Origin of the sequence: Sphingomonas sp. Leaf30, assembly GCF_001422525.1 — a bacterium.
In the GTDB taxonomy this organism is placed as follows: domain Bacteria; phylum Pseudomonadota; class Alphaproteobacteria; order Sphingomonadales; family Sphingomonadaceae; genus Sphingomonas; species Sphingomonas aerolata.
Genome location: NZ_LMKZ01000002.1, coordinates 152,647 through 210,317, shown reverse-complemented (window position 1 = coordinate 210,317; position 57,671 = coordinate 152,647). Strand labels below are relative to the sequence as shown.

Sequence of the window (57,671 nt, the reverse complement as noted above, 5' to 3'; positions counted from 1 at the left end):
ATCAGTCCGCCGATGCCCAGCGTCCATGCGGGCGCATCGCGCGAGGTGGTGACACGGTTGACGAGCGCGCCGAGCTTCGGGTTCGAGATGGTGACGACGTCGCCCATCTTGTGCGTGAAGCCGCGGCCGGGTTCGTCGCGGTCCTTGGTGGGGGCGAACAGCGTGCCGAGGAACAGGACGAAACCGTCCGGATAATGATGCTCGCTCATCGCCTGCGTGACGAGATCGGTCGGGTCGCGGCTGATCTCGCGCATCGAGCTATGCCCGTCGAGCACATAGCCGTCCTCGCCCTCGATCTTGAGCGTCACGTCGCTCGCGCGGACGTCGTCGAGCGTGAAGCCGTCGTCGAACAGCCGAATGAACGGCCCGATCGAGCAGGAGGCGTTATTGTCCTTGGCCTTGCTCAGAAGCAGGGCGGAGCGGCCCTCGAAATCGCGCAGGTTGACGTCGTTGCCCAGCGTCGCGCCGACGATCGCGCCGTCTGCATCGACTAGCAGCACGACTTCGGGTTCGGGGTTGTTCCACGTCGAATCGGACCGGATCCCGATCGGGCCACCCCAGCCGACGGTCGAGAGCGTCGGGCTCTTGGTGAAGATCTCTGCATCGGGGCCGATCGCGACCTCGAGATATTGCGACCACATCCCGTCCTCGATCAGCGCTGCCTTGAGCGCCGCTGCCTCGGCGGAACCCGGCACGACCGAACGGACGCTGCCGCCGATCCGGGCCTCGAGCCGGCCACGCACTTCGACGGCCTTGGAGGCATCGCCCCGCGCACGCTCCTCGATGACGCGCTCGATCGCGGACACCGCGAACGTCACGCCGGCGGCCTTGACGCATTGCAGGTCGATCGGGCTCAGCAGGCGCGCAGGCGCATCGACCGCCGCGGACAGGTCGAGCGATTCGAGCGTGCCGAGCGACTGGCCGGCGGCAGCGTCGAACGTGCCGCCTGCGACGAGCGCCGACACGGTCGGCGCGACGCGGGACATGTCGAAGACCTCACCGCGGCTGACCAATATCGGCGTGGGGCCGTCGCCGAGATCAACCCGGCCAAGCAGCAGCGCGTTGCGCCAGTCCGCAGGCAACGCCGACAGGACCGGCGCGGCGATATGCGACATCAATTTCCCTCTCCACTCATGTTACCGCTATCGTATAGGCCATTGCCTGATCGTCAAGAGACGCGGACGAGATTGATCGTACAATAAGCAGCCCCGCTTCGGGACGCGCGGCGCGCCGTGGCCAGCAAGCGACGGACTTGCCGTGCCGAGACGCGATCGCGCTTGCCATTCGCGGGCCCGTGCCTACCGTGAGGATATGGAAAATATCGCATCGCCGCTCGATCTGCTCACCTCGCTCAAGATCGCCTTTGTCGAGCGTGACGAGGCCGCAGACGCTTTTGACGTGTTCAAGCAGGACGCGATCATGGCGCATGAACCGTCGCCAGCCGACGCACCGGCGATCAGCAGCGACGACGCCGCCGATGCTGCGGCGGGTGAGGTCGATGCGTTCGACGCCGAGGTCCGTGGGCTGCTGGCCGCTGCGTCGGATGCGGATGTGATCGGGGCCTATCGCGCGACGGAGGGCGAGGTCGGCGATCCCGCCGCCGAAGCGCTGCTCGGCGAAATCCGGCGGCGTCAACTGACCGCCTGAGCCGCTACGGCGGCGGCGCGCTCGCCGCGCAGGGGCCGCCGCCGCGTGACGATCACTTCGCCGCGACCGCCTTCGCCACGACTCCGCGGTGCATGACGAAATCGACCTGCGTGAGCCGGTTCACATCGTCGAGCGGGGACCCCCGCACCGCGATGATGTCTGCCGTCTTGCCGGGCGCGAGGGTGCCGATATCCTCCCGCCCCAGCAGATCCGCCGCGCCGCTCGTCGCCGCGGCGATAGCTTGTGCGGGGGTAAGGCCGTTCTGCACGAGCAGCGCGAATTCGGTCGCATTGTCGCCGTGCTTCGACACGCCGGTATCCGTACCGAAGGCGACCTTGACGCCGGCCGCATAGGCACGGCGATGGCTGGCGGCCATTGCTGCTGCGGCGGACTCGGCCTTGGCAATGGTGGCCGGGGGCAGGGCGCCGCCACGTGCCTGGGCGAGTGCCGCGACCGGCGCGATCTCGGTCGGCACCAGATAGGCGCCCTTAGCCTTGAAGAGGCGGATGGTCTCGTCGTCGAGAAACGTGCCGTGTTCGATCGAATCGACCCCCGCCTCGAGCGCGGCGCGGGTTCCCTCGGTCGCGTGGCTGTGCGCCGCGACCTTGCGGCCGAGCATGTGCGCAGTGTCGATGATCGCGCGCATTTCGTCCGGGGTCATCGCCCGGCCAAGGCCGCCGCTGACGTTCGACAGCACGCCGCCGGTCGCCGCGAACTTGATGACACGCGCACCGAGCGCAACCTGCGCCCGGACCGCGCGGCGGCAGTCGTCGGGCCCGTTGCAGACATTGACCTCGCGACCATGCACCATATCGGCGAATTCCTCGGCTAGGCCGTTGCCGCCATCGCCATGACCGCCGGTGACGGAGATCATCTCGCCGGCATTGGTGATGCTCGGCCCTTCGATCGCGCCCGCGTCGATCGCATCGCGCAATGCGCGGATGCCGCGCGGATCGCCGCCAAGGTCTCGGACCGAGGTGAACCCGGCCGCGAGCGTCTGCCGTGCATTGGCGACCGCTGTCATCTCGTCATCGAACCGGTCGCGGGTCATGGCCTCGAGCCGTGCGCGCATCGGGTCGCCGCCGATGCCCCAGAGATGGACATGCATGTCGACCATGCCCGGCATCACGAACGCGGTGCGCAGGTCGACGAGTGTCGCGCCGGCCTCAGGCGCCACGAACCCGTCACGCAGCGCGACGATCTTGCCGTCGCGGACGATGATCGTGGTCGCGCCGCGCGGCGCCTGGCCCGGGCGATCGAGCAGCGTGCCAGCCTGGATATAGGTCACAACCGGTGGCGCCGTTTGCGCGTCGGCCGGAATCGCGGTCGCCGCGGCCAGCGCGACCAGTATCGTGGTCTTCATGTGTCTCTCCCCATTGGTGCATGCTTGCCGATCCGCGACGTCCGGGCAAGCGTCGATGCGTGACGACGACCGTCCGCCAACACCCACTCAAAGCTGCACTTGAGAACCAATAGCAATACGTGATAGTGCCGCATCCGTGATCTGGGGGGCTGAAGGCAGATGATGATCTTTCGAGACTGCACGCAATGACGCTGCGCCGCGTGCTGTTCCAGATGCACTGGTTTCTGGGGATTACCGCGGGTTTTGTGCTCGCACTGATGGGCGTGACCGGCGCCGCGATGGCGTTCGAGGATGAGATCATGGCGGCGCTCAGCCCAGGCGTGGCGACCCTCGCACCGCTGCCGAATGGGGCGGGTGATGCGGCAAGGCTGTCGCCCGATGCTCTGGTTCGGGCTGCGTCCGCGCAGCGCGACGGCAAGCGGGTGCAGGACCTGACGATCGCGCGCGATCCCACACTCGCAGCGCAGGTGCGCTTCGCCGCGAAGAAGGGCCAGCGCGGTGGCGAGCGCAGCTATATCGATCCGCGGACCGGCCGGTTGCTCGGCACCGCCACGGGCGCGGGGGTATTTCGCACGATCGAGAATCTCCATCGCTGGCTCGCGCTGCCGGGCGGACGCAACGGCATCGGCAGCCAGCTGACCGGTCTCTCCGCGCTGGCACTCGTCTTCTTCGCGCTGTCGGGGCTGTATCTGCGCTGGCCGCGCCACCCGCTCGACTGGCGCGCCTGGTTCGTGCTTGACCTGCGCAAGACCGGGCGCAACCTGTACCGGGCGCTTCATGCGGTGATCGGCGGCTGGGTGCTCGTCTTCTACCTGCTCAGTGCGGCGACTGGCCTCTGGTGGTCCTATGACTGGTATCAGCGGGGTGCGCGGTACATGCTGACCGGCACGACCGAACGCCCGGAACGCGGCGGGCGCGAAGGGCGCGCGCCGGGTGGCCGTCGCGGCGACCGGGGTGAGGTTGCGGAAGAGTCGCGACCGATCGCCCCGGCCTGGGCGGGGTTCCAGCGGAGCGAGGGCGCGCGTTTCGACCGGGTGACGATCACGGTCCCGCAGGGCCCGGCGCCCGTGACGATGCGAATGGTGCCGATCGGCGCGCGGTCCGACCGGATGACCGACGAACTCCGCTTCGACGCGCGCAGCGGCGCGCTGACCAAGGCGGAGCGCTATGCCGAGCGCGGCGTCGGCGAGACGATTGCGACCAGCATCTATCCGCTCCACACGGGGGCATTCTTCGGTCTGCCCGGGCGAATCGCGTTGTTCTTGACGAGCCTGACGATGCCGCTGTTCACGGTCACCGGCCTGCTGCTGTATCTCGGCCGACGGCGGACCAAGCGGGCGCTCGCGGCGGTCGCGGTACCGGCCTCGGCCGACAAGGGGGGGGCGGACCGACCCGGCGTGCTGGTCGTCCACGCTTCGCAGACCGGCACTGCCGAACGTCTCGCACGCCTCAGCGCTGCGGCGTTCCCGGGTGCTGCGATCCGGCCGCTGGCGACGGTGTCGCCGGCCGATCTGCGCGATGCCGGCACCGTCCTGTTCGTCGTGGCGACCTATGGCGAGGGCGATGCGCCGGACACCGTCCGGGCGTTCGAGCGCCGCGTCATGGCCGCGCCGGCAGACCTCGACGGTGTCCGCTACGCGGTACTGGCGCTGGGGGACCGCGAATATCCCGACTATTGCGCTTTTGGTCAGCGCGTCGACGCGTGGCTGCATGCGAGTGGGGCGCAGCGCCTGTTCGACCGGATCGAGCTCGATGCGACGGATGCGGACGGCGAACGCCAGTGGCAGCAACAGCTTCACGCGATCGGCGCGGATCCGGCGCAGCCCGACTGGCAGCCGGCGGACTATGCCGCCTGGCCGCTGGTCGCACGAACATGGCTCAATCCCGACAGCCCGGGCGCGCCTATGTACCGGGTCGAGCTCGGCATCCCCGCGGGCACGCGCTGGGCACCGGGCGCGATCGCCGAGATCGAGCCGCGTCACGATCCGGCCCGCGTCGCGCGGTTCCTGGCCGATTGCGGGATCGTCGATGACGGCCGGGTCGCGGCGGGACTCGCCAAGGCGACGCTGCCCGATCCGGCGACCTTCGAGGCAGGGGGGCGGGATCCGTTGGCGCTGCCGCCGCTTGCGCACCGCGAATATTCGGTCGCGTCGCTGCCGGAGTCGGGCCGCGTCGAGCTGCTCGTGCGGCAATGTCCCGCAGCCGACGGCGGGCTCGGCATCGGTTCAGGCTGGCTGACGGAAGTGGCGTCGATCGGTGATCCTATCGCCATACGGCTTCGCGCCAATCCGGGGTTTGCGACACCGATGGATCCGGCGACCCCGCTCGTGCTGATCGGCAACGGCACCGGCCTCGCCGGGCTGATGGCGCATCTTCGCGAGCGGGCGCGGACCGGCGGCGCGCCTGCCTGGCTGATCTATGGCGAGCGCAGCAGCGCATACGACCGTCCGCTCGCCGCCGAACTCGATGCGCTGCATGCCGCGGGTACACTCGAGCGGATCGACCGCGCCTTCTCGCGCGATGCGGGCTGCGGGCGCTATGTCCAGGCGCTGGTCGCGGAACAGGCCGACCGGATGCTCGACTGGGCGGACCGGGGGGCGGCGATCTATGTCTGCGGCAGTCTCGTCGGAATGGCGGGCGCGGTCGATGCCGAACTCCGGATCATCCTCGGCGACGACCGGGTCGAGGCGATGAGCGAGGCCGGGCTGTACCGCCGCGACATCTACTGACCGCCGTCGACCTCAGCGCCGGTTCCGATCGGGGATGTCAGTCGACATCCCCGTGTCCGTGGCCGACGGTGATGCGTGCGCCCGTATCGGCGCCCGCGCTGCCGCCCTCCCACCAATAGGCCTGGCGCGTGCGCGTGCCGGTAACCGTCTCGTTCAGCGTCGCGGCATCATAGAGGCGGCCGCCGAGCATCACCTGCGCGACCTTGTCGCTGTTGCGGATGTCGCTTGTCGGGTCGGCGGTCAGCACGACCAGATCGGCGAGCTTGCCGGGTTCGAGCGAGCCGACGTCCTTGGCGTATCCGAGCGATCGTGCCGATTCGATCGTGCCCGCACGCAGCGCCTCGATTGGGCTGAACCCGCCCCGGACGAAGCTCCACAGCTCCCAATGCGCGCCAAGCCCCGGCTGCTGGCCATGCGCGCCGATCGCCACGGGCACGCCCTTGACCGCGAGCTTGCGCGCCTCGCGTGCGGTCGCGCCATCGACATAATCCTCCTCGGGCGCGATCTCGCGCCGCGCATTCTGCGCCGCGAGCAGTGCCGGCGGTGCATGGCGGGCGAGCAGCGGATGCCGCCACACGTCGCTGTGCGCACGCCAATAGGGATCGCCCGCCGGCCCGCCATAGGCGACCACGAGCGTCGGCGTGTAGCCGACCGTCGTCTGCGACCAGAGATCGACCACATCGGCGTAGAAATGCTCAAGCGGGACGTTGTGCTCGACCGTGGAATTGCCGTCCTGCACCAGGCTCATGTCGAGCGTGAAGAGCGAGCCGCCCTCGGGGACGACCTCCATGCCTTCCGCCTGCGCTGCCGCGACGACCATCTGGCGCTGCTCGCGGCGTGGCTGGTTATAGTTCTTCACGCTGCGCGCACCCTGCGCCTTGAGGCGACGGACGACGGCGAGCGCGTCCTCATAGGTGTCGATCTGCGCATAGACGTCGGGCGCCTTCGCGCCATAGACGATCTCGCCGGTCGAGAAGGTGCGCGGCGCGAGCAGCATGCCCGCCTGCTGCATCTCGGCCGCCGGGAAGATTTCGGCGGAGCGTGACGACGGATCGTGGATCGTCGTGGTGCCGAGCGCGAGGTTTGCCATCGCCGACCAGTTCTGCTGCGGCACGATCTCGTCCTCGCCCTGCGGACCATGCGCATGCGCGTCGACCAGCCCGGGAATGACCGTCTTGCCCGCCAGGTCGACGGTCTTCGCGCCTGCGGGAATGGCGACCGTGCCGCGTGGCCCGACCGCGACGATGCGGTCGCCGCGGATCAGGATGGTGGCGTCGTCGATGATCCCGCCATCGGCCTTCGCCATCGTCACGACGCGTGCGCCGGTCAGCGCCACCGTTGCGTCAGGTTTGGCGGCGGCGATGTCCATCGACAGCGAGGTGCCGGTGCGCGGCGCGACGAACTTCGGCGCGTCCTCGCCCTTCGGCGTCGGCACCGCGCGGAACAGCGCCGCGGTCTCGGCCGTGTAGAGCGTCGGGCCCGCACTCCAGTGGATCTGCCGGCCGTCGTTCGACCAGTTGATGAAGTCCGCGCCGTCGCCGCTGACGCGGGTGACGGGCAGGGGGCCGCCCTTGGCATCGGTCTCGACCGCCTGGCGGCCCGGCATCAGCGGCATCACGAACGCCTCGTAATTCTGACGGAAGGCGACGTAATCACCCTGCGGGGCGATCTGATAGTCGTTGACCAGTTCGCCCGAGGCATGGACGCGGCGGTCCTGTCCGTTGAGGTCGGTGCTGATCAGCTGGCGCTTGTCCTTCTCTGTCGCCATCAGGAAGACGCGGTCGTTCGCCGCGCCGAATTGCGGGCCGCTCGCTTCCTTGGCGATCCGCACCGGCGCACCGCCGCTGGCGGCGACGCGGTACGCCCCGGCATCGGGATTGCCCCGTGCCGCAGTCAGCCCGCCGCCGGGGCCCTGCTCGAACACGATCGTGCGCGCGTCGGGCGAGAAGCGCGGGCGGCGATAATGGCCGGCGACGGTCGTGACGGTGCGCGGCGAGCCGCCGCCTGCCGCGATCGTCCGGATCTGGCCGAGCCCCGCATCCGTCCAGCCGACGAAGACGATCTGGCGGCCGTCGCGCGACCAGCTCGGGAACAGCTCGAATTCGTCCACGCCGCGCGTCAGCCGGGTCGCGGTGCCGCCCGCGACGGGCTTGGTCCACAGCTTGCCGAGTGTCTCGAACACGACGGTTCGGCCATCGGGCGAGACGCTTGCCCAGCGCGGCATCTTCGTCGCGAACCGGTCGGGTGCGACCGCGATCTGCGGATGGACCGCGTCGACGATGACGCGCGTATCGTCGATGCGGAACGGGATCACCGCCGCACCCGAGCCGTCGGGGGCCACCCGGCGCAGCTTGCCCCCCGCCCAGAAGACGATCGCCGTGTCGCCCGGCGTCCAGGCCATGTCGGGATAGACGCCCGTCACCGCCCATGTCTCCTGCACGTCGCGGTCGAGCGGACCATAGATCATGCGTTCGACCCCGGTCGCGAAGTCCTTCGCCCATAATTTGGTGACGTTGTTCTCGCGCCGGACAAAGGCAATCCGCTTGCCGTCGCGCGACGGTGTCGGCCGCACCGAGCCGCCGACCCCGGAGACCGCGGTGCTGACCTCGCCGCTGTCGACGTCATAGCGTTCGATATCGAACAGGTCGGTGCGCGAATTCTGCGCATATTCGAAGATCGGGCCGGGCGAGATGTTGCGCGTGTAGAAGATGCTCTTGCCGTCGGGCGCGTAGATCGGCTCGCCCAGTTCCTTCTGCAGCACCTCGCTCGCGCGCTTGACGAGCTGGACGCCGCCGCCGCCCGAGACGTGATAGAGCCAGATCTCGCCCGTGCCGAGCGAGCGGCCGGTCGTGAAATGCTTCTTGGCGGCGATGAACCGGCCGTCCGGGCTCCAGCTCGGCTGGTTGAGCAGGCGGAAATCCTCGTTCGTCACCTGTCGCTTGTCGCTGCCGTCGACGTTCATCACCCAGATATTGTCGCCGCCGCCGCGATCAGACGTGAAGGCGATGCGGCGGCCGTCGGGCGAAAAGCGCGGCTGATGCTCGAACGCCAGCCCCTCCGCGATGCGTCGCGGCGTGCCGCCCGTGATCGGCATCGTATAGAGGTCGCCGAGCAGATCGAAGGCGATCATCCGGCCGTCGGGCGAGACGTCGACGTTCATCCAGCTGCCCTCGTCGACATGCAGGGCGACCTCGCGCGTCTTCAGTCCACGCGGCTGCATGACGTCCCAGACCGGCGGCTTGGCGGACGATTTGGATGTGGCAGCCGAGGCATTGGCGGGCGAGGCGGCAGTGACCGGGGCTGCGGCGACGGGCTGGGGCGACGGGTTGGCGTCTGCGCGGGTCGTCGGAGGGGTGGTCGCCGTCGCCTGATTCTCGGGCGCCTGGGTCCGTTCGACGGGCTTGGCGGCTGGTGGCGGCGTGGTCTGTGCGGACAATTCGGTGGCGACGAGGCAGAGTGCGATGGCGGTCAGTGCGCGGTGCTTCATGGTGTAAAGATCCCCCCTTGTGCGGCAGGGTCTAACCGATTGACCGCGATCGTCACTCGCAAATTTCTTTTATCGGGTCGCTTCTCGTCCTGTTGCCGCCGCTCCGCTTTGTACCGGTCTTGGACGTGATCTTCGCCGGTCGCGAGTGGATGGAAGGCGAGAGCACGTCACGCCGGGTCTAGAGCGTCGCGTCGCAAGCAAGTTTCTCCGCCTTGCTTGCGCCTTGGATGCGTTGACCGACGACCGATAGCAATGCCCCCAGCGGATATTATTCCATGGCGGACGGACCCGCAACCGAAGCGAAATGGTGTGGCCTGAGGAACGCAAAGTCCTGTCATTGATACCGATTGAGACCGTTACGACACAAAATCCATACCGCGTGTCATTTCCGAAATTATTGGTATTGTTTTGATATTTGGGACGTGACAGCATGTGCCTGTCCGAGGGTCCGGATGGTAATGCCGAACAAGGTCAGCAAGGTCACGGGGCGACAGATCCCGATGAAAGCGCGTCCTGTTGTTCATCGAACGCTTCCGAACAGGGTCGGCGGCAATCGATACGATGCATCACCATCCATGTGACCCGATCGGCAACGTGGGGGGTGATAGAATGGTGCTGTTCAAAGGGTTTCTGACTACGACATGTTGCGTCGCGGCGTTGTTTGCGATGCCGGCCCCGGCGCAGGCCCAGGCGTCGGATACAGGCGCGGGCGATGGTGCGCAGGAAAGCCAGACCGCGATCGGCGATCCCGTGGCCTCCGCCAAGCTCGCTGCAGATACCGAACGCACCGGCCAACGGCAGGAAGCGTCGGACATCGTCGTGACCGGCACGCGCATCGCGCGGCCGAATAACCGGTCCGCCGCACCGATCGTAACAACGACCGCCGCGGAAATCGCGGCACAGGGCGCGACGACGATCGAGGAGGTGCTGAACCGCCTGCCGCAGGTGCAGGTGAACTCGGAACAGAATTTCAGCGATTCCGAAGGCCGTCAGCGCATCAAGCTGCGCAGCCTGGGCTATGAGCGCACGCTGACGCTGATCGACGGCCTCCGTATGGGACTGGCCAACACGGTCGACGTCGGCATCATCCCCAACGCGCTGGTCGAGCGGATCGACGTGCTGACCGGCGGTGCCTCGTCCGTCTATGGATCCGACGCGGTATCGGGCGTCGTCAACTTCGTGCTGAAGAAGAACTTCGAAGGCATCCGGCTCGACGCGAACTACAGCTTCTACAATCACGACAATGGCAGCAACGCGGTTACCGAGGCGGCAGGTCGCGCGGGTTTCGCCGCCAAGCGCGGATTGACCAATGACGGTGGTCGTTCGGATGTCAGCCTGGCGGCGGGTACCAATTTGTTCAACGACCGGGTGAACCTCACCGGGTTCATCAATTACCGCCAGTCCAACCCAATCGAGCTGGTCGATCGCTCCTATTCGGTCTGCGAGGCGGTCCAGCCGACCAACACCTCGCCGCTCGGTTGTTCGCGTGCGAGCTTCACGCCCGCCGGTACGATCATTCCGCAGTCGGGGCCGCGCGCCGGGCAGATCCTGGTCAACAATCCCAACGGGAACGGGACCTTCATTCCGATCAACAGCGGGCCGCAGGGCTCGTCTGCCAACCCCTATGACAATTGGGCGGTCCAGCGCGCGTTCAACCGCGTCAACCTTGGCGGTTTCCTGACCGCCAAGATCACCGATGACATCGAGCTGTACGGCAACGGGCTGTTCTACCGCGACAAGTCCTACAACACCCAGCTCAACCGCACCTTCAACTTCGGTGCGTACGGCTCAGACCCGTTCCGCGTGAATTGCGACAACGCGTTCCTGTCGTCCTCGCAGGCACAGGATCTGTGCGGCGCCAACGCCGGTGTTGCCGGACAATATGCGCCGATCGACGTCCGCTACCGCTTCGACGGGCTGCCACTGGTGCGGCAGCGCTTCACCAATGAGGGCTATCGTATCGTCGCAGGGCTGCGCGGGCGCGGCTTTGACGACGTGTGGTCGTACGATGTCGCGGGCATGATCTCGCGCGCGCGCCTCGACACCATCGACGTGCCGTTCGCGCGCTTCGACAACATCAACCGTTCGCTCGACGTCGTCCGCGTCAACGGCACGCCGACCTGTCGTGCGGTCGTCAACGGGACCGATCCGTCCTGTGTGCCGTTCAACGCGTTCGCGCCGTTCAACCAGGATACGGCGCTCAACCAGTATCTCTACGGTGGCGCGACCGGCGGGATCAGCACGCGCATTCCGCGCCTGTTGCAGTTCGTCGGCACCGTCAGCGGCGATCTGGGCCGTTACGGCATTACCTCGCCGCTCGCGGATCAGGGCATCGCGATCGCGCTGGGCGCGGAATATCGCGAGGAAATGGAACGCACGATCGTCAACGAGGTCTTCCAGCAGAATAACGGCGGCGAGAACCAGCGCTTCACGCAAAGCATCCTCGAAGCCAATGCCGAGGTACAGGCACCGCTGATCGAACATCGCCGCTTCGCCGAGCTGTTGCAGGTCAACGCCGGCTACCGCGTGTCGCAGTACAACCGGCTCGACGGCAAGTTCGATACCTGGAAGGTCGAGGGACTCTGGTCGCCGGTGGCGGACATCACGCTGCGCGCCTCGTACAACAAGTCCCAGGCCGCACCGGGTGTCAGCACCGCGCAGGGTGCCGCCAACATCTTCTGGAACCAGGGCTTCTATGCCGATCCCTGTGCGCCGCGGGTCGACCCGTCGAACCCCAACGGTGCGCGACTGGCGCCGTCGGCGACGTTGCAGCAATGCCGCAACACCGGCCTTGCCGACAATCTCTATGGCAGTGCCTCGCTGATCTGCCCTGACGATCGGTGCACCGTGCGCGAGGGCGGATTCAACCTGACGCCCGAAAGCGCCTTTACCAAGACGTTCGGCGTCGTGCTGCGGCCACGCTTCATACCCGGCCTGACGGTGTCGATCGACCGCTGGCTGATCGATCTGAAGGACCAGCTCGACTTCCTCCAGCCGCAGAACATCATCGGCGAGTGCCTTGCGACCGGGAACGAGTATTTCTGCCGCGGCATCGTCCGCAATCCGGGCACCGGCACGCTCTCGAGCTCGCCTGCGACCAGTCCGTCGACCGGCTGGGTGGCGCGCGGTTCGGCCAATGGCTACAAGTCGCAGTCGCATGGCTGGGATTTCCAGGGGCAGTATAATGTCGGCCTGGGCGGCGTCGGCCGGCTCGACATGAGCTTCAACGGGACGCTGATGACCCGCGTCGGCTCGCAATCGTCGCCGACGATCGAACCGCGCAACTGCGTGGGATATTTCGGCAATCTCTGCGGCGAGAGCATGCCGCGCTGGAAGCACCAGCTCCGCACCACCTGGACGGCGCCCGACAGCACGACCAGCCTGTCAGTCAACTGGCGCCACCGCGGCGCGATGCCGCTCGACATCTATGCGCCCGAGGATACCGGCATTCCCGCCCAAGACGCGAGCGCCCGGCGCGATCAATATCCGGGTGTCGGTTCGTACAACTGGATCGACGTCGCGCTCAGCTTCGACATCAACAAGCAGATGACGTTCCGGCTGGCCGCCAACAACATCTTCGACCGCGATCCGCCGCTCATCCCGGACAGCCGTTCGCGGATCGGTCTGCTGCGCGGCAATACCGTGATGGGGTATGACCTGCTCGGCCGGCAGCTCGTCGCAGGGGTCTCGCTACGGCTGTAACGCGACCTACCGATGTGATCGCCGGGGTCCGGATCGGGATCCCGGCGATTTTTCGAAATGCGCTACGGTCTGCGAACGCCGGATTTTAGCAGCCGCTAACGCCCCGGCTCCGTCGCCCCCGCTGTCGACAGCAAAGCGGCGGCGGCGGGCTGTTCGGGCGTTGCGAACGCCCCTTTGGCGACCGGCAGCAGCATTTTGCGCGCTTCACCTCGAAGGTCGCGGGCGATCAGCTCCTCACCGAGTTTCAGTCTTGGACCTGGCGCGGCGGGCGTAGACTGAACGATCTTGTACAGCCCCTCTACCGCGACATCCGGGGCCTGCTCGCCCGCCGTTGCAAAGCTGTCGTGATACGCGATCAGCGCAAGGCTGCTCTCTGGGTCCAGGCGGTTGGCCTTGACGATGAAACGTCTCGCGTCCGCAAGCCGCTGCCGACGTTCGGCGGCCGGAGCGCGGATAGCCAGCTGCGTCAGCGCCGTGCCTTTCCACACCAGCGCGCGTGTTTCGGTCGGCGACTGTGCAATCGCCCTCTCAGCGGCATCAAGACAGGCTTCGGGATTGCCGGTGCGGCATTCGGCCTCGGCCAGGAGCAGGTGGTTTTCGGTCAGGGCGGGGAAGCGGGTCGCGTTGTCGCGAAGCCGGTCGAGCCACGCGGAGCGCCGTGCGAGCGCCTTCTCACGGTCGGGGCCGGCGTCGGGCACCTCGATCCGCGCGCCGAGTTCAAGCCGGCCACGGATCAGCCCGGCCTCCGCGCGGGTCAGACGGCGGATGCTGGGTTCCGGCGCGCGATCGGCCGGAAAGGCCATCTTCTCAGCCTGCAATTTGCGGCCTCGGTAGGCGGTCACGGCGCTTTGGAACTGGCTCGAATCGCCAAGGGCGCTCGCGGCGGTCTGCAGGTCGTCACCCCGTGCCAGGGCGTTCAGATAGCCGTGAAGCCGCGGCTTCCACTCCTCGGAGAAATACAGGAGGTGGACCAATCGCCATGCGTGATAGGGCGTCCAGGCCCGACCCTTGCCCGAGAGATAGCGCCCATCGAGGATGTGCGTGACCGGATACAGACCGTAATGATGCATGACCTTCGCGTAGCCAGGCGGAAGGTGGCCATATTCGACGTAGTCGTCGCCGGCTTCCATCGTCGCGAACAATTCTCCGAACCCCTGAAGATACCAGCGCGGATACGCTGCCGGAAAATAGGTCATCAGGTAGTTCTGGGCAAAGGCGGCATAGACGCGGGATTCGGCCCATTGGCAAAAGGCAATCTCGTTCACTGGAAGCTGTTCGAGAATCTGGTTCACGTCGTACGTCGGCTGTCCGGTCGCCGTCACCCTGGGGCTTACGTAATAATCAACGATTGGAGGGTTTCTGTCCCGCCCGCGCGTGCAATTGCGGTTCGTCTTGCGGCCAACCGATGGCTGAAGAACCAGGTTCACGCCCTCCTCGGTTGTTGCGAGCACCGACCCTTCATCACGCGGATCATAGTAGATCGTCTTTTCGAACGCCTGCGGGAAGGGACCATATTGCCAGCGCAGGTCGGTCAGTCGAAGCTGTTCGAACGCTGCGACATCGCCGATCATCGTCACGGCGATCTTGATCGTCTCGTCAGGCTGATCCACCCGGCCATGCAGGACCGAGAGCAGGAAGTGCAGCTTTTCGAGATTGTGCGCGGTGCGTCGCAATGCCGTTTCGTCGCCCTGACTGAACACGACGACGTGCGGCGTTTCCGCCATTCGCCACTCGCTCATCTCCACCTTCGACTCGCGGATTCGGTTGCCCGTGACGATGATGGTCGAGTCGCCATTCTTCACGGGTGCCGCAAGCTGCGCCTGCACCGGAAGGCTGAAGGCCACGCCCACGATCAAGAGCAACCACCGCTTCATTTGTTTGAAGCCCCGCATCACCTCAAGCATTCGGATGTGCACTAAGCGCCTGACCGAACCCCAAATCAAGTCATTCCAAGACCTGGGTACCGGTACAGACGATCTTCTAGCACCGTCTGTAAGAATGCTTGCTGCCATTCTGGACGTCCGGGCTCACCCGGTGCCCTGACAGTCACTCCGATCTACTTGCGCTTTTTATGAACCGTTTCGGTTCTCCGGGGATGCGAACAAGCCAGAGACAGGGCCTTGGGCGCCGTCATGAGCCCAAGTGAGGCAAGCTGAAATGAAACATTGGCGGAAGAGGTGGGATTCGAACCCACGGTAGAGTTACCCCTACGCTGGTTTTCAAGACCAGTTCCTTAAACCACTCGGACACTCTTCCGCACCGCATCCGCGCCGCCGCGATGGCGGAGGGCGTGTGCGACCGGCATCTAGGTCGGGGTGGAGCGTTGCGCAACTCTTTCGCACGGAGGGGGCCGGCCGTTCGACACGGCTTGCCACGATGGTCCGGCTCGGGCAGCGCTGCATCATGGATCTCGATGCGATGCTCACCCATTATTTCGGCACGACCGATCTCGATACGCTGGATACGATCGCGATCGATGACGGTCTGGAGCGCGTCAGGATTGCGTTCGGGACCGAGCGCGAGACCGGCCGGCGGTTTGCGCTGTGGGCCGTGCTGGCGACGCTCGGCGATGCGCCCGACCCGCGTGACGCGTTCAAGACCGCAGCCGAGCAACAGGCGGCGCAGGCCTATGTCCGCGCGCTGCGGACTGCGGACACGCTGGACGACTAGCCGCCCCGTGGGGGCAGACGGATAGCTTTGGCAAGGCGGGCGTTGGGGACGCAACTCCTGACAGTCTAGCGAAAGCGAGCCCCATGCACATCGATCTCTCCGGACAGACCGCTATCGTCACCGGCGCAAGCTCCGGCCTCGGACGCGCCGCCGCGCTGCTGTTCGCGCAGGCCGGCGCACGCGTCGCGGTCAATTACAACAGCAATCGCGAGGCGGCGGACGACGTGGTCGCGCGGATCGTTGCAGGCGGCGGCGAGGCGTTCGCCTTTCAGGCCGATACCGCGGACGAGGATGCGGTCCTTCGGCTGTTCGATGAGACCGTGTCGCGGTTCGGCGGCGTCGATGTCGTGTTCGCCAATGCCGGCATGCAGAAGGATGCGGGCTATGCGGACATGACGCTGGCCGACTGGAGCCGCGTCATCGACGTCAACCTGACGGGTCAGTTCCTCGTTTCGCGCGAGGCGGTACGCCGGTTCCGCGCGCAGGGTGATCGCGGCTTCGGCCGGGCGATCGGCAAGATCCTGTTCATGAGTTCGGTGCACGAGACGATCCCCTGGGCGGGGCATGCGAACTATGCGGCGTCGAAGGGCGGCAGCGGAATGCTGATGCGCACGCTGGCACAGGAGGTCGCGCAGGAGCGGATCCGGGTCAATGCGCTGGCGCCCGGCGCGATCGCGACCGACATCAACGCCGATGCGACCAGGGGCGATGCCGCCGACGCGCTGCTCAAGCTCATCCCCTATGGACGGATCGGCGAGCCCGACGATGTCGCGCGTGCGGCGCTGTTCCTAGTGTCCGACGCCGCGGACTATATCATCGGATCGACGCTGACCGTCGACGGCGGGATGAGCCTGTATCCCGGTTTCCGCGACAACGGCTGACCGCGGCTGGAGACATTGCCGCGACCCGCGAGGGTCGCGGCTCGCGTCAGGCCTGGAACAGGTCCTTGTACTGGCGTGGCTGTGAGCGGAGATACTGGTTGGGCGCCTTCACATGGCCGCCGAGATGTGCGGCGGCATGCCACGGCCAGCGCGGATCGTAGAGCAGGGTCCGGGCTAGCGCGACGAGATCGGCGTCACCGGTACCGATGATCGCCTCGGCCTGTTCATAATCGGTGATCAGCCCGACCGCGACGACGGGGATGCCGACCGCCTGCTTGACCTGACGCGCCAGCGGGACCTGATAGCTCGGCCCGACCGGGATCTGCTGGTCCGGGCTGAGGCCCCCGCTCGAGACGTGGATCGCGGCGCACCCGCGAGCCTCGAGCGCCTTGGCGAAGGCGACGGTCTGTTCACCGTCCCAGCCGCCCTCGACCCAGTCGGTGCCCGATACGCGCATCGTCACCGGGCGATCCGCCGGGAAGGCGGCGCGGACCGCGTCGTACACTTCGAGCGGGAAGCGCATCCGGTTCTCGAGGCTGCCGCCATAGTCGTCGTCGCGGTGGTTGGCCAAGGGCGAGAGGAACTGGTGGAGTAGATAGCCGTGCGCGGCGTGCAGCTGGATCGCATCGATCCCGAGCCGTGCGGCGCGCGTCGCCGCGGCGGCAAACGCGTCGCGCAGTCGCGCCAGCCCCTCGCGATCGAGCGCCGTCGGCGGCGTATCGACGGGCAGAAAACCGGCCGGGGAGGGGGCTTCGGTCTGCCAACCCTTGTCGGCGCCCGGCGCGATCTGCCCGCCGCCCTTCCAGGGCACCTCGCACGACGCCTTGCGTCCGGCATGCGACAGCTGGATGCCGATCGGCATGTCCGACCAGCGGCGCACGCTCTCGAGCGTCCGCGCGATCGCCGCCTCGCTCGCATCGTCATACAGCCCGACATCGCCGTAGGTGATCCGCCCCTCGGGCGTCACGGCGGCGGCTTCGAGCATCATCAGGGCCGCGCCCGACAGCGCGAGATGCCCGAGATGGATCAGGTGCCAGTCGGTCATGCAGCCGTCGACCGCCGAATATTGGCACATCGGCGCGATGACGATCCGGTTGGCGAGATCGAGCTTGCCGACCTTGAACGGCGTGAAGAGCTGCGGACCGCTCATGCGGCGGCCGCCGGAACGATAGAAGTGGCGCGCATCGTGAGAACCTCATGCGATGGGGAATGCGCCTCAACGCGCGGGGCCGGGATAGGAGCCGGCGGACGAGTGCCGGGCACGCCATCGCGCAGCCGCCCGACTGGCCTCCACGGAAGGTCCCCGCCGTCCCGGCGCGTGCCGGAACGACAGGGTGGGACGGGGCTCCTTAGAACTTGGCGCCGAGCTCGACGCCGTAGAAGCGCGGTTCGCCGGCGATATAGGTGGGGATGCCGAAGCCGCCGCCCGTGTTGCCCGCGTCGATCAGGTAGCGTTTGTTGGTCAGGTTGCGCGCAAAGCCGCCGACGCGGTAACGCCCGTCCGCAAGCTCGATACCCGCACGCAGGTTGACCAGCGTATAGCCGCGCTGGCTGATCGCGGCGCTGTTGGGCAGTTCGAAGAACACCTTCGACCGGTAATTCGCGCTGGGCGTCGCATAGAAGACCGCGCCGCCGACGGGCAGCCGGAGCGTCGCGCCGCCCGAGGCCGTGGTGCTCGGCTGGAGGCGGAAGCGGTTGCCGGCAAAGGTGCCCGCAGGCTGGTCCGCGATCCCGCCGTCGAGATAGGCGAAGGTCCCGAACACCGAGAGATACTGGCCAAGCGCGAGATTGCCCTCGAGCTCGACGCCGACATTCTTCGCCGAGCCCGCGCTGCGCGTGACCGCGACGACCGCACCATTGGCGGGATTGACCTCGTTTACCGAGACCTGGAACCCGTCATAGGTCTGATAGAAGACCGATGCCGCGCCGGTGAAGGGTCCGACGCGACCCTTGATGCCGCCTTCGTAGTTCCAGACATTTTCCTCAGGCACGATCTGAAGATTGGGGCGTACGCCGTTGACGGCGTTGAGTGCCGCCAACTGGACGACCGGTGAGCGCCGGCCCTTGCTGATCGTGCCGTAAAGGCTGACATCGTCGTCGAGCTTCAACAGCGCGTTGAAGCGCGGGAGGATCGCGGCGAAGCTCTGGTCCGCCTCGAACTTCACGCCGTTGGTGTTCGCGGTGCCAAGCAGGCTGGTGCGGACGCCCAGCGCGGCGAGAATCTGCGAATTGGGCTGGATCGACGAATAGCCCGACTGACGATCCTCGATCAGGATGCGTGCGCCGGCGGTCAGCTCGAGCGCCGGGATCGGGATATAGGTCGCATCGGCGAACACCGAATAGGTGTCGTTGTTGCCGTAATTGGTGAACTCGGACGAATAGGGGATCTGCGTCGAACGGCCGCCGGTGAGGATCGCGGTGGCGCGGGTCGCCGCCGGGATCGTGCCGTTGGCGGCGACACAGCCCGGGCCGGTCGGGATCCCCGCGCCGTTCAGCGCGGTACGGAACGGCTGATAGGCCGTGGCGATCGAGCAAGCGATATAGGTGCCCTCCTCGGTCGAGAAGGGGACGCGCTGCGACCCGTTTTCGAAGAAGGCGTTCCACCCGAACGATGCGCGATATTTCGGGCCGTCGAACGCGAAGCGGCTCTCATGGCTCCACTGGTCGCCCTTCGCATCCTCGGCGAACTCGAGATACCAGGCCGGGCCGCCATCCGCGTCGAAGATCTCGAGTGCGTCGAAGCGGCGATAGCCGTTGACGGTGGTGAAGGTGATGCCGGGCGACAGATCGACCGACACCGTCAGGTTGGCGTCATAGACGTTGCGGTCGAGCCCGAGCTTGCGCGCGCCGAGCGCCTCGGCGCTGAACGGCGAGCCCGAGAGTTCGGCATTGCCGTAATTGCCGGTCTGGCCGCCGGTCGGGGCATGCGCGCGGCTCTTGAACGCGGTGCCGGGATTGCGCTGACCGTCATAGGTCAGGACGAGGTCGGCGGTGACCGCATCGTTCGGACGGAAGCGCAGCGAACCGCGGAAGCCGCGCTGGTCCTGGCCGTTCAGATCGTCCTGATCGACCTTGCCCTGGTTCTGGTTGGGGATGTTCGCATCACCGGCGATGTTGCGGACATAGCCGTCGCGATATTTATAGGCGAAGGCCAGCCGCCCTGACAACACGTCGTTGCCGGCATTGATAAAACCCGACACCTGCGTCCGGTTGTAATTGCCATAGGAGCCGGTGATCGCACCCGAGGTGCCGGACTGCGGCTTGGCGGAGATGAGGTTGATGGCGCCAACCGCGGCGGCGGTGCCGAACAGCGTCGCCTGCGGGCCCTTCACGACCTCGATCCGCTCGAGATCATAAAGGTCCTGATAGGCGCCGCGCGAGCGGCTGATGTCGACGCCGTTATAATAGAGCGTCACGCGCGCACCCTGCTGCGACGAGCCATTGTCCGAGGTGATGCCGCGGATCACGAAGCCGGGGTTGTTCGCGCTCTGCTCCTGGATCTGCAGGCCGGGAATATAGGCGGCGACTTCGGAAAGCGAGTTGACGCCGATATCCGCCATCTTCGCGCCGGTGAGCGCGGTGACGGTCAGCGGCACGTCCTCGATCCGCTGTTCGCGCTTCTGGGCGGTGACGACGATGTCGTCGCCGCCCGTCACGTCGGCGCGGGCGGCCGTGCCGGTCGCCGGATCGGGCGCGACGATCGCCTGGGCAAGCGCACCCGTCGAACAGGATGCAGCAAGCGCGGCCAGAGCCAGGCGCGTAAAAATGGTCGTCATGAAGTCCCCCGATTGTCAGTGAGCGAGCACCTAGGGCGGGGTCGTTACGGTTCCGCGTCGGATACATGACCCGCGCGTGACGGCCTGTCATCGCGGCGTAACGCTGCCGCAACGTGACTGACGCCGAGCGCCCCTAGCAGGCGGCATCACCGCAAAAGGCACTGTTATGACGATCAATCGCCGCGACGCCCTCACGCTCTTCGGCTCCAGCTCCGCGCTCGCGCTTCCCGGCCTCGCCACCGCGGCTCGCACGAACGGCAGCGCGGGGGCAGCGCGCTTCGATCACGGCGTGGCGAGCGGCGATCCCTCGGCGGACGGCGCGATACTTTGGACGCGCGCGACCCCGCAGGATCCGCAACAGGCGGGCGATATCGCGCTGACCTGGCATGTCGCATTGCGCGAGGGCGATACGCCCCTCCGTTCGGGCCGTATCGGCGCGCGTGCCGCGCGTGACTTCACCGCCAAGGTCGCGGTGACGGGGCTGACCCCCGGGACCGAGTATCGCTACTGGTTCGAAACCGCGGCGGGCACGCGCTCGCCCGTGGGCCGGGTCCGCACGCTGCCCCGCGGCGCGGTTGCGGATGTCGTCATGGGCGTGGTGTCGTGCCAGCTCTACCCCGGCGGGTTCTTCAACGCCTATGCTTCGATCGCCAAACTCGACCGGCTCGACGCGGTGCTGCATCTCGGCGATTACATCTATGAATATGCCATCGACGGTTATGGCGGCGACATCGGCAAGAAGATCGGCCGGCTGGTCGAGCCCACGCATGAGATCGTGACGCTCGCCGATTACCGGATACGTCACGCGCAGGTGAAGCGCGACGCCGACATGCAGGCGGCGCATGCCCGCGCGGCGTTCATCTGCGTGTGGGACGATCACGAGGTCGCCAATGACGACTGGATCGGCGGCGCCGAGAACCATGACCCGGCGACCGAGGGCGACTGGAAGGCGCGCAAGGCCGCGTCGATGCAGGCCTATTTCGAATGGATGCCGATCCGCGATCCGAAGCCCGGCGAGCCGTGGGAAGCGATCAACCGCAGTTTCGAGTTCGGCGATCTCGCGACGCTGGTGATGGTCGAGACGCGGCTGCTCGCGCGGAGCAGGCAGGTCGCGGCGAAGGGCGAGGCGATTGCGCCTGCCGAATATGCCCCGATGATGGGGGAGCGCGCGCAGCCGGGTCGCGAAATGCTGGGCGCACCGCAGCTCGCCTGGATCGAGCGGACGATGGCGGCGTCGGTCACGGCGGGCAAGCCGTGGCAGGTACTCGGCAACCAGGTGGTGATGGCGCGCGTGGCCGGCCCGGATCTCGAGAAGCAGCTTGGCCCCGATCGCTTCGCCGCGATGATGGCGCGGCTCCCAGAGAAATGGCGCACGGCGCTGATGGCGAGCATGGCATCCTATCGCGCGGGCCTGCCGTTCAACTTCGACAGCTGGGACGGCTATCCCGCAGCACGCGAGCGGCTTTATGCCGCGTTCAAGCGGTCGGGGTCGCGACCGGTCGTGCTGTCGGGCGATAGCCATGCCGGCTGGGCGAATGATCTGCACGATGCATCGGGGAAGCTCGTCGCGGTCGAATTCGGCGCCACCGCGATCACCAGCCCGTCCTATGGCTCGCTAATCCCGGGGATCGGGACGCTGATCGCCGACGCCAATGACGAGGTCCGCTTCTGCGATCAGGATCGCAAGGGGTTCATCGTCCTGACGCTGACGCCGGACCATGCAACCGCGGACTTCAAGACGGTATCGACGGTTGTTGCCAAGTCGTTCGAGGAGGCGAGCGTCGCGCGGTTCCGCGCCTCGGCCGCAGCGCCACAGGCGAAGCTCGAGCAGCTCGGATAGCGGCGGCGACGCACCGGCTGACGCCGATCGACGTCACCCGCTTTGCACGAGACCGCCGGTAATTTCTCGTCGACAGGGAAAAGAAACCGAACCGGGAACATTGCCGAGAGCAGGCGGGTTTTCGCCCTGACACGCCGCCGCGCTGCTAGAATGGTGGAGGTTGGCGTCAATCTGGGGGCTCGCTTTGCATCTTCTGCCTGATACGCTCGAGGCCGGTTCGGCCTATCCGCTCGGCGCCACGTTCGACGGGCTCGGGGTCAATTTCGCGGTCTATTCGGCCAATGCCGAGAAGATCGAGCTGTGCGTCTATGACGACAGCGGCCGCCGTGAACTCAAGCGCTACGTTCTGCCCGAATGGACCGACGAGGTGTGGCACGGCTATCTCCCCGATGCGCAGCCGGGGCTGTCCTATGGCTATCGCGCCTATGGCCGGTACGCACCCGAAGAGGGCCACCGGTTCAATCCGAACAAGCTGCTGCTCGATCCCTATGCCAAGGCGATGACGGGCGAGCTGCGCTGGACCGACGCGATGTACGGCTATCAGGTCAAGTCAGCGCGCGAGGATCTGAGCTTCGATCGGCGCGACAATGCGCTGACCATGCCCAAGGGGGTCGTGACCGACAGCCATTTCGACTGGTCGCGCGACGTCCGCCCCAACACGCCCTGGTCCGAGACGGTGATCTACGAGGCGCACGTCAAGGGCCTGACCAAGTTGTTCGACGAGGTACAGCCCTCCGAACGCGGGACCTTCGCCGCGCTCGGCAATCCCAAGGTCATCGATCATCTCAAGCGGCTCGGCGTGACCGCGCTAGAGCTGCTTCCGATCCACAGCTATACTCAGGACCGGTTCCTTCAGGAAAAGGGGCTGCGGAATTACTGGGGGTACAATACCCTCAACTTCTTCACGCCCGAACGGTCCTTCTTTGCGACCGACAGCCACAACGAGCTGCGCCGGTCGATCCGCCGTCTTCATGCGGCGGGGATCGAGGTGATCCTCGATGTCGTCTACAATCACACGTGCGAGGGGTCCGAGCAGGGGCCGACGCTGTCGTGGCGCGGGCTCGACAATGCGAGCTATTACCGGCTGGTCAAGGATCAGCCGCGCTTCTCGATCAACGACACGGGGACCGGGAACACGCTGAACCTGACCAAGGCGCGGGTGATCCAGATGGTGGCGGATTCACTGCGCTACTGGGCGACCAGCTTCGGGATCGACGGGTTTCGCTTTGACCTCGGGCTGACGCTGGGGCGGACGGACACCGGCTTCGATCCGGGCGCCGGGTTCTTCGACGTGCTGCGGCAGGATCCGGTACTGGGCCGGCTCAAGCTGATCACCGAGCCCTGGGACATCGGTCCGGGCGGCTATCAGCTCGGCAATTTCCCCCCGGGCTTTGCCGAATGGAACGACAAGTACCGCGACACCGTCCGCAAGTTCTGGCGGGGTGACCATGCGCAGCGCGCGGACCTGGCGGCGCGCCTGACCGGGTCGGCGGATCTGTTCGATCGCCGTGCGCGGCGCCCCTGGGCCAGCGTCAATCTGCTCGGCGCGCATGACGGCTACACGCTCGCCGACACGACCGCCTATGAGGAGCGCCACAACGAGGCGAATGGCGAGGACAATCGCGACGGCCATTCGAACAACTGCTCGCGCAACTGGGGTGTCGAGGGGCCGACAGACGATCCAGCGATCGCGGAGACGCGCAAGCGGGTCGCGCGGTCGATGCTGACGACGCTGTTCGCCTCGCTCGGCACGCCGATGCTGGTCGCGGGCGACGAGTTCGGGCGGACGCAGGGGGGCAACAACAACGCCTATTGCCAGGATAACGAGATCAGCTGGCTCGACTGGACGCAGGCGAAGACCCCCGAGGGCGAAGCGCTGATCGACTTCACCGCGCGGCTGGCCGCGCTCCGCCGCGACTATCCGATGCTTCGCGCCGGTAACTTCCTGTACGGCGAGGACACTCCCGCGGAGGGTCTGAAAGACATCGAATGGTGGGACGAGCGCGGCGTCCAGCTGTCGTCCGAGGACTGGGAGAACACCAATGGCCGTGCGCTGACGATGCGTCGTGCGGCGCTGTGCGAGGATGGCAGGATCCAGGTCGTGTCACTGCTGCTGAACGCGTCGGAAGGGCCGCTGACCTTCACCATGCCACCGCCCTCCGAGGTTGAGCGTATGGTCCTGATCGACAGCGCCAAGCCCGATCAGCCGCCAATGCCGATCACCGACAGCTATGACCTCGCACCGCAGGGGGCGGCGCTGCTGTCCTGGACGATGGATCCGGCATGAGCGCGTGGGGCGCGACGCCGACGAGCGGCGGCACGACGTTCCGGCTTTGGGCGCCCGATGCCGACCGGGTGACGCTGGAGATCGACGGGGCTGCGCCGACGTCGATGGACGGGCAGGCCGACGGATGGTTCACCGCGACCGCCGGTGTCGGGGCAGGGGTGCGCTATCGCTTCCGGATCGGCGAGGATCTGGTCGTTCCCGATCCGGCCTCGCGCCAGCAATCGGGCGGTGTGCATGGCTGGAGCGTCACCGTCGATCCCGTTGCGTATCCATGGCAATCGACCGACTGGCGCGGGCGGCGCTGGGAGGAGTTGGTGATCATGGAGGTCCATGCCGGCACCATGGACGGTTTCGCCGGGATCACCGCACGCCTGCCCGAGATCGCCGCGCTCGGCGTGACCGCGATCGAGTTGATGCCGGTCGCGGCCTTTGGCGGTACGCGCAATTGGGGCTATGACGGCGTCCTGCCCTATGCGGTCGCCGAGAGCTACGGCACGCCCGACGATCTGCGGGCGATGGTCGATGCCGCACACGCGCTGGGAGTCTCGGTGCTGCTCGATGTCGTCTATAATCACTTCGGACCCGACGGAAATTATCTCGGCGCCTATGCCGGATCGTTCTTTCACAAGGACGTGGACACGCCTTGGGGCGGGGCGGTGGCGGTCGATGTCGAGCCCGTTGCGCGCTACTACATCGACAACGCCCTGATGTGGCTCACCGACTACAGGATCGACGGTCTCCGGTTTGACGCCGTCCACGCGATCGACAATGACCGGTTTCTCGATGCAATGGCGGCGGAGATCCGCGCGACGGTGACCGACCGGCCGGTCCACCTCGTCCTCGAGAACGAGCGCAACGACGCCGATCGGCTGCGGCCGGGCGGCTATGACGCACAATGGAACGACGACTTCCACAATGTCCTTCACGTGCTACTGACGGGCGAAACCAGCGCCTATTACGCCGACTTTGCCGACCGGCCGGCGGAGCGTCTCGCGCGGTGCCTGGGCGAAGGGTTCATCTATCAAGGGGAGGGGTCGGCCAACCATGACGGCCGGACGCGCGGCACGCCGAGTGCGCACCTCTCGCCGACCGCGTTCGTGTCGTTTCTGCAGAACCACGACCAGATCGGCAACCGGGCGCTTGGCGAGCGGCTGACGTTACTCACCGATCACGCCCGGCTCCGTGCGGCGACCGCATTGCTGCTGCTCTGTCCGCAGATTCCGCTGCTGTTCATGGGGGACGAGACGGGGAGCGAGACGCCGTTCCTGTTCTTCACTGACTTTCATGACGAACTTGCCGATGCGGTTCGCGATGGGCGGCGCCGGGAATTCGCGAAGTTTGCCGCGTTCGCCGACGAATCCGCTCGCGCGGCGATACCCGATCCGAATGCCCGCGCGACCTTCGAGGCGTCGGTTGCTGCACCCGGTCCCGACGCCGATGCCTGGCGCGATCTTTACCGTACGCTGATCGCGGTCCGGCAGAGCGCGATCATACCGCGCCTGTCCGGCACACGCGCGATGGGCGCCGAGGCGATCGGGCCGGCGGCGGTCGTCGCGCGCTGGGCGCTGGGCGACGGCGCGGTGCTCACGATCGCGCTCAATCTCGGTGAGGATCCCGTCGCGTTTCCGCAGGCCTCCGGCGAGATGCTGTTCGCGCAGGGCGATGCGGGGCAGCGCCCCAGCGTCGCCGTGTGGCTGGCGGCATGAGTCTGCTCCACGACCTCGCCGCCGCCGCTGGTTTGCAGCCCCGGTGGCAGGATGCCGGCGGGCGTGCACAGACCGTGGCCGACGAGGCGTTGCAAGCGATCCTGAACGCGCTCGGGCTTCCAGCCAACAGCGACGCGGCGATACGCGCGAGCCTAGCCACTGCGCACGCGGCGCTTGCCGAACCTCCGTCGTTCGTCTCGGCGGATATCGGTGCGACGGTGTCGGTCGGGTCGGGCGATGGTCCCGCGGTCCTGACGTTGGAGGACGGGTCGTCGCGCGCCGTGACGATCGTCGACGGGCAGCTGTCGGGCGTCACGGAGCCGGGATACCACCTGCTCACGATCGGCGGCCGGGACATCCGGCTCGCGATCGCGCCACCGCGCTGCGTCACGATCGCCGACGTAGAGGCAGGAGGCCGTCTCTGGGGCCCGGCGGTGCAGATCCCCGCCCTGCGCGACGGCCGGGGCACCGAGTTCGGCGATTTCGGCACGCTTGCGGACACGGTGCGCGCGTTCGCGACGCGCGGTGCCGATGCGGTGGCGATCAGCCCGACACATGCGCTGTTCCCGGCGGATGCGACCCGCTTCAGCCCCTATGCCCCGTCGAGCCGCCAGTTCCTGAACGTCATGCTCGCCGATCCGTCCATGATGGCGGGCGCCGTTTTGGCGGACGCAGGGGTGCCACCCGCATTGATCGACTGGGCGGGCGCGATCCCGGATCGCCTTGTCGCGCTGCGTCGACGGTTCGACACGTTGCCGGACACCGTACGGGCCGAGGTCGAGGCGTTCGGCGCAAGGGGCGCCAGTGACCTGCGTTTCCACGCCGCGTTCGATGCGCTTCACGCACATTTTCTTGCGCAGTCGGGCGCCCGGGGATGGCAGGACTGGCCTGCCGCCTATCAGCATCCCGATGGCGCCGCGGTCGCCGCGTTCATGACCGAACAGCGCGATATGTGCGACTTCTACGTGTTCCTTCAGTGGCTGGCGGATGCCGGGCTCGAACGGGCGCAGCGCACGGCAGTTGATGGCGGCATGGCGGTCGGTCTGGTCGCGGATCTCGCGGTCGGCATGGATCCGGGCGGCAGCCATGCGTGGCGGCGGCGGGGTGATTTGCTGAACGGCCTGTTGATCGGTGCGCCACCCGACCCGCTCGGCCCCGACGGGCAGGCCTGGGGCATCACCGGATTCGATCCGCGCGCGCTCGCGGCAAACGGCTTCGCGCCGTTCATCGCGACGATCCGTGCGGGTCTGGCGCATGCCGGCGGGCTTCGCATCGATCACGCCTTTGGCCTTCGGCGGCTATGGGTCGTGCCCGACGGCGCGTCGGCGGCGGACGGGGCATATCTCGACATGCCGTTTGCCGACATGATGCGGATCATCGCGATCGAATCGCACCGCGCGCGCGCGATCGTCGTCGGCGAGGATCTGGGGACCGTGCCCGACGGGTTTCGCGAGGCGATGGACGCACGGGCGATGCTGGGGATGCGCGTGCTCTGGTTCGAGCGCGACGGCGACGGCGATTTCATTCCCCCCGAATCCTGGTCAGTCGATGCTGTCGCGATGAGCGGGACGCATGACCTAGCGACGATCGCGGGCTGGTGGCAGGGGCGTGATATCGCCTGGAACTGGGCCCTTGGCCGGACCAGCGAGGCCGCGGACGAGGCGGCCGATCATGCCGCCCGCGCCGAAGATCGGTCCCGTTTGTGGACCGCGCTCGGTGCGCCGGGGCCACAGCCCGAGCCGAGCAACACCGCACCGGTCGTCGACGCCGCGCTGGCGCATGTCGCACGGACGCCATGCGGGCTGGCGATCTTCCCGCTCGAGGACCTCGTCGGTCTCGTCGAGCAGCCCAATCTTCCCGGCACGACCAATGAACACCCCAATTGGCGGAGACGCATGCCAGACACCACCGACGCGCTGCTCGCGCGCCCCGAGATCGCCGCACGCATCGCCCTGATCGAAACGGCGCGCGCATCATGACGCCACGTGCGACCTACCGGATGCAGTTCCACAAGGACTTCACCTTCGCGGACGCCGAGGCGCAGGTACCTTATCTTGCCGCGCTCGGGATCAGCCATCTCTACGCATCGCCGATCGCGACGGCACGGTCCGGATCGACGCACGGCTATGACGTCGTCGATCCAACCCGGATCAATCCCGAACTGGGTGGCGAGGCGGGGTTTCGCCGGCTCGTCGACCGGTTGAAGGCGCACGGCATGGGCATGATCGTCGACATCGTCCCCAATCACATGGGCGTGGCGGGCGGCGAAAATGGCTGGTGGAACGACGTCCTCGCGAACGGCGCGTCGAGCCATTATGCGTCTTTCTTCGATATCGACTGGCGCGAACCCGTCCTGCTCCCGATCCTGGGCGATCCGGTGTCGGTGGCGATCGCGCAGGGCGCGCTCAGCATCGAACTGGTCGATGATGTGCCGATGCTCGTCGCCTATGGCGAGCACCGTCTGCCGCTGCGTCACGAGGATCACGCGACCGCCACGAGCGACGACCTGGCCGCGTTGCTCGATCGGCAGCATTACCGGCTGGCATCGTGGCGCACCGCGAACGACGATCTCAACTGGCGGCGATTCTTCACGATCAACGATCTCGCCGGACTGCGCGCGGAAGATCCCGCGGTCTTCGAGGCGAGCCACCGCCTGTATCTCGACCTCTATGCCGAGGGATTGATCGACGGTGTCCGGGTCGATCATGTCGACGGACTGACCGACCCCGCCGGCTATTGCCGAACGCTGCGCGCGCACTTCGACGCGATCACGCCCGCTGGCGCGGATCGGGCCTATATCGTCGTCGAGAAGATCCTCGCAGAGGGCGAACCGCTCGCCACCGATTGGGGGATCGATGGCACAAGTGGCTATGACTTCATGGCGCAGGTCACCGCGCTGTTGCATGACGAGGACGGCGCCGCACCGCTCGCCGAGCTCTGGGCGGATATCAGCGACCGGTCGGCCGCGTTCGAGCCCGAGGATCTGCGCGCGCGTCAGGACATGCTGTCCTGGCAGTTCGAGGGGCAGCTTGGCCGATGCGTCGCGGCGTTCGTCACGCTGGCACGGTCGACGCCGCAAGGCGACGGGGTAACCGCGGGGATGATCCGGCGGGCGGTCGAGCGCATGCTCTGGGTCTTTCCGGTCTATCGCGCCTATGGCACCGGCAGCGCGGCACCCGCCGCCGATGCCGCGATCCGGGCGATCGTGCGCGAGCGGGTCGCGACGCATCTGGCACCCGGCGAAGGACCGGTCGTCGACCTGATCCTCGACTGGCTCGCCGGCGAAGGGCCGGGCGACCCGGACCTCGCCGCGGCCGCGGTGAGGCGGTTCCAGCAACTCTCGGCACCGATCGTGGCCAAGGCGGTCGAGGACACCGCCTTCTACCGCTATGGCCGGTTGCTCTCGCGCAACGACGTCGGGTTCGACCCCGCGGCCTTCACGTTGCCCATCGAGGCGTTTCATGCCGCGATGGCGGAGCGCGCCGCCTGTTGGCCGCGTGCGATGCTGGCCTCGGCGACGCATGATCACAAGCGTGGCGAGGACGTGCGTGCCCGGCTTGCCGTATTAAGCGAGATCCCGGGCCGCTGGCGTGAGACCGTGACGGGCTGGGTCGCCGCGGCGGCTGCTATCGATGACGCGGTCGATCCAGGCGACGCCTATATGTTGCTGCAGACGCTCTTCGGGGCGTGGCCTGAGGGGCTCCAGATTGATGACCGCCCAGGGCTTGCCGCTTTTGCCGAGCGCATCGTCGGGTGGCAGGAAAAGTCGCTGCGCGAGGCCAAGCTGCGGTCGTCCTGGGAGGCGCCCGACGAGGCCTATGAGGAGCGGTGTCACGCGCTCGCCCGTGCGTTGCTCGATCCGGGCCGTTCCGCGGCGTTCCTGCGCGGGCTGCACGATCTGATTGAGGCGACCGCGGCGGCGGCGCAGGCGAATGCGCTCGTTCAGACGGCGCTGCGCTACACCGTGCCGGGGGTCCCCGATCTGTATCAGGGCACCGAACTGGCGGATCTCAGCCTGGTCGATCCGGATAACCGCCGGCCGGTGGATTATGCCTGCCGCGCGCGTCTGCTCGAGCACGATGCACCTGCAAAGCTCGCGCTGATCGCCCGCCTGCTCGCGACCCGGGCGAACGCACCCGAGATCTTCGCCCAAGGCGACTACGCCCCTCTCGACGTGACCGGACTGCGTGCCGCGCATGTCCTCGCCTTCGAGCGCCGCGCGAATGGGCAGACGTTGCGGGTCGCGGTCGCGCTACGCTGCGCGGCGGAACTGCTCGATCCGTCGGATGCGGCGGTTCCTGCGGCATGGTGGGGTGAAACGCGGCTCGCGACCGGCGAGCGCGCAGCCGACCTTTTCGTGGACGGACCGGTCTTCGTCGCGGCGAGCGATTGACCCGGGCTGCGTCCCGCGTACGGCGGGACGCAGCTTATTTGCCGGCGAGATACGCCGCGATCGGGTCGATCATGTCCTCGGGGATGCGGCGCGCGATCACCGGCATCGTCGCCTGCGAATTGCGCGCGTCGACCACCGTCTCGTCTCCCCGCCAGTTGCGCAGACGCTGTGCGATGTAGGTGGCGCTCTGCCCGGCAAGCACCGGATAGGGCTTGCCCGGTGCATGGCAGCTGGCACAGGCGGGAAGCTGCTTGGCCGGGAGGCCCTCGCGGACGATCCGCGCAGCATTCGCATTGCCCGAGGCTGTGGTCGTGCCAAGACCCGGCATGGCGGCGAAATGCCGCGCGAGCCGCGTCATCTCTCCGGGCGTCAGTGTCGCGGCGGCGTTGGCCATGACCGCGCTCTGGCGCCTGCCAGTCGCATAGGCCTGGAGCGCAGCACGCAGATAGACGGGGCTCTGCCCCCCGAGCACGGGCATATCGGGCTGGCCACGGCCGCGGCCGTCCGTGCCATGACAGCCGGCGCAGACGGCGATACGTGCTGTGTCAGGACCGGCGGTACCGCTGCCGGGGACTTCGGTCAGGGCGCGATAGGTCGCAGGCGACATCTCCGGCAACAGGCGGACGAACGCGACCATGCGGCGGACCTCATCGTCGCGATCCTTGGCCGCCCAGCCGGGCATGCCGGTATATTTGACGCCGTGCTTGAGGATCCAGAAGATCTGCTTGTCAGTCCATTCGCGCGCGTTGACCGCGAGGTCGGGGGCAGGGGGCGTCGCCGCCTGCATCACCGGCAACGGACGCACGCCGGGCGCGCCGTGGCACGAGGCGCAGCTTGCCCTGAACAGGCCCGCCGCGCTGACGAGGCCTTCATTCGCCTTGGGATCGTCGGGCGCGGTAAAGGCGGCGTGCGTGCGCACTGAATTGCGCATCGTCCAGTGAAGGAACCAGTCGGTGATCTTCCAATGACCCGACGAGGCGGCGATGTTGAACACGCCCGACCAGGCGAACAACAGCCCGGCAAGCGCCAGCGCAACGATCGCGGCGATCGCGCGCGCCCAGGTAATGCGGATCGTCATGCCGTCGCGCTCCGTGTCTTCAATACCCCGCCGAGCATCGCGAGCCCGCCGAGGAAATAGCTTGCCGCGCCGACCATCAGCATGACGACGCCGCCGAGCTGCTGATCCTCGAGCGCGTCGAGGCCGTGCGCGGCCGGGTGCATCGCCATCATCGCGTAAAGCGGCCGCGGGGCGAGGCCGACGAGCGCGCCGAGGAGGGTCATGTGCATCGACGTCAGCAGCATCGCGGCGACGCCCGATACGCGCCGGTCGGTCGCGCCGCCGGTGCGCGTGCCGAGCACCGCACTCCACAACAGCAGACCGGCGGCGAGGAAGCTCGCCTGTTCGAGCAGCAGCGCAACCGGCTGCATGTCGACGCGCAGCCGGAGCGCAGGAAGGTGCCAGAGCCACACGACCACCAGTTCGACCAGCGACATGGCAAGCGGGGTGACGATTGTCGGCCAGCGCTCGGCGGGATCAAACCGGCTGCCCGCGATTCCATAGGCGAGGAACGGCGCAGCGACTGCGACCGCGATCATGTGACCGGTCATGTGGCCGACCATGCCGAGCGGCGCGGCGGCGAACGCCCAGCCGATCGGCACCAGCGCGACGCCCAGCGCGAGGCTCGCGCGCCTCATCGGCAATCGCCGAAGACGATCACGGGCAGGGCGGTGAAGATCACAGCGACGAAGCTCAGGCCTGCGAGCAGCCGGGTCGACAGCGCAAGGAAACGCAGCCGGTCGATCGCGGTCCCTTCGTCATGCGGCGGGGCGTCGCCGGGCGTCTGTGACTGGACGCGGGCAATATAGCCCGCGGCGAGGATGCCAAGCAGCGCGACGATCGTCGCGATCAGGGTCGCCACGGGAAAGCCCGTTAGCGCTGTCGTCGGAGTGGGCGACTTGGCGCACGTCACCGCAACCCACAGATAGCAGAACAGGAAATGCACGGCCCAGATCGTTGGCGGAACGATCAGCGTCCACAGCGTGACCTTCAGGTCGCGCGCCCAGTGTTTCCGGTTGGCTTTCGGCGTTGTCATGCGACCCCCGGGAACAGGCCGATCGTGCAGAACGTCACGATGCCCGTCAGTGCGAGGAAATAGTGGTAGACGGTGATGTTGCGCAGGTCGGCGTCATAGACCGGCGTCATCTTGCCCGCGAGGCTGCGCGCGAGCGTATAGGCCTGCATGATCACGCCGATCGCGGCATGCACCGCTGTCCAGATCGCGAGCGTCCAGACGATCGCCGGATAGACATGCAGTTCAGGGTCCATCCCCGAATACCACGGCCCGGCGAGCCCGGCGAACAGGCTCGACAGCGTTGCGACGATGCCGAGGACCAGCAGCAGGCGGCCCGCGGCGACGTTGCCACGATGGTGCACCTCGCGGGCGCCGACCGTCGCCGCCCAGCCGGTCAAAGTCAGTGCCAGCGCGACCATCGGCCAGAACACGCCCGGTCCGTCCAGCCCCGCGCCCGTGGGTGGGAAATTGCTATGGATCGTCCAGAAGAAGAAATAGCCGAAGACGAGGCCCGAAAATGCGGTCGCATCCGCCATCATCGTGATGAACATCGCCCACCAGCCCGGCGCCGATGGCCCCGAGGTGTAGAGCGGTACCTCGATCCCGTGACCGATATGCTTGGTCGGCTTTTCGGGGATCTCGGCGGTGCCGGTCCACAGCCACCACAGCACGCAGGCGAGCGTCGCGACGCCGCTGAGCGCGGACAGCAGATAGAGGTGATAGGTCGTCAGGATGAAGACGCCTGCCAGCGCGACCGCGGTCATCATCGGCTTCACGCTGGGCGTGCCGAGGCGGATGACCTGCAACGGCCGCGCATCGAGCACGGTGGTGATGATCGACTCGCGCCGCATCTCCTCCGCGTCGGGCAGGAAGAAGCGGCCCTCGTCGACCTTCTGGACGAAGTTCTTCTGGTCCCAGATCGGATAGCGGCTCTCGATCAGCGGGACCGAGCGGATGCCCCAGTCCTCGTCATCGGGCAGCGCCAGCCATTCGAGCGTGCCCGCATTCCACGGATTGCGCGGCGCCTTCGGGCGACGCGGCGACAGCGCGAGGTCGATACACACGATCAGCACGCCGAGTGCGAACATATAGGAGCCGGCGGTCGAGGCGAGGTTGAGCCCGCCGATGCCGAGTTCCTCGGGGTAGGTGAACACGCGGCGCGGCATGCCGAGCAGGCCCGACAGGTGCATCGGGAAGAAGGTCAGGTTCATGCCGACGAACATGATCCAGAACGCGGTCCGCCCGAGCTTGTCGCTGAGCTTCTTGCCGGTAACCAGCGGCCAGTAATAATAGAGCCCGGCGAACAGCGGCAGCAGCGTCCCGCCGATCAGCACGTAATGGAGATGCGCGACGATGAAATAGGTGTCGTGCGCCTGCCAGTCGAAAGGCGCGACCGCGACCATCACGCCGGTCAGACCGCCGATCACGAACACCGCGAGGCTGCCCGATGCATAGAGCAAGGGCGTCGACTTCTTGACGTTGCCCGCCCAGAGGGTCGCGATGAACACGAAGATCTGGACACCGGTCGGGATCGCAACCGCCTCGGACGCTGCCGCGAAGAAGGCGAGGCTGATCTTTGGCAGCCCGGTCGTGAACATGTGGTGGACCCACAACCCGAAGCTCAGGAACGCGGTGCCGACCGCCGCCAGCACGATCCACGGATAGCCCAGCAGATGCCGCTGCGCGAAGGTCGGGATCAGCATCGCGAACAGCGCGATCGACGGCAGGAAGACGATATAGACTTCGGGGTGGCCGAAGATCCAGAACAGGTGCTGCCACAGCAGCGGGTCGCCGCCCTTTTCCACGTTGAAGAACGGCCAGTTGAGCAGTCGCTCCATCTCGAACAGCACGTCGCCTGCGATTAGCGGCGGGAAGGCGAACAGGATCATCACCGCGACGACCAAGATGTACCAGGCGTAGAGCGGCATGAGGTTGAGGCGCATGCCCGGCGGGCGGCATTTGAGCACGCCGACGATCAGCTCGACGGCTGCTGCGACCGACGACACCTCGATGAAGCTGAGGCCCAGCATCCAGATGTCCGCGCCGAGCCCGCTGAGATCGGTCCGCGTTGTCAGCGGCGGATACATGAACCAGCCGCCATCGGGGGCGGCGTCGAAGAAGATCGATCCGGAGACGAACACGCCGCCGATCAGGAAGCTCCAATAGCCAAAGCCCGAAAGTCGCGGGAAAGGCAGATCGCGTGCGCCGAGCAGCTGTGGCAGCAGGATGATCGAGACCGCCTCGAACATCGGCACGGCGAACAGGAACATCATCATCGAGCCGTGCAGCGTGAACAGCTGGTTGAACGTGTTCGCGGTCACGAGATCGTTGTTCGGCACCGCCAGCTGCGTGCGCATGATCAGCGCGAGCACGCCCGCGAACAGCATGAAGCCGAACGCGGTCAGCGTGTACCAGACGCCGATCCGGTTGTTGTTGACGTCGGTCCAGCGGAAGAACCAGCCCGAGGGCGGCTTCCACACCTCGCGCAGGCGATCCTCCTGGCCCTTGCGGACCGCGGGATCATTCTGGTCGGGGGCGACATAGGCTGGACTGTCGGTCGTCATTTCAGCCCCTGAAGATAGCTGGCGATCTGGTCGGCTTCGGCGGCCGACATCTGCGGGAAGGCGGGCATGCGGACGCCGGGCTTGGTCTTGCCGGGCTCACGCACGAACCGCGCGATATTGCCGTGGGTCATCGGCAGGATCCCTGCGGCCAGGGTCGGACGTGATCCGAAATGCGTCAGGTCGGGGCCGATCTTTGCCGCCGGGCCCACCCCGCGAACGCTGTGGCAGCCGCTGCAGCCATAGCTGGCGAACAGCCTCGCACCGGGCGATGCGGTGACCGTAGCGGGTTGCGCCTGCGCGGCCAGCCAGCGTTCGAATGCAGCGGGCTCCATCGCGACGACGTCGAATGCCATCAGCGCATGCCCCAGCCCGCAGAATTCGGCGCAGACGCCGCGATATGTTCCCGCCTTGGTTGCACGAACGACGAGGCGATTGGTGCGGCCGGGGATCATGTCCATCTTGCCCGCAAGCCCCGGCACCCAAAAGCTGTGGATGACGTCGGGGCTGCGCAGCGACAGCTCGACGGTGCGGCCGACGGGGAGGCGGAGTTCGTTCGCTGCCTCGACGACGGCGCCGCCGGGCGGGGCGTAACGTACGCGCCACCAGAACTGCTCGCCATCGACGCCGATCCGCAGGTCGGCATCGGCGACCGGTCGGGGGCGCATCGCGGGCAACGCGTAGAGCAGCAGCGCGAGCAACAGGATCGACGGGCCGATCCCGCCAAGCCACAGGACCATCTTCATCCCGCCCTTGTGGGTCAACCGCCCCTCGGGCGCGCGGATCGCGTGCCGCATCAGCAGCGCAAGGCCAAGCGCCAGGACGACCGCGCCGACGACCAGCACGATGGTGATCGACAGCACCTGATCGGCCTGTTCGCCGAACGGAGCCAGCGTCGACTGGTGCCGGTTGCAGGCGCCAAGCGCCGGCAGGAACGCCCAGACGGAAAGTAAACTTGCCTTCCGCATCATCGCCTTAGCTTCCCCTTTGAACAGATCCTCTAGCTGTGGCCGAAACGGCGTTAAACCCCTTAAATGAACTTTCCGTCATGGACTGGCACAACCCGGGCAGGGGTGGCTGGCATGTGGACTAGGGCTGGCGGATGAGATCGCGGATACGACCGGCCAGCGCGTCGATCGCGAAGGGTTTCGTCATCACGTGCATGCCCGGATCGAGATGGCCATTGCCGACCACCGCATTCTCGGCATAGCCGGTGATGAAGAGGATCTTGAGGTCCGGACGGCCCACGCGCGCGGCATCCGCCATCTGCCGCCCGTTCATCCCGCCCGGCAATCCGACATCCGTGACCAGCAAGTCGATGCGCGTGTCGGACTGGAGGATCTTCAGGCCGGCAGGCCCGTCCGCGGCCTCGATCGCGGCATAGCCCAGTTCCTCGAGCACTTCGACGACCAGCATGCGGACGGTGGGCTCGTCGTCGACGATCAGCACCGTCTCGCCACGGACCGCGCGCGGGGCCTCGGCAAAGTCGGGCTGCGGTTCGTCCTCGTCCGATGGACCGAAATGCCGCGGCAGATAGATGCAGATATTGCTGCCTTCCCCGACCTCCGAATAGATCCGGACCTGTCCGCCCGACTGGCGCGCAAAGCCGTAGATCATCGACAGGCCGAGCCCGGTGCCCAGACCCAAGGGCTTGGTCGTGAAGAACGGATCAAAGGCCTTGGCGACGACCTCGGGCGGCATGCCGGTGCCGTTGTCGGACACGCAGAGCGAGACATATTGTCCGGGTTCGAGATCGCGGTCGCGGCCCATCCGCGCATCGATCCAGCGATTGGCCGTCTCGATCGTCAGCCGCCCGCCCGTTGGCATCGCATCGCGCGCGTTGATGCACAGGTTGAGGATCGCGTTTTCAAGCTGGTTGGGATCGACGAGCGTCGACCACAGCCCGGCGGAGGCGACCACCTCCACAGCGACGTCGGGCCCGACCGTCCGGCGCACGAGCTCCTCCAGCCCGCCGATCAGCCGGTTGACGTCGGTCGGCCGGGGGTCGAGCGTCTGCCGCCGCGAAAAGGCCAGCAGGCGGTGGGTCAGCGCCGCGGCACGTTTGGCGGCACCCTGGGCAGCGAGCGAGTAACGCTCGACATCGCCCAGCCGTCCCTGTGCGATGCGGATGCCGAGCAATTCGAGGCTGCCCATGATCCCCGTCAGCAGATTGTTGAAGTCGTGTGCCAGCCCGCCGGTCAGCTGGCCCACGGCTTCCATCTTCTGGCTCTGGCGCAGCGCGGCCTCGACATCCATCAACTCGCGGGTGCGCGCGGCGACCTGATCCTCGAGCGTTTCGGTCCAGGCGAGCAGTTCGGCGGCATGCCGGCGGCCATCGTCGATGTCCGTATTCGTGCCGACCCAGCGCGTGATCTGGCCGCCGATGGTCCGTACCGGCTCCGCGCGAGCAAGAAACCATCGGTAGCCGCCATCAGCACTACGCAACCGGAACTCGGCGGCATAGGTAGTGCCCGTATCGCGTGCGGCCTGCCACGTCGTCGCCGTGGCCTCGCGATCGTCGGCGTGAACCAGTGACAGCCAGGTGCCGGATCCGGTTAGAGCGCCGGGCGAGATACCGGCATAATCATAGACCTGCTGATTGACCCAGTAGATCTCGCCATCGGGACGCGCCGCCCAGATCAGGCTAGGCACCGCTTGCGCGAAGACGCGGAACTGCTCTTCACTCTCGCGGAGTGCTGCTTCCGCACGCAGCCGCTCGGTCGCCGCACGCACCCGGTCCGCGACCTCGCGCATAAGCTGGAGTTCCTCGTCCGCCCAGACTCGCGGCTGATCGTGATTGGCATAGAGCAGCGCGACGAACGCATCCTGTTCGAGCAACGGCATGTTGACGAACGACCATGCGCTGATCGCCTTAAGGCCGGCAGCACCCGCGGCGGTGCGCGGGTCGCGCTCGACATCGGCGATCACGACCGTGCGCCCTGCCTTCAGATCCTCGATATAGGACCCATAATCGCGGAACTGCAGCATGCCCGCCAGGGTGCAAGTCCCCGGCGCATTCCAGTCCCGCTCGACGGTGATCGTTTCCGCAAGGGTGTCGATCACACCGTAGCCGACCCGACTGACCTGCAGGGCGTGGCCGAGGATTTCGGCCGCTGCATAGGCGATTGCCGCAGGGTCGGTCAGATCGCGAATCGCATCGCCGAGCGCCAGCAACGCGGTTTGCCGCACGTCGGCGAGCTTGCGGGCGGTGATTTCAAAGCTGATCCCGGGAAAACGTAGCGCAGTCCCGTCGGCCGCGCGCTCGCAGCGGCCTTGCGCGATCACCCAGCGAATCGTCCCGTCGCGTTCGAGCAGGCGATATTCGGCTTCGAACGGTCCGCCCGATTGGACCGCCGCCTCGATGGCCTGCTCGGTGCACGCGCGGTCGTTCGGATGAATGCCTTGAAAGAACGTCGTGATCGGCGCGCCCGCCGCCGCCGCTGCCGGATCCACCCCGTACAGCAAGGCGAAACGTGCATCGGCGGTGACGCGATCCCGGGCGATGTCCCAATCCCAGGTACCGATCCCGCCGCCGGCTGAAAGCGCCAGCTGCAGCCGTTCTTCGGCTTCGCGGGCGAGCGTCTCGGTTCTGCGCCGCTCGGTCACGTCACTCAGCAGCACGGCGATTCTGGCCGAGCCCGGCTCGCCGATCCGCGCGACCTGCGCATCATAGCACCGGTCGCGCTGCGCCGCGCGTGTCTCGAACCGGGTCGCGTGGCCGGTCCGTGCGATCTCGCCGAACGTCTCGATCCAGTCGCCATCCAGTGCGGGCTGCAGCGCGTGCCAGGTCTGTCCGACCGGGTCGCGCAAGCCCGTCTGCCGGAGAAATTGCGCGTTCGTTTCCAGGAACCGACAATCGACCACGCGATCGCCTTCAAAGATCAGCTCGACCAGTCCGAAGCCGATATCGATCGCGGCGAACACTTCGTGATAGTCGCCTTCGCCGGGACGTCCCGATACGCGCTGACGGTCGTTCCCGGGGACATTGTTCGGACTCGAGGGCATCGAATTTTCTACTCGCAGGAACACCAACTCGGGTCCGGCATACGACCAGCCATGCAGCCGGCGTCACGGGACCCGGGTCGTCAAACGCGAGACAGGCGGTGGTCGATCCCCGGGAAGTTTGGTGTCATGCGGAACGAACGCGCGCGCTGGCGGATGTCAGAGCGGACGCGACCCGTTCGGACCAAGCGGCACAGCCATCGTGCGCGCCGATCAGGTCCTGGCGGATCTCGATCTCCGCATAGAGGCGCCGTGCCGGATAGGCGTGCCGCGGGATCGTATAATCGATCAGGTCCATCCGATAGGGCTCGTTGTCACCCACCACGAGGTCGGGCTCGCCCGCCAGGACCTCGAGCATCGCGAGGGCAAAGCGCGTGTCGCCGCCATCGTGCAGGATTCCGATATGCCAGGGCCGCAATCCCGCCCCGTCCGCGCCGCGCATCGCCGGGGTGAAGCTGTGCAGCGCAACCAGGATGGTCGGTTGTCCGGCGGCATCCCGACGTGCGATCTCGGCCGCGATCGCCGCATGATAGGGCGCATGGATCACCGCATATCGCGCGGCTCGATCCGCCTCGCTCAGGTCGCGATTGCCGGGGATCGGCGTGCCGTCGCTGGTCTCGGCGATCGCATCGGGTTGCGTCTCGCTCCGGTTGCAGTCGACGACCAGCCGCGAATAGGTCTGATGGATGAAGACCGCGTCGAGCCGGTTCGCCAGCAACCGTCCGACCTCGCCGACGCCGATGTCCCAGCCGATGTGCCGTTCCAGTTCGGCATCGTCGAGACCGAGCGACCCGAGCGACACAGGCACTGAATTTCCAGCATGATCGCCGATCAGGAGGAACGATGATGCGCCTTTCGGGTTGACGATGACGGTCGGAGGTCTGTCTCCTGCCGCGATCAGCGGTCCCTCGGTCCGACTGGTCATGCGATACGGATCCTGAATGCCATTTCTCACACTTTCTCACGTGACGAGATACACTTACCGGCAACCGGTAGCATTTGGCGAGCACCGTATCATGGTTCGTCCGCGCGAAAGCCATGACCAGCAGCTGATTTCGGCCGAGCTGACCATAACCCCCGAACCGTCAGAGGTGCGCTGGCTGCACGACGTGTTCGGCAATTCGGTGGCGATCGCGACCTTCGATCGCCGTGCGCGCGAACTCGTGTTCGACAGCCGGGTGCGGCTTGATCACAGCCCCGCCGAACTCGCGACGGTCGATATCGAGCAATACGCACGTTCCTATCCGTTCACCTATTCGTCCGAGGACATGCCCGACCTGTTGCGGTCGATCGAGCGCCAGCATCACGATCCGCACCGCGAGATCGATCGCTGGGCGCGGCGGTTCCTCGATCCCTCGGGGCGGACGGATACGCTGGCGATGCTGTCCGACATGACCGCGGCGATCCGGCGCGACTTCACCTATGTGCCGCGCCCCGAAAAGGGGACGCAGTCGCCGATCGAGACGCTTGCCCGGCGCAAGGGTACCTGCCGCGATTACGCGATGCTGATGATCGAGGCGGCGCGCGCGCTCGGCTTCGCGGCGCGGTTCGTGTCGGGCTATGTCTACAACCCCTCAAGCCGCGAGCAGCGGACCGGGGGCGGCAATACACATGCCTGGGTCCGCATCTATCTGCCGGGATCGGGTTGGGTCGAGTTCGATCCGACCAACGGCATCATCGGCAGTCGCGGGCTGATCCGCGTCGCGATCGCCCGCGACATCTATCAGGCCGTGCCGATCTCGGGAAGCTGGGCGGGGTTCCCCGGCAGTTTCCTCGACATGACCGTTTCGGTCGACATCGCGGTCGACGAGCCGAGCGCCGCCCCTACAGCCACAACCCCGCTCGCGCCGCAGCCGGTCCGGGCATGAGAAAGACGACCGCATGCTGATCCGCGCCGGCTATGATATTCGCTTTGAGGCCGATGTTCCGACGCCGCTGATGGCGATGCTGAGCCTTCACCCGTCGCGCAACCGCGATCTGGTCACCCCGCACCGGATCGTCGCGAGCCCCGACGTCCCGATCTACGATTATCTCGACGCGTTCGGGAATGTCTGCACGCGCATGACCGTCCCCGCCGGCGGCCTAACGCTGTCGTGCGACTTCACGATCGAGGATGACGGGCAGCCCGACCCGGTCAATCCCGATGCCGTTCAGCATGCCGTCGAGGATCTGCCGGACGAGATCCTCGTCTTCCTCCTCGGCAGCCGCTATTGCGAGACGGACCGGCTGTCCGAGACCGCCTGGTCGCTGTTCGGGCATGTGCCCTCAGGATGGGCACGCGTTCAGGCGATCGTGCAGTTCACGCACGACCATATCGAGTTCGGCTATCATCATGCGCGGGCGACCAAGACCGCCTGGGATGCGCATCAGGAACAGCAGGGCGTGTGCCGCGATTTCGCGCATCTCGCGATCACGCTGTGCCGCTGCATGAACATTCCGGCGCGCTATTGCACCGGCTATCTCGGCGATATCGGCATTCCCCCGGTCGATGCGCCGATGGATTTTTCGGCGTGGTTCGACGTCTATCTCGGCGGGCGTTGGCATACGTTCGACGCGCGACACAACCAGCCGCGGATCGGCCGGATCCTGATGGCGCGCGGCCGCGATGCGACCGATGCCGCGCTCACAACGACGTTCGGGCCAGCGCGGCTCGTGGGCTTCGACGTCCATACCGACAGCGTCGACGCGGCGGCTTGAGCCCGCCGCAGCGTCGGTTTACGCTTGTCACCCCGCCGGCGTTCGTGCGAACGCCGCGACACCATTAAACAATGCTGCGATGCACCATATGCCTGCTTCTTCGACACCCGGTTCCGTCCCCAGCAACGCCAACGCGCTGCTGCTGCAAGCGATCGCGCTGCGCCAGTGCGTGACCGCGGTCTACAACCGGATGCATGTCAAACTCGCGCCGCATATCCTGTTCACGCGCCATGATGACGTGTTTGTGGACGCGGTCACGCTGCAGCGCGACGGACAGCCGCCCAAGGAGATCAAGCTCGGCACGTTCAAGCTCGCCGGGCTGAAGGATATTGTCGTGATCGACGAGGGGTTCCGGCCCGACGCCGTCTTCAACCCGCACGACATCAAATATGAGGGCGTGACGCTCTTCGTCGTCGAGCCGAACTGACCGCCAAACGGATTGGCGCCGTGGTTACGGCGCCGGCGGCAGCCACGCCGTCTCGATCTCGCCGTAGCGGTCGACAAAGCCCGTCCGCCGCATTTGAAGCTCCGGGTCGAGGATCCGGACCCGTCGACCGTTGCGCTCGATCACACCGTCACGCTCGAGCGCGCGGATCGTCCGGTTGACGTGCACCTTGGTCAAGCCGAGCGCATCGCCGATATCGCTCTGCGTCAGGGGCAGGTCGAACGAATCGATCACGCCACCCGCGGTGACCCGCAGACGCGCCAGGATATCGAGCAGCAAGGTGGTCAGCCGCTCCGCCGCGCCCTTGCGGCCGATCGAGGTGAGCCGGTCGCTCATCGCGACATTCTCGGCCGCGGCGATGGCATAGAGCAGCCCGGCGAGCCGCGGCTGCTGGCGAAAGATCTGGCCCAGATCGGCCTTGGGCAATTCGGTGACGGTGCAGTCCGACACCGCGGTCAGCGTCGCCGAGGCCTGCGACCAGGCGATGCTCGACGTGCCGATCAGGTCGCCGGCATAATGGAAGCGCAGGATCTGGCGGCCGCCGGCCGCGAGCCTCGCCGCCGAATGCAGCCAGCCATAATGCACGACGAACAGCGCATGGCTGGTTCCACCCTCGGCCATCAGGATTTCACCGGGCTTGAGCCGGATCTCGCGTTGCTCGGCGCGCGAGATCGCGGCGCGTTCCTCTTCTGTCAGCGCAAGATGGCGTTCGAGCCGCGCGATCAACCCACTTCGATGCATCGTTCCGCCCCTGCATTCGCCCTTGTCGGCGGCCCCTGTCGGCTGCCCATCTCGGCTGCCCGTTGCGACCGCCCGTGACCCCATGCTCAACCATGCGGTTCGTCCGGTCGTCAACAGGTCGATTGGTCCGTATCAGCCTTTATCGAGCTGTCCCAGAATGATCGGCGTAAATCGCTCGGCGATCCGATCGATGCCGCGTGTGTTCGGGTGGACATGATCGCGCTGCATCAGCGCAGCGTCGCCGATCACGCCATCGAGAATGAACGGATAGAGGCCCGCACCATAGGTTTTGGCAAGATCGGGCCAGATCGTGTCGAACCCCGCCTGATATTCGGGACCGAGATTGGGGGGCGCCCGCATGCCGGTCAGCACGACCGGGATCTTGCGGCGGCGCGCCTCGTCCATCATCGCGGTCAGGTTGGCGCGGGTCTCCGCGGGCGCGATCTGACGCAGCACATCGTTGCCACCCAGTCCGAGCAGGATGAGATCGGGTTTGCGGGGCAGGCTGTCGAGCGCGAAGGCGAACCGCTGGCGCCCGGCCGCGCTGGTGTCGCCCGAGACGCCGGCATTGACGATCGTCGCGTTGACGTCCTTGCGGCGGAGCGTCGCCTGCAACACGTCGGGCAGGCTGTGACCGCGCGCGACGCCGTACCCCGCGTACAGACTGTCGCCAAAGGCCAGGATCAGGCGCTCGCGACCGGCCGGCGCGGGAGGCATCGCGACCGCCGTACCATCGACGGCCGTGTCGTTGCCCGCGCCGCGGGTGGCCGCCACAGGGGCCGAGCTATCCGCCGCGCGGTCGCACCCCGCGAGGCTCAGCGCTTGGAGAACCGCGGCGACTGCCACATATGAAGGCCTGTATCGCTCCAACGTAAAGTGCTCCATGTCCCGATCATCCTCCGACGATATGGTGATATCGGCCCGCAATGTCACGCTGACGCTCGGCAGCGCGAGTGCAGCGACCGCGATCCTCAAGGGGATTGATCTCGACATTGCGCGGGGCAGCAGCGTGGCGCTGCTCGGGCCTTCGGGGTCGGGCAAGTCGTCGCTGATGGCGGTGCTGTCCGGGCTCGAACAGGCGAGCGGCGGAGAGGTCGAGGTGGCGGGACTCGATTTCGGTGCGCTCGACGAGGATGCGCTGGCACGCGCGCGGCGTGGTCGTATCGGCATCGTGCTTCAGGCATTTCATCTGTTGCCGACGATGACGGCGCTGGAAAACGTCGCCGTCCCGATGGAGCTTGCCGGCATGGCCGATGCGTTCGCGCGCGCCGCCGATGAGCTGGAGGCGGTCGGGCTTGGCCATCGCACCGGACATTATCCGACCCAGCTGTCGGGCGGGGAACAGCAGCGTGTGGCGATCGCCCGCGCGCTGGGACCGCGGCCGGACCTCGTCTTCGCGGACGAGCCGACGGGCAACCTCGATGCCGCGACGGGTGCGGCGGTGATGGACCTGCTGTTCGACCGACGCGCGGCGACCGGCGCGACGCTGATCATCATCACGCATGACCCGGTCCTCGCGGCGCGGTGCGACCGGGTCGTCGAACTCGGTGACGGGCGTATCGTCCGCGATCAGTTGCGGTCCGTGACGGGCGCGGGGGCATGACCGACTGGCGGCTCGCCTGGCGTCTGGCCAGGCGCGAGCTCAACCTCCGGTTTCGCGGCCTGCGACTGCTGCTGGCCTGTCTGTTCCTGGGGGTCGGCGCGCTGGCGGCGATCGGCAGCCTGACCCGCGCGATCGACGGCGAACTGGCAAGTCGCGGCAGCACGATCCTGGGTGGCGACGTCGAATTCGCCACGTCGCAACGCGCTGCGACACTCGAGGAGCGCCGCGCGATGGCCGCGCTCGGCACCGTATCGGAGACGGTGCGCATGCAGGCGACGGCGGTTCGCGGTTCGGCCAGCGTCCCGATCGAACTGAAGGGCGTCGACCGCGCCTATCCGCTCTACGGCACGGTCCGGTTTGCCGATGGTGGCGTAGCGGAACCGCCGCGCGACTCGGGGATCTGGATCGCGCCCGCGCTCGCCGACCGGCTGGGCGTCGGCCGCGGCGCCCGGATCCGGCTGGGTACGGCCGAGTTCGTGGTCGACCATGTCCTCGCCGAGGAGCCTGACCGGCTGGGCGAAGGCTTTACGCTGGGGCCCGTCGCGATCGTTTCGCTGCCCGGGATTGCGCGGACCGGCCTGATCCAGCCCGGCAGCCTTTACGAGACCAAATATCGCGTCCGCCTCACGTCAGGACTCGCGCCAACGCGCGCGGTCGACCGGATCAAGGCGGCATTCCCGTCCGCGGGCTGGGAAAGCAAGACCCGCGACCGTGCAGCGCCCGGTGCCGAGCGCTTCGTCCAGCGGATGGGCCAGTTCCTGTTGCTCGTCGGACTCTCCGCGCTCGTCATCGCCGGTATCGGGGTCGGGAATGGGGTCTCGTCCTATCTCGCCGCACGGCGGCAGAGCATCGCCGCGCTCAAGGTGCTTGGTGCGACGTCCGGGATGATCGCCCGGGTATACCTGATCCAGATCGTCGTTGTCGCCGGGATCGGCATTCTAGCCGGTTTGATCGCCGGCGCCGCGGCGGTGCCGTTGATCGTCGCGCTCGCGGGCGACGTGCTGCCGGTCGCGCCGAGCTTCGCGGTGCAGCCCGTGCCGCTGCTTCTTGCCGCCGCCTATGGGATGGTGATCGCGCTGGCCTTTACCGCGCCAGCACTGGTCGAAGCCGGAAGCGTGCCGGCGGTCGTGCTGTTGCGTGGCAATGCCGGCCAGCGGCGCGTACCGTTGCGCCGGACGCTGCCCTGGGTTGCCGGTGGCGGGCTTGCACTCGTCGCGCTCGCGCTGCTGACCGCGGAACAGCCCGGGCTCAGCGCGGGGTTCCTTGCGGCGGTCGCGGCCGTGCTGCTCCTCCTCGCCGGGTTCGGCTGGCTCATCCGGATCGCGGCTGCGCGATTGCCGCGGGCGCGCCAGCCTTTGCTCAGGCTTGCGGTTGCAGCACTGCACCGTCCCGGCGCTCGCACCGGCACGCTGGTCGTTGCACTTGGTCTGGGGCTGACGCTGTTCGTCCTGCTGGCCGCAATCCGGACGAGCATCGACGCGAATATCGCGCGGACCGTTCCGCAGCGCGCGCCTGCGCTGTTTGCGCTCGACGTCCCGCCGCAGCGCGAAGCCGAATTCCGCCGCACGGTCGCTGAGGCCGCGCGCAAGCCGGTTGTGACCACCGTGCCCGCGATGCGCGGCACGATAACGGGCTATGCGACGACGCGCGTTGCCGATCTCAAGACCTTGCCCGAAGGCGCCTGGGCGCTGCGTGGCGAACGCGGCCTGACCTATGCCGAGACGCTGCCGGACGGCAGCCAGATCACCGCCGGACGCTGGTGGCCACGCGGCTATGCCGGGCCGCCGCTGGTGTCGATCGACGAGCGGCTGGCCAAGGCGCTTAGTCTGAAGATCGGCGATCCGATCCAGTACAGCCTGCTGGGTGTCGAACGGAGCGCGCGGATCGCCTCGTTCCGGCGGATCAGCTGGGATACGCTCGGGTTCAACTTCGTCATGGTCTTTTCCCCCAACGCGATCGCCGACGCGCCGCATAATCTGGCGGCGACAATCGATCTCGACCGTGGCGAGGAGGGCGCGGTGATGCGTGCGTTGCTGCCGCGGTTTCCGTCTGTTTCGGTGATCGAGGTCCGCGACGTTCTGGGGCAATTGCGGACGATCGTGGGGCAGATGGCGACCGCGATCACCGCAGCGGCATCGGTCGCGATCCTTGCCGGTATCGCGGTGCTGATCGGGGCGATCGCCGCGGCACGCGAAGCGCGGACCTATGACGGCGTGATCCTCCGCACGCTCGGCGCGACGCGTCTCCAGGTGCTTGGCGTCCAGGCGCTCGAATATGCGTTTCTGACGGTGATCCTGTCCGCGGTGGCGCTGCTGCTGGGGCTGGGGGGGGCGTGGTATTTCGTCACGCAGGTCTTCGCGTTCACATGGCTGCCGAGCTATCCGGCGGTGTTCGCAACGCTGATCGTAGGTGCGGGGCTGACGATGGCGATCGGGCTGATCGGGGCCTGGCCGATCCTCAGCGCCAGGCCAGCCCGGGCGTTGCGCGATCTCTGACCTGTTCAGCTCGCGGCACGAAATCGCGGCCGCGGCGTTTGCAAGGGATCGGGACGGCGCGATGGGCGGCCAAGGGGATTTTTGAGTGAGCAATGCAGTGGCAAACGGCGACGCGCCCGTCGACGCGACGAGCCCGTGGTCGATGTCGATGGCGACCTGGTGGTCGGTGCTGAAGCGCAGCTGGGCGGAAGCCAGCGACGACAATATCGGGCTGATCGCCGCCGGCACCGCCTTTTACGCCTTTGCGGCGATCGTGCCGCTGCTCGCCTCGATCGTGCTGATCTACGGGCTGGTCGCGGACACGGCAACCGTCGTCGCCAATATCCGCGGTCTGTTCCAGGTGCTGCCGGCGGACGCAGCCAAGGTCATCGGCGATCAGCTTGCCACCGTGGTCGGCACGTCTGAGGGCAAGAAGGGGTTTGGACTGATCCTAGCACTCGCGCTTGCGCTCTATGGTGCGTCGAAGGGGGCATCGTCGATCGTCACGGCGCTCAACATCGCCTATGAAGAACGCGAGACCCGCGGGTTCTTCGCGCTGTACATCCTCGCATTCTCGATCACCGCGGGCGCGGTGGTTCTGGCGCTGACCGCCGCGCTGTCGACCGCGGCCTTCGCACTGCTCGACAGTATGATACCGGGGGCTCCCGATTTCGTCCTGACGCTGCTGCGGCTTACCAGCTACGCGGTGCTGGCAATGCTGGCCGTCACAGCAGCAGCGTGCCTGTACCGGTACGGGCCGAACCGCGCGCATGCCAAATGGGCGTGGCTGACCCCGGGGTCGCTTGCAGCGACACTGACCTGGCTCGCCGCGACTATCGGCTTCGGTTTCTACGTCGCCAATTTCGGGAATTACGGCGCGACCTACGGCTCGCTGAGCGCGGTGGTCGTGCTGCTGACCTGGCTGTGGCTGTCCGCCTATGTTTTCCTGCTCGGTGCCGAGCTCAACGCGGAGCTCGAGCATCGCACCACCCGCGATACGACCACAGGGCCCGAGCGCCCGGCCGGTGCGCGTGGCGCTGCTGTTGCCGATGCGACCGTGACGACGCCCCCGCCATCACACACGCCCGATGTGGCAGAACCGCGCCGTGGCGTGCGAACCGCGCAGACCGCGGCCGCATCGCGGGCCGCGCGCGCGCCGATGCCGTCGGTTCTCCTCGCGGTCGGCGGGCTGGGTGCGCTGCGTCGAGGTTCCGGCAAGGCAGGCATGATCCTGCTGGTCGTCGGCGGCGCGCTCGCCTGGGCGGGCCGGACGTCCCCGGAGGGTGACGACGATGCCCAGCGTTCCGCTTAAGCTGTTCTTCGACGGCGGCTGTCGTCCGAATCCGGGGCGCATCGAAATCGGAGTCGTCGTTCGCGGCGTGACCCATATCCTGGACGACTGCGGCCACGGCACCAATAGCGATGCGGAATGGCTGGCGGCGATCCATGCGCTGCGGATCGCCCGCGAACTTGGCGCGGTCTCGGTCGATCTGCGCGGCGACTCCGCGCTAGTGGTGGGACAGGCGCGCGGCGACGCGCGCTGTCGATCGGCGGAGCTTCGCGCGCACCGCGACGCCTTTCAGACGCTCGCCGCGACGTTCGAGACGGTGAAGATCCGCCATGTCGGTCGGTCCCACAACCTCGCCGGGATTGCGCTGGCACGCCAGCATCCGCGCTGAGCGCCAGGCCCTCTCACGAACCCCCAATTGACAGTGCTGGTCGCAGCACTCCAGCCTGCTATAGCGCTACCATCGCTGGCTCGTTCCTGACCGCTGACGACAGAGAGATGCGCGCGCTCCCGTCACACCGACTGGAGAACTGCGTTGGCCATCGCTCCATCGTCCCCGACCCCCGCAAAGACTGCAACATCGCCCCTCGCGCTGATGATCCGGAAGCTCGAGACCCATGCGACGCTTGACCGACGTGATCGCGAGGCGATCCAGGCCCTGCCGCACCATGTCCGCACGTTCGATGCATCGGCCTATCTCGTCCGTGAGGGCGACAGTCTCCAGCATTGCTCGGTGCTGGTTTCGGGCTATGCGTTTCGCCAGAAGGTCACCGGCGACGGGTTGCGGCAGATCGTGTCGCTGCACATTCCCGGCGAGCCGCTCGATCTCCAGCATCTGTTTCTTGATCTCGCCGACCACAACGTCCAGACGCTGACGCGCGCCGAGGTGGCGATCATCCCGCGCGCGGCGCTGCAGGAACTCGCCTTGTCTCATCCTGCGATCGGTCACGCGCTGTTCGTCAACACGCTGGTCGAGGGATCGATCTTCCGCGAATGGGCGCTGAACGTCGGGCGGCGCGACGCCCGGACCCGGCTGGCGCATTTCCTGTGTGAAGTCGCGGCGCGGCTCGACGCTCAGGGTCTCGACGGGGGCAGGGGCTATGACCTGCCGATGTCGCAGGAACAGATCGGCGATGCGCTCGGGCTGACCGCAGTGCATGTCAACCGGACGATGAAGCTGCTCGAAAGCGAAGGGCTGATCGTCCGCAGCAGGCGATGGATTGGCATACCAAGCTGGACCGCGTTGCGCGAGGTCGCGGACTTTTCGAGCCGCTATCTCCACGTGAGGTCCAAGGCCGACTAGTCGCGCTCTGCGGCCAGGGCCGCGAGGATCGACGCGGCCAGCTCGGGACGGCAGATCAGCAGATCGGGGAGCAGCGGATCGACGCAGTTGTAGACCAGCGGGCTGCCGTCAATCCGCGACGCATGCAGCCCCGCGGCGATCGCAACCGCAGCCGGGGCGCAATTGTCCCATTCATACTGACCGCCGTCATGCAGATAGGCGTCGGCCCGGCCATCGACGACGGCCATCGCCTTGGCACCCGCCGATCCCATCGGCACCAGCGTCGCCCCCATCGCGACACCGACGCGACGTGCGATGTCCGGCGCTCGCGAGCGGCTGACGACGATCCGGAGCGGTTCGCCTGCGGGTGCCCAGGTCCTTGCCGGATCGTCGGTCGCGAAGACTGCACCGCGCGCAGGCACCGCAACCGCACCGACGCGCGGGACGCCATCGATCGCGAGGCCGATATGCACTGCCCAGTCGTCGAGGCCCTCGGCATATTCGCGCGTGCCGTCGAGCGGGTCGACGATCCAGACGCGCCGCGCCGCACAGCGGCTGCGATCGTCGAGCGATTCTTCGGACAGGATGAAATCGTCCGGGCGTTCGGCGCGCAGCCGGTCGATGATCAGCATATTGGCCTCGCGGTCGCCCGCAGCCCCCATCGCCGCCCCCGCGATCGTCCCTCGCGCCCGGATCTCCTGCAGGAGCGCGCCTGCCTCTAGCGCCACGGAGCGCGCCAGTCCGGCATCGGTCAGGTCGATCGTCACAGGTCATAGCTCCAGACGCCGATGACATGTTCGACGATACGCTCGGCTGCGGCCTCCGGGCTCTCGCGGGTCGTATCGATGCGGATGTCGGGACGCTGCGGCGCCTCGTACGGGCTCGATATACCGGTGAAGTCTGCGATCTCGCCCGCGCGTGCCTTGGCGTAGAGGCCCTTGGCGTCGCGCGCCTCGGCAGAGGCGAGCGGCGTGTCGACGAAGATCTCGACGAACTCGCCCGGAGCGACCATCGAACGCACCATGTCCCGCTCCGCGCGGAACGGCGAGATAAACGCGGTCAGCACGATCAGCCCGGCATCCGCCATCAGCCTTGCGACCTCGCCGATCCGGCGGATATTCTCGATCCGCCCGGCTTCGGTAAAATCGAGGTCGCGGTTGAGCCCGTGACGGATATTGTCGCCGTCGAGCAGGAAGCTGTGCCGGCCGAGCGCGAACAGCTTCTTCTCGACCAGGTTCGCGATCGTCGACTTGCCCGAGCCCGACAGCCCGGTGAACCAGAGGATCTTGGGCGACTGACCTTTTTGCGCGGCATGCGCCTCGCGCGTGACGTCGATCGATTGCCAGTGGACGTTCTGCGCACGGCGGAGCGCCGATCCGATCATGCCCGCCGCGACGGTCGCGTTGGTGGCGCGGTCTATCAGGATGAACCCGCCGAGATCGGCACCGTCGGCATAAGGCTCGAACACGATCGCCCGGTCGGCATAGACCTCCGCGACCCCGATATCGTTGAGTGCGAGCGTCGAGGCGGACAATTCGGCCTGCGTGTTCACGTCGACGACGTGACGCGGCGGCTGGACCGTCGCGCCGACGACCTGGGTGCCGAGCTTCAGCTGATAGCCGCGGCCCGGTACGAGCGGCGTGTCGGACATCCAGACGATGGTCGCGAGGAACTGGTCGGCGGCCTCGGGCGGCGCATCGGCGGCGGCGATCACGTCGCCGCGCGAGCAATCGACCTCGTCGGCGAGCACGATCGTCACGGACTGGCCGGCGACCGCCTCGGTCAGGTCACCGCCGAGCGCGACGATCCGCGCGACGGTCGTCGTCTTTCCCGACGGGACGATGCGGACGCTGTCGTCGGGGCGCACGGTGCCGCTGGCGATCATGCCGGCAAAGCCGCGGAAATCGAGATCGGGGCGATTCACCCATTGCACGGGCAGCCGGAAGGGCTGCGCCTGGCGCGCGTCGACGTCGATCGGCACGGTCTCGAGATGCGCGAGCAGCGGCAGCCCGGTATACCAGGGCATCGTTGTCGCCTGGGTCGCGACGTTTTCGCCGGTCAGTCCCGACAGCGGAATCGCGGTGAAGCGGTCGATACCGATCGACGCGGCAAAGGTCCGGTATTCCTCGACGATCGCGTCGAACCGCGCCTCGTCATGGCCGACCAGATCCATCTTGTTCACGGCGAGCACGATCTCGCGGATGCCGACAAGGTGCGCCAGATAGCTGTGACGGCGGGTCTGGGTCAGCACACCCTTGCGCGCGTCGATCAGGATGACGGCAAGGTCTGCGGTCGACGCGCCGGTGACCATGTTGCGCGTATATTGCTCGTGCCCCGGCGTGTCCGCGACGATGAACTTGCGCTTTTCGGTCGAGAAAAAGCGATAAGCGACGTCGATCGTGATGCCCTGTTCCCGCTCTGCGGCAAGACCGTCGACCAGCAGCGCGAAGTCGATATTCTGGCCCTGCGTGCCGACCCGGCGGCTGTCCGCCTCGAGTGCTGCGAGCTGATCCTCGAAGATCGTCTTGGAATCATAGAGCAGCCGGCCGATCAGCGTCGACTTGCCGTCGTCGACCGAGCCGCAGGTGATGAAGCGCAGCATCGACTTGTTCGCATGCGTATCGAGATAGGCGTCGATATCCGACGCGATCAGCGCCTCGGGCGTATAGGCGGACATCAGAAATACCCCTCGCGCTTCTTCTTCTCCATGCTCGCCGCCTGATCATGGTCGATCGCGCGGCCCTGACGCTCGCTGGTCGTCGTCAGCAGCATTTCCTGGATGACGTCGGGCAGCGTCGCCGCCTCGCTTTCGACCGCGCCGGTCAGCGGGTAGCAGCCGAGCGTCCGGAAGCGGATCGACCGATCGACCGCGACTTCCCCCTCACGGAAGCGGAACCGCTCGTCATCGACCATCAGCAGCATCCCGTCGCGCTCGACGGTCGGCCGCGGCGCGGCGAAGTAAAGCGGGACGATTTCGATCCCCTCGGCGAGGATATATTGCCAGATGTCGAGTTCGGTCCAGTTGGACAGCGGGAAGACGCGGATGCTCTCGCCCTTCGCGATCCGCGTATTGTACAGACGCCAGAGTTCGGGGCGCTGCGCTTTCGGATCCCATCCATGGCTTGCCGAGCGGAAGCTGAAGATTCGTTCCTTGGCACGGCTCTTTTCCTCGTCGCGCCGCGCGCCGCCGAACGCCGCGTCATAACCGCCCGCGGTCAGCGCCTGCTTCAGTCCGTCAGTCTTCCACATGTCGGTGTGGCGGCTGCCATGGTCGAACGGATTGATCCCGAGCGCTTTCGCCTCGGGATTGGTGTGGACGATCAGTTCCATCCCGGCTTCCGCTGCAGCACGATCGCGTAGGTCGTACATCGCGCGGAATTTCCACGTCGTGTCGACATGCAGCAGCGGGAAGGGCGGGCGCGCGGGGAAGAACGCCTTCTTCGCCAGATGCAGCATCACGGCGGAATCCTTGCCGACCGAATAAAGCATCACCGGGCGCTCGGCCTCGGCGACGACTTCGCGCAGGATGTGGATGCTCTCGGCTTCGAGGCGTTGCAGATGTGTGAGCCCGGTCATTGCGTTCCCAGATAGGCCCGCGGACGCGGTGTGCGACGAACTTATACTGTTGGCCGCAAAAGCGCGATCAGTCGCGCGACTGGTCGACCGAGTCGATCAGCCGCCCGCCCGCCATGAACACCGCGGTCGAACAGGCCGCGGCGAGCAGCCAGCCGCCATAGCCGGGATACTGCTCGAGATAATGGCTGCCACGTTCGACCGCCCCGAGACCAAGCCCGTAGATGACGAGATACGCCTCGAACTTGGTCTTGATCACGAACAGGCGGCAGAAACGTTTCCACATTCCCGCAACGTAGCAACGCTCGTGCCAAGTGCGGAATTGCGCCGTTTGCACAGTGTCGGGGTTGGTTAACTGTCAATTAACCCGACACCGCAGAACTCTGCGCTTCTGACGCGAAAATACCAGAAAACCCTCACTGTTTCCACCGAGACAAAGGGTGTAAAATGGAAAACCGTCTGATCGTCAATTCAGTTAATTTTGGGGCCCGCTCCGGTGGGCCCGGCACCTATCGAACTGATGCCCTTACAGCGCATGCGGCGGCGGGAGTTATACCCCCACGGATACCCCCACGCGCATCCGGCTACACTGATCGGTTCGTGGTATGACCGGTCTTGTCGCGGATCTCGCAGCCGCCGAGGCGCGCGTCGATCAGCTTCGCCGGCACCTTGCCGCCTCAACCTGTCGAGGGTGGGATGCGACATGCAAAGCTATGGCGGGATGAACGCGGGCAGCGGCGATGGCTGCGGCTGCTCGATCCCGGTCAATGTCTGCACGCGCTGCGGCGACTGCGACTATGGGGACAACGCCTACGCGGTGACCACGCGCGAAGAGTGCGCAGCGAGGCACGCAGCATGAGCGTCTATGTCGACGATGTGCGCCACCGCTTCGGCCGCATGATCATGTGCCACCTATGGGCTGATTCCCTCGACGAGCTCCTCGCTGTTGCTGACGCGATCGGCGTCCAGCGCAAGTGGATCCAGGGCCATTCGACGCTGTCGTTCGGAAAGCACCGCAACCCCTCGTGGATCCACTTCGAGGTCTCGCTGACGATGAAGGAACGGGCGATCGCCCGCGGCGCCATTCTCACCGACAAGTATGGACCGGTCGAGCATACGAGCCGACTGCATATGCTGTCGGATAACCCGGCTCCGGCCGAGCGCGGCGCGGCGATGCTGGCTAGGGTCATATCCATCCGAGGGAGGGGATCCCGAAAGACGCCGCTGCCGATTGACCAACGTCGGATCACCAAGCTGGCGCAGGCCTGTGACTTGACCGAGGAAGAGCAGCCGCATGGGCCGTTCTGGAAGCTTCGGAAGGCCAAGGCCTATGCCGAGCTTGGCAGCGCCTGCGACCTAGCCGGCGCAAAAGCGCGCCGCGCCCGCGATACCGCTCTATGATCATCGACACCCTCAATTGATCGAGCGTAGATAGGCAGCATGTCAAAACAGAAGCGATTGAAGGGCCTGCCAACAACGGCAGCGCATCTTGCCCATGCGGCCCTGTCGTATGCAAGCGTGGCTCAGCTAGTGCATACCGACGCTGATGATCAGTACATCGCAAACGTCGCTCTTCCGTTAAGTCAACTGATCAGCTTTGGCTTCGAGCTCGGCCTGAAGGCAGTGATTTTGCACCTTGGAGGAAATCAGCACCAGGCCGAAGAATGCGGGTACAATCTCACTGCAGCCTATCATCTTGCAACATCGCTCGGACTGCTATGGGACGACGAACGCCGATTGGAAGCGTGCCTCGGGGCGCTAGATAGGCAGCAAGCTCAGTTCGTGTTCCGACATATGCCGGACACGGGTGAGATGGGCATCCCGAACTTTGAAAAGACGCTCCCCTTGCTTATGCATTTTACGGGCCGAGTGCACGAAGATGTTGGGTCTCCGCTGCAAGTGCACCGGAAGCATATCCCGCCAGTTGACCTCGGCTCAAAGCCGTAACAGTGATCCCCGAACTCCGGCCCTTCTTTATCAGGATGGAACGTGAGGAGCTGCAGCTAGAAACCTAATTACGTCCGGTGCCTTTACGCGCGTTCGACATGCGCTCGGTGTTGGCCGCATTGGCCGCATCGATCGCTGGCCATTCTTCCTTCGAGTGGCAGGTTCGAGTGGGGAACATGGAACCATTTGTGTTCGCGCTACGGCAAATGGGTTTAGGTGGTTTGGCCTTGGCCGGCGAAGCGGTCACCTCTGTTGGTATTGAGGGTGCTGCGATTTGAGCGAGGCCCGCGCTCGATCCGAGCATCACTACAACAACCATCAAAGGTTTCATCGTGCCGGTCCCTACATCATCTTCGACAATGATACTGACCTTATGGGCATGCACAAGCGCGTTGATCAGGCACCGAACTCTGGCCCTGCCTCGGCAGGATAGCAGCGTCGCGGTCACCCAGTATCGTCCTGCCGTAGATCAATGCCTGGAATGATGTGCAGCCACTGTCGCTGATCGCCCACGGGAGAATCGGCATGCTGCGTACCTTGCGTCCTGAAATTCTGAACGTCTCAGCAAACGAGGGGAGGGTGTTGATCGATGGGCCGGGCGTGGCTGTCACGCTCGACATCGAAGCGGCATCAGTTCTATCTGATCAGCGGCTCACTGGGTGTACCTCGGCACGCCGGCAACAGCGTGACGCGATCGGTCAGGCGGCCCATTCGGGTCCATCGTCATCCGGATAGAACGCGTGAGGATCGCACACCGGTCGCTGCGCTGGCCGGCCTGGCGAGGAGGCGGGCGCTTCGGAACATCGGGGACCGGGTCGGGCAGGGTAGGCGCGCCACCTCCGAACCGGATCCGGATGTAGGCACCACTTCCGTGCATCGCTTGAAAGATGGCGATCGCTTCGCCTTCTTTCATCCGCTTGCCGATCAACGGCGCTCGCTCGGCGCTGACGTAGCCCAACTGCGTGCCGCGCTCGCTGAATTGCGACCGCGTTATTTTCGAACGGATTGGTCGGCTCCAGGCGCAGCTCGACCGCGTCACCAGGCGCGCAGAGCATGCACTCCATACGCCGGTTACTTTTGCTCCTGTCCTCGTTCGGAAAGTCGACGCCAACAATGGAGGTGGTCAGTTCGTCCATGGCGGTGAGGTAACGTTTTGCCCGGCGTGTCGGGAGGTCTATCCTATCCAAGCCTACCGACGACTCGATGTTAACGGAGTTGAAATGAACGATCCCAGGACATGGTTTCAGCCAAAGTTTGTTGGCATAGGATGGACGCCGCGAACGTAGGAGCATTGGGCGCTCATTGCGGCCGTGATTGCTGTTGGAGCACTCGTCGGAAGAGTGGACACTTAAAGCAGCTCATTGCGCTGTACAGATAGTTTGCCCGAATCGGTCGCTGACGCATAGCTTTGCTCGATGATGAGTGATCGAGAAGTGTGGCTGAAGGCGTGGGACGTTGTCCGGACGCATGGCACGCTGGAGTCGGCGCCTGTCGTCGCTACGCTGCTCGACATAATGGGCGATGATCCCCACCACTCCGATTGGGCGCGCGTTGCTGCGGCTGTCGATGCGATAAACGAAGGGCCGTTGCAGTAGTGTGGCGTAACGAACGCCTTTTATCGGTTATTTGGTAGGCGGTCAGTTTAAGACTGCGCGCAACGCTATGCAGAAAAGCAGTGAAACCCCTTGGCCTTGCTTCTCGGGCTTGCACAGATGAGATGCCGGTAAAGGATATGATGCATGAACGCAAAGAATGCCTGGCTCGGAAAGCCAGGCATTTTTAATTTCAGCCGCTGTAAGGTTCACCATTGTCCTAGTAACGCATTGCTATGCAACCTGCGGAACGCGCCAATGATGACAATGGTTATTCCCGGGCTGATGAAAAAGTTACCCTCGAATGGGCTTGCCGATTGGCCAGGAGCGCATTTGACCCCCCCTAAGTTAAAAAGGGCTTATCTTTCGACAAGGGCGTTTATGTATTGGAACTGCATGCGGTTAAAGCGCATTAACTGCAAATTCGTGCTGCCAGTGCTGCCTTCGCGTTGCTGACTTCGGTATATGCGCCGGATCAACGCAGCTGCCGCATAAGGCCGTTGAATGAGTCCGTCACACTCTGGCGCCGACCGATTTTGTTATCCTGCTGCGCGCGCGCCCCAAACATCACGAGGGGCCAGCGCTCGGGGCAGTAATGCCAGAGACAGCACAAAGCTAGGCGGACCGCTGGTGTGTCTACGCGACCGTTTGCGGTCTCACTGAGCGCGGCTTATATAAGATTTTCTGCATAGGCAATTCGTCGACGTTTGACCACTTAAACCCGACCCATGCGGTCCCTGGGTATCCGGACCATAGATCTGATCCGTGGCTGTGGGCGGCATAAGGAAGTCGACTTCGACCAGTTCGCGCCCGACCGTACGCTTAGGTGTCGGTCAACGGCTGTCGTCGCGCCATATCAATCCCTCCGCAGCCGCAATCGCGCTGGATTCAAATGAAAACAGCCGCCAACCTC

General features: G+C 66.4%; 42 protein-coding genes and 1 tRNA gene (1 of these 43 running past the window's edge). 22 read left to right on the top strand and 21 right to left on the bottom strand.

Annotated elements, in window-relative coordinates; all coding sequences use genetic code 11:
* A protein-coding gene (locus ASE89_RS07725; RefSeq protein WP_056675727.1) for a fumarylacetoacetate hydrolase family protein crosses the window boundary here: on the bottom strand, nucleotides 1-1,115 show its 5' portion. The gene continues 37 nt to the left of window position 1, outside the view; only the first 1,115 of its 1,152 coding nucleotides appear in the window; it begins with the start codon at nucleotides 1,113-1,115; its stop codon lies beyond the left edge, outside the window.
* 196 nt (nucleotides 1,116-1,311) lie between these two features.
* Between ASE89_RS07725 and ASE89_RS07720 the strand changes: the two genes are divergently transcribed.
* On the top strand, nucleotides 1,312-1,647 hold the full coding sequence (locus ASE89_RS07720) for a hypothetical protein (RefSeq protein ID WP_056675725.1): 336 nt from the start codon (nucleotides 1,312-1,314) through the stop codon (nucleotides 1,645-1,647).
* A gap of 52 nt (nucleotides 1,648-1,699) precedes the next feature.
* Here ASE89_RS07720 and ASE89_RS07715 read toward each other — a convergent pair whose 3' ends face one another.
* Nucleotides 1,700-3,010, bottom strand: coding sequence for a metal-dependent hydrolase family protein (locus ASE89_RS07715; protein WP_056675718.1), 1,311 nt, complete (start codon nucleotides 3,008-3,010; stop codon nucleotides 1,700-1,702).
* A 185-nt stretch (nucleotides 3,011-3,195) separates the two neighbouring features.
* On the opposite strand from ASE89_RS07715, the gene ASE89_RS07710 reads away from it, so the two are divergent.
* Entirely contained in the window at nucleotides 3,196-5,739 is a 2,544-nt protein-coding gene (locus ASE89_RS07710) for a PepSY domain-containing protein (protein ID WP_056675709.1), read from the top strand.
* Between the two features lie 37 nt (nucleotides 5,740-5,776).
* On the opposite strand, the gene ASE89_RS07705 is transcribed toward ASE89_RS07710, so the two are convergent.
* Nucleotides 5,777-9,226 carry an amidohydrolase family protein gene (locus tag ASE89_RS07705; RefSeq protein WP_056675706.1) on the bottom strand — a complete coding sequence of 1,150 codons (3,450 nt, stop codon included), beginning with the start codon at nucleotides 9,224-9,226 and terminating at the stop codon, nucleotides 5,777-5,779.
* Between the two features lie 666 nt (nucleotides 9,227-9,892).
* Here ASE89_RS07705 and ASE89_RS07700 point away from each other — a divergent pair.
* Nucleotides 9,893-12,928: a TonB-dependent receptor plug domain-containing protein gene (locus tag ASE89_RS07700; protein ID WP_056676400.1), complete on the top strand. Its 3,036-nt coding sequence runs from the start codon at nucleotides 9,893-9,895 to the stop codon at nucleotides 12,926-12,928.
* A gap of 95 nt (nucleotides 12,929-13,023) precedes the next feature.
* Here ASE89_RS07700 and ASE89_RS07695 read toward each other — a convergent pair whose 3' ends face one another.
* Both ASE89_RS07695 and ASE89_RS07690 read right to left on the bottom strand, forming a co-directional pair.
* A complete protein-coding gene (locus tag ASE89_RS07695) occupies nucleotides 13,024-14,832 on the bottom strand; it encodes a hypothetical protein (protein ID WP_056675703.1) in 1,809 nt (602 codons plus the stop codon).
* Between the two features lie 262 nt (nucleotides 14,833-15,094).
* Nucleotides 15,095-15,184: transfer RNA gene (locus tag ASE89_RS07690), tRNA-Ser, on the bottom strand.
* A 120-nt stretch (nucleotides 15,185-15,304) separates the two neighbouring features.
* On the opposite strand from ASE89_RS07690, the gene ASE89_RS07685 reads away from it, so the two are divergent.
* Complete coding sequence (locus tag ASE89_RS07685) at nucleotides 15,305-15,598, top strand: hypothetical protein (RefSeq protein WP_236701666.1); 294 nt, start codon at nucleotides 15,305-15,307, stop codon at nucleotides 15,596-15,598.
* A gap of 83 nt (nucleotides 15,599-15,681) precedes the next feature.
* Nucleotides 15,682-16,479 carry a glucose 1-dehydrogenase gene (locus tag ASE89_RS07680; protein WP_056675701.1) on the top strand — a complete coding sequence of 266 codons (798 nt, stop codon included), beginning with the start codon at nucleotides 15,682-15,684 and terminating at the stop codon, nucleotides 16,477-16,479.
* Between the two features lie 46 nt (nucleotides 16,480-16,525).
* Here the strand turns inward: ASE89_RS07680 and ASE89_RS07675 are convergent, their stop codons facing one another.
* Together ASE89_RS07675 and ASE89_RS07670 are read right to left on the bottom strand one after the other, a co-directional pair.
* Nucleotides 16,526-17,629 (bottom strand): NADH:flavin oxidoreductase/NADH oxidase, encoded by a 1,104-nt coding sequence (locus ASE89_RS07675; RefSeq protein WP_056675698.1) that lies wholly within the window; start codon nucleotides 17,627-17,629, stop codon nucleotides 16,526-16,528.
* 199 nt (nucleotides 17,630-17,828) lie between these two features.
* Nucleotides 17,829-20,255 carry a TonB-dependent receptor gene (locus ASE89_RS07670; protein ID WP_056675696.1) on the bottom strand — a complete coding sequence of 809 codons (2,427 nt, stop codon included), beginning with the start codon at nucleotides 20,253-20,255 and terminating at the stop codon, nucleotides 17,829-17,831.
* A 166-nt stretch (nucleotides 20,256-20,421) separates the two neighbouring features.
* On the opposite strand from ASE89_RS07670, the gene ASE89_RS07665 reads away from it, so the two are divergent.
* The 5 genes from ASE89_RS07665 (at nucleotide 20,422) to treY (ending at nucleotide 30,481) form a co-directional block, all read left to right on the top strand.
* Nucleotides 20,422-22,095, top strand: coding sequence for an alkaline phosphatase D family protein (locus ASE89_RS07665; RefSeq protein WP_056675695.1), 1,674 nt, complete (start codon nucleotides 20,422-20,424; stop codon nucleotides 22,093-22,095).
* Nucleotides 22,096-22,279: 184 nt separating this feature from the next.
* Nucleotides 22,280-24,382 (top strand): glycogen debranching protein GlgX, encoded by a 2,103-nt coding sequence (gene glgX, locus ASE89_RS07660; RefSeq protein WP_156363359.1) that lies wholly within the window; start codon nucleotides 22,280-22,282, stop codon nucleotides 24,380-24,382.
* Nucleotides 24,379-26,088 carry a malto-oligosyltrehalose trehalohydrolase gene (gene treZ / locus ASE89_RS07655; protein WP_056675692.1) on the top strand — a complete coding sequence of 570 codons (1,710 nt, stop codon included), beginning with the start codon at nucleotides 24,379-24,381 and terminating at the stop codon, nucleotides 26,086-26,088. Before glgX ends, treZ begins: the two co-directional genes overlap by 4 nt.
* The gene (malQ, locus tag ASE89_RS07650; RefSeq protein WP_056676397.1) at nucleotides 26,085-28,067 is read left to right on the top strand and encodes a 4-alpha-glucanotransferase; all 1,983 of its coding nucleotides are present in this window, start codon (nucleotides 26,085-26,087) and stop codon (nucleotides 28,065-28,067) included. The genes treZ and malQ overlap by 4 nt, the downstream gene beginning before the upstream one ends.
* Nucleotides 28,064-30,481, top strand: coding sequence for a malto-oligosyltrehalose synthase (treY, locus tag ASE89_RS07645; protein ID WP_056675691.1), 2,418 nt, complete (start codon nucleotides 28,064-28,066; stop codon nucleotides 30,479-30,481). The genes malQ and treY overlap by 4 nt, the downstream gene beginning before the upstream one ends.
* Nucleotides 30,482-30,515: 34 nt before the next feature.
* On the opposite strand, the gene ASE89_RS07640 is transcribed toward treY, so the two are convergent.
* The 7 genes from ASE89_RS07640 to ASE89_RS07610 all read right to left on the bottom strand — a co-directional run bounded on the left by ASE89_RS07640 (nucleotide 30,516) and on the right by ASE89_RS07610 (nucleotide 40,041).
* The gene (locus ASE89_RS07640; protein WP_056675689.1) at nucleotides 30,516-31,559 is read right to left on the bottom strand and encodes a c-type cytochrome; all 1,044 of its coding nucleotides are present in this window, start codon (nucleotides 31,557-31,559) and stop codon (nucleotides 30,516-30,518) included.
* Nucleotides 31,556-32,176: a cytochrome c oxidase assembly protein gene (locus tag ASE89_RS07635; RefSeq protein WP_056675688.1), complete on the bottom strand. Its 621-nt coding sequence runs from the start codon at nucleotides 32,174-32,176 to the stop codon at nucleotides 31,556-31,558. The genes ASE89_RS07640 and ASE89_RS07635 overlap by 4 nt, the downstream gene beginning before the upstream one ends.
* The gene (locus ASE89_RS07630) at nucleotides 32,173-32,574 is read right to left on the bottom strand and encodes a hypothetical protein (RefSeq protein ID WP_056675686.1); all 402 of its coding nucleotides are present in this window, start codon (nucleotides 32,572-32,574) and stop codon (nucleotides 32,173-32,175) included. Before ASE89_RS07630 ends, ASE89_RS07635 begins: the two co-directional genes overlap by 4 nt.
* On the bottom strand, nucleotides 32,571-35,117 hold the full coding sequence (ctaD, locus tag ASE89_RS07625) for a cytochrome c oxidase subunit I (RefSeq protein ID WP_056675685.1): 2,547 nt from the start codon (nucleotides 35,115-35,117) through the stop codon (nucleotides 32,571-32,573). Before ctaD ends, ASE89_RS07630 begins: the two co-directional genes overlap by 4 nt.
* A complete protein-coding gene (locus ASE89_RS07620; RefSeq protein ID WP_056676394.1) occupies nucleotides 35,114-36,082 on the bottom strand; it encodes a cytochrome c oxidase subunit II in 969 nt (322 codons plus the stop codon). Before ASE89_RS07620 ends, ctaD begins: the two co-directional genes overlap by 4 nt.
* Before the next feature lie 121 nt (nucleotides 36,083-36,203).
* Nucleotides 36,204-39,119 carry a PAS domain-containing protein gene (locus ASE89_RS07615; protein WP_056675684.1) on the bottom strand — a complete coding sequence of 972 codons (2,916 nt, stop codon included), beginning with the start codon at nucleotides 39,117-39,119 and terminating at the stop codon, nucleotides 36,204-36,206.
* Between the two features lie 124 nt (nucleotides 39,120-39,243).
* Complete coding sequence (locus ASE89_RS07610) at nucleotides 39,244-40,041, bottom strand: N-formylglutamate amidohydrolase (RefSeq protein ID WP_056675682.1); 798 nt, start codon at nucleotides 40,039-40,041, stop codon at nucleotides 39,244-39,246.
* Nucleotides 40,042-40,057: 16 nt separating this feature from the next.
* Here ASE89_RS07610 and ASE89_RS07605 point away from each other — a divergent pair, with 16 nt between their 5' ends.
* The 3 genes from ASE89_RS07605 to ASE89_RS07595 all read left to right on the top strand — a co-directional run bounded on the left by ASE89_RS07605 (nucleotide 40,058) and on the right by ASE89_RS07595 (nucleotide 42,240).
* Nucleotides 40,058-40,984 carry a transglutaminase family protein gene (locus tag ASE89_RS07605; RefSeq protein WP_056675681.1) on the top strand — a complete coding sequence of 309 codons (927 nt, stop codon included), beginning with the start codon at nucleotides 40,058-40,060 and terminating at the stop codon, nucleotides 40,982-40,984.
* 13 nt (nucleotides 40,985-40,997) lie between these two features.
* A complete protein-coding gene (locus ASE89_RS07600) occupies nucleotides 40,998-41,813 on the top strand; it encodes a transglutaminase-like domain-containing protein (protein ID WP_056675679.1) in 816 nt (271 codons plus the stop codon).
* Nucleotides 41,814-41,901: 88 nt separating this feature from the next.
* Nucleotides 41,902-42,240 carry a hypothetical protein gene (locus tag ASE89_RS07595; protein WP_042467360.1) on the top strand — a complete coding sequence of 113 codons (339 nt, stop codon included), beginning with the start codon at nucleotides 41,902-41,904 and terminating at the stop codon, nucleotides 42,238-42,240.
* A gap of 24 nt (nucleotides 42,241-42,264) precedes the next feature.
* Here the strand turns inward: ASE89_RS07595 and ASE89_RS07590 are convergent, their stop codons facing one another.
* Both ASE89_RS07590 and ASE89_RS07585 read right to left on the bottom strand, forming a co-directional pair.
* Nucleotides 42,265-42,999: a Crp/Fnr family transcriptional regulator gene (locus ASE89_RS07590; RefSeq protein ID WP_031395205.1), complete on the bottom strand. Its 735-nt coding sequence runs from the start codon at nucleotides 42,997-42,999 to the stop codon at nucleotides 42,265-42,267.
* Nucleotides 43,000-43,131: 132 nt separating this feature from the next.
* Nucleotides 43,132-43,845 carry an arylesterase gene (locus ASE89_RS07585; RefSeq protein WP_236701665.1) on the bottom strand — a complete coding sequence of 238 codons (714 nt, stop codon included), beginning with the start codon at nucleotides 43,843-43,845 and terminating at the stop codon, nucleotides 43,132-43,134.
* Nucleotides 43,846-43,882: 37 nt separating this feature from the next.
* Between ASE89_RS07585 and ASE89_RS07580 the strand changes: the two genes are divergently transcribed.
* The 5 genes from ASE89_RS07580 to ASE89_RS07560 all read left to right on the top strand — a co-directional run bounded on the left by ASE89_RS07580 (nucleotide 43,883) and on the right by ASE89_RS07560 (nucleotide 49,667).
* Complete coding sequence (locus ASE89_RS07580) at nucleotides 43,883-44,602, top strand: ABC transporter ATP-binding protein (protein WP_056675678.1); 720 nt, start codon at nucleotides 43,883-43,885, stop codon at nucleotides 44,600-44,602.
* Nucleotides 44,599-47,097, top strand: a complete 2,499-nt coding sequence (locus ASE89_RS07575) for an ABC transporter permease (RefSeq protein WP_056675677.1) — start codon at nucleotides 44,599-44,601, stop codon at nucleotides 47,095-47,097. The genes ASE89_RS07580 and ASE89_RS07575 overlap by 4 nt, the downstream gene beginning before the upstream one ends.
* 85 nt (nucleotides 47,098-47,182) lie before the next feature.
* Nucleotides 47,183-48,388 carry a YihY/virulence factor BrkB family protein gene (locus ASE89_RS07570; RefSeq protein ID WP_236701664.1) on the top strand — a complete coding sequence of 402 codons (1,206 nt, stop codon included), beginning with the start codon at nucleotides 47,183-47,185 and terminating at the stop codon, nucleotides 48,386-48,388.
* The gene (locus tag ASE89_RS07565) at nucleotides 48,369-48,755 is read left to right on the top strand and encodes a ribonuclease HI family protein (protein WP_056676384.1); all 387 of its coding nucleotides are present in this window, start codon (nucleotides 48,369-48,371) and stop codon (nucleotides 48,753-48,755) included. Before ASE89_RS07570 ends, ASE89_RS07565 begins: the two co-directional genes overlap by 20 nt.
* A 144-nt stretch (nucleotides 48,756-48,899) precedes the next feature.
* Nucleotides 48,900-49,667 carry a Crp/Fnr family transcriptional regulator gene (locus ASE89_RS07560; RefSeq protein ID WP_236701663.1) on the top strand — a complete coding sequence of 256 codons (768 nt, stop codon included), beginning with the start codon at nucleotides 48,900-48,902 and terminating at the stop codon, nucleotides 49,665-49,667.
* On the opposite strand, the gene ASE89_RS07555 is transcribed toward ASE89_RS07560, so the two are convergent.
* The 4 genes from ASE89_RS07555 to ASE89_RS07540 are packed head-to-tail and all read right to left on the bottom strand — an operon-like array spanning nucleotide 49,664 to nucleotide 53,505.
* A complete protein-coding gene (locus ASE89_RS07555) occupies nucleotides 49,664-50,407 on the bottom strand; it encodes a 3'(2'),5'-bisphosphate nucleotidase CysQ (protein WP_443024341.1) in 744 nt (247 codons plus the stop codon). The two genes, ASE89_RS07560 and ASE89_RS07555, sit on opposite strands and share 4 nt — an antisense overlap.
* A 2-nt stretch (nucleotides 50,408-50,409) precedes the next feature.
* Complete coding sequence (gene cysN, locus ASE89_RS07550) at nucleotides 50,410-52,323, bottom strand: sulfate adenylyltransferase subunit CysN (RefSeq protein ID WP_056675673.1); 1,914 nt, start codon at nucleotides 52,321-52,323, stop codon at nucleotides 50,410-50,412.
* Complete coding sequence (gene cysD / locus ASE89_RS07545) at nucleotides 52,323-53,267, bottom strand: sulfate adenylyltransferase subunit CysD (RefSeq protein ID WP_198526928.1); 945 nt, start codon at nucleotides 53,265-53,267, stop codon at nucleotides 52,323-52,325. Before cysD ends, cysN begins: the two co-directional genes overlap by 1 nt.
* Before the next feature lie 22 nt (nucleotides 53,268-53,289).
* Nucleotides 53,290-53,505: a hypothetical protein gene (locus ASE89_RS07540; protein ID WP_031441137.1), complete on the bottom strand. Its 216-nt coding sequence runs from the start codon at nucleotides 53,503-53,505 to the stop codon at nucleotides 53,290-53,292.
* Nucleotides 53,506-53,922: 417 nt separating this feature from the next.
* On the opposite strand from ASE89_RS07540, the gene ASE89_RS20285 reads away from it, so the two are divergent.
* Genes ASE89_RS20285 through ASE89_RS07530 form a run of 3 tightly spaced genes read left to right on the top strand, consistent with a single transcriptional unit; the run spans nucleotide 53,923 to nucleotide 55,166 of the window.
* Nucleotides 53,923-54,078, top strand: a complete 156-nt coding sequence (locus ASE89_RS20285; protein WP_156363358.1) for a hypothetical protein — start codon at nucleotides 53,923-53,925, stop codon at nucleotides 54,076-54,078.
* Nucleotides 54,075-54,620 (top strand): DUF4031 domain-containing protein, encoded by a 546-nt coding sequence (locus ASE89_RS07535; RefSeq protein ID WP_082451359.1) that lies wholly within the window; start codon nucleotides 54,075-54,077, stop codon nucleotides 54,618-54,620. Before ASE89_RS20285 ends, ASE89_RS07535 begins: the two co-directional genes overlap by 4 nt.
* A gap of 39 nt (nucleotides 54,621-54,659) precedes the next feature.
* The gene (locus tag ASE89_RS07530) at nucleotides 54,660-55,166 is read left to right on the top strand and encodes a hypothetical protein (RefSeq protein ID WP_056675671.1); all 507 of its coding nucleotides are present in this window, start codon (nucleotides 54,660-54,662) and stop codon (nucleotides 55,164-55,166) included.
* Between the two features lie 64 nt (nucleotides 55,167-55,230).
* On the opposite strand, the gene ASE89_RS20280 is transcribed toward ASE89_RS07530, so the two are convergent.
* On the bottom strand, nucleotides 55,231-55,614 hold the full coding sequence (locus ASE89_RS20280; protein ID WP_156363357.1) for a hypothetical protein: 384 nt from the start codon (nucleotides 55,612-55,614) through the stop codon (nucleotides 55,231-55,233).
* A 77-nt stretch (nucleotides 55,615-55,691) separates the two neighbouring features.
* On the opposite strand from ASE89_RS20280, the gene ASE89_RS20275 reads away from it, so the two are divergent.
* Nucleotides 55,692-55,901 (top strand): hypothetical protein, encoded by a 210-nt coding sequence (locus ASE89_RS20275; protein ID WP_156363356.1) that lies wholly within the window; start codon nucleotides 55,692-55,694, stop codon nucleotides 55,899-55,901.
* Nucleotides 55,902-57,671: the final 1,770 nt, after the last annotated feature.

Coding starts and splice junctions, on each gene's coding strand:
- ASE89_RS07720 (WP_056675725.1), top strand. CDS start 1,312: ATGGAAAATATCGCATCGCCGCTCGATCTGCTCACCTCGCTCAAGATC.
- ASE89_RS07715 (WP_056675718.1), bottom strand. CDS start 3,010: ATGAAGACCACGATACTGGTCGCGCTGGCCGCGGCGACCGCGATTCCG.
- ASE89_RS07710 (WP_056675709.1), top strand. CDS start 3,196: ATGACGCTGCGCCGCGTGCTGTTCCAGATGCACTGGTTTCTGGGGATT.
- ASE89_RS07705 (WP_056675706.1), bottom strand. CDS start 9,226: ATGAAGCACCGCGCACTGACCGCCATCGCACTCTGCCTCGTCGCCACC.
- ASE89_RS07700 (WP_056676400.1), top strand. CDS start 9,893: ATGCCGGCCCCGGCGCAGGCCCAGGCGTCGGATACAGGCGCGGGCGAT.
- ASE89_RS07695 (WP_056675703.1), bottom strand. CDS start 14,832: ATGCTTGAGGTGATGCGGGGCTTCAAACAAATGAAGCGGTGGTTGCTC.
- ASE89_RS07685 (WP_236701666.1), top strand. CDS start 15,305: ATGGTCCGGCTCGGGCAGCGCTGCATCATGGATCTCGATGCGATGCTC.
- ASE89_RS07680 (WP_056675701.1), top strand. CDS start 15,682: ATGCACATCGATCTCTCCGGACAGACCGCTATCGTCACCGGCGCAAGC.
- ASE89_RS07675 (WP_056675698.1), bottom strand. CDS start 17,629: ATGAGCGGTCCGCAGCTCTTCACGCCGTTCAAGGTCGGCAAGCTCGAT.
- ASE89_RS07670 (WP_056675696.1), bottom strand. CDS start 20,255: ATGACGACCATTTTTACGCGCCTGGCTCTGGCCGCGCTTGCTGCATCC.
- ASE89_RS07665 (WP_056675695.1), top strand. CDS start 20,422: ATGACGATCAATCGCCGCGACGCCCTCACGCTCTTCGGCTCCAGCTCC.
- treZ (WP_056675692.1), top strand. CDS start 24,379: ATGAGCGCGTGGGGCGCGACGCCGACGAGCGGCGGCACGACGTTCCGG.
- malQ (WP_056676397.1), top strand. CDS start 26,085: ATGAGTCTGCTCCACGACCTCGCCGCCGCCGCTGGTTTGCAGCCCCGG.
- treY (WP_056675691.1), top strand. CDS start 28,064: ATGACGCCACGTGCGACCTACCGGATGCAGTTCCACAAGGACTTCACC.
- ASE89_RS07640 (WP_056675689.1), bottom strand. CDS start 31,559: ATGACGATCCGCATTACCTGGGCGCGCGCGATCGCCGCGATCGTTGCG.
- ASE89_RS07635 (WP_056675688.1), bottom strand. CDS start 32,176: ATGAGGCGCGCGAGCCTCGCGCTGGGCGTCGCGCTGGTGCCGATCGGC.
- ASE89_RS07630 (WP_056675686.1), bottom strand. CDS start 32,574: ATGACAACGCCGAAAGCCAACCGGAAACACTGGGCGCGCGACCTGAAG.
- ctaD (WP_056675685.1), bottom strand. CDS start 35,117: ATGACGACCGACAGTCCAGCCTATGTCGCCCCCGACCAGAATGATCCC.
- ASE89_RS07620 (WP_056676394.1), bottom strand. CDS start 36,082: ATGCGGAAGGCAAGTTTACTTTCCGTCTGGGCGTTCCTGCCGGCGCTT.
- ASE89_RS07615 (WP_056675684.1), bottom strand. CDS start 39,119: ATGCCCTCGAGTCCGAACAATGTCCCCGGGAACGACCGTCAGCGCGTA.
- ASE89_RS07610 (WP_056675682.1), bottom strand. CDS start 40,041: ATGACCAGTCGGACCGAGGGACCGCTGATCGCGGCAGGAGACAGACCT.
- ASE89_RS07605 (WP_056675681.1), top strand. CDS start 40,058: ATGCCATTTCTCACACTTTCTCACGTGACGAGATACACTTACCGGCAA.
- ASE89_RS07600 (WP_056675679.1), top strand. CDS start 40,998: ATGCTGATCCGCGCCGGCTATGATATTCGCTTTGAGGCCGATGTTCCG.
- ASE89_RS07595 (WP_042467360.1), top strand. CDS start 41,902: ATGCCTGCTTCTTCGACACCCGGTTCCGTCCCCAGCAACGCCAACGCG.
- ASE89_RS07590 (WP_031395205.1), bottom strand. CDS start 42,999: ATGCATCGAAGTGGGTTGATCGCGCGGCTCGAACGCCATCTTGCGCTG.
- ASE89_RS07580 (WP_056675678.1), top strand. CDS start 43,883: ATGTCCCGATCATCCTCCGACGATATGGTGATATCGGCCCGCAATGTC.
- ASE89_RS07575 (WP_056675677.1), top strand. CDS start 44,599: ATGACCGACTGGCGGCTCGCCTGGCGTCTGGCCAGGCGCGAGCTCAAC.
- ASE89_RS07565 (WP_056676384.1), top strand. CDS start 48,369: ATGCCCAGCGTTCCGCTTAAGCTGTTCTTCGACGGCGGCTGTCGTCCG.
- cysN (WP_056675673.1), bottom strand. CDS start 52,323: ATGTCCGCCTATACGCCCGAGGCGCTGATCGCGTCGGATATCGACGCC.
- ASE89_RS07540 (WP_031441137.1), bottom strand. CDS start 53,505: ATGTGGAAACGTTTCTGCCGCCTGTTCGTGATCAAGACCAAGTTCGAG.
- ASE89_RS20285 (WP_156363358.1), top strand. CDS start 53,923: ATGCAAAGCTATGGCGGGATGAACGCGGGCAGCGGCGATGGCTGCGGC.
- ASE89_RS07535 (WP_082451359.1), top strand. CDS start 54,075: ATGAGCGTCTATGTCGACGATGTGCGCCACCGCTTCGGCCGCATGATC.
- ASE89_RS07530 (WP_056675671.1), top strand. CDS start 54,660: ATGTCAAAACAGAAGCGATTGAAGGGCCTGCCAACAACGGCAGCGCAT.
- ASE89_RS20275 (WP_156363356.1), top strand. CDS start 55,692: ATGCTGCGTACCTTGCGTCCTGAAATTCTGAACGTCTCAGCAAACGAG.